The following is a 57,671-nucleotide window of genomic DNA, read 5'->3' on the forward strand; positions in this document are numbered from 1 at the left end:
CTGATCTGCTACAGAATTTACTATTCTTTTTTTGAACGCAATGACAACAAACATAACCACCAGATAAAATGCTGCAACAATCAGGAAACCGTATGAGGTGTCATTTAAAGCCCTGCCGATAAGAAATGCTATCCCAAAATTAAAAAGGATAATAAAGAAGGCAAAAGCAACGAGTAATACGATAAGGTAGGTAATAATCCCTGCAGAAAGTGATGACTTTTCAGTAGCTTCTATTTTCAGTAGATCTATTCTTTTAGATGCATATTCTTTAATAGTCTCTATCATCCTGTTTTTTTATAAAGTTACAAAAAAAGGAACTTTAATGCGCAAAGTCCCTTCTATAATTTAAAAATTAATTGAAATTATTATTTTTTAAGATCATTTAATTCTGTTTCCACATCTCTTACGACATCTGTAGTTTTAGAAACGATCTGATCTTTGTATTTATCGTACCCGTCTTTTACGGTATGAGCTACATTGCTCGCTGTTTCTTTGAAAGTAGAAGAAATGTTTCCATACTGATCTTTTACTTTTTCTGAAACTTCCCCGTATTTATTTTTAGCCTGATCTTTAAGATCGTTAGCCTTATCCTTTATTTTTTTTCTAGTTTCTTTTCCTTCTTCGGGAGCGTAAAGCATACCTAAGATTACACCTGCTGCTGCACCTGCAAGAAGTCCTGCTAATATACCTGCTGTATTGTTTCCTTTTCTAGACATTTTTTGTTTTTTTTAATAGTTAATAATATTAGTTTTTACTGTACAAAAGATTACAATTAACATACCAAATAGGTCCTGTGTCCTATTAAAAAATGTTAAATCTTAACAATATAAGACAGCATCACTTCGATGGTTTCTTTTTTGGTAAGGTGGGTATTATCAATAACAATGGCATCATCCGCTTTTTTTAAAGGGGCAATTTCCCTTTCGCTGTCGATCTTGTCACGCTCAATTAGATTTTCTTTTACCTGTTGCTCATCCGCTTCAATTCTCAGGCTCAGGAGCTCATTATATCTTCTTTTAGTTCTTTCGTCAATACTTGCGGTAAGGAAAAATTTAAAGTCAGCATTTGGCAGAACTACTGTCCCTATGTCACGTCCGTCCATAATAATTCCGCCTTTTTCTGCCAGGCTGCGTTGGGATTGTAGTAGAAAGTCTCTTACTTCTTTCTGTTTGGCTACCAGGCTTACATTGTCAGAAACCTCATTGGAACGGATTTGTTTTGAAATATCAGTATGATTGAGATAAAGAACCAGTTCTCCTTCGTCATTCTTAAACTCCAGGTCAATCTGATCTAAGGAGGAAAAAAGCTGATTGAGATTGATGGTACCGTTCTCATCTGTACAATTCTGAAGGGCAAACCATGTAACCCCTCTGTATAATGCACCTGTATCCAGATGAATAAGGTCAAGCTTATCGGCAATGACTTTAGATATTGAACTTTTTCCGGTAGACGAGTACCCGTCGATAGCTATTACAGGTTTTTTCATACCGCAAATTTCAAGATTTTTTTTAAAAAACCAAGAATATTGAAAATTAATTAGTGAAAAAAATTATTCTCCCCTGTGGCTGCTAAGGTCCATAGAGATGCCTATTTGATTGACATTGGAGGAGTTATGGTATCTTACATGAGCATAATCAATGCGGAATTTTGAAATTTTAATTCCGAATCCTCCTGAAAGTCCCGAAAAGTTTCTCTGATCTGCCACAGCAAGCTCATTTCCTCTTTTCGCATTGTAACCCAATCTGATATTAAAGTTTTTCTCAGGGAACAATTCAGCACCGATGGAAAAGTGATCCATAATTTTCCGGCCAACATTTACTTCCTGCCCATTGACATTATATTCCGAAGAAATATCAAACTGCTGCAGATCATGAGCGGTAATGGTAATGGCAAGCGGAATAGCCTTTAATATCCTGGTATATCCCAAATCTACCCGGAACGGAAGGTTTTCTCTTGTTCCGTTGAAAGATTTAAACTGATACCCGAAGTTTCTGAAGACCAGTGAGGCTACTTCTTTGCTTTTTTTATTATGGTAGGTAATTCCCGCAGTTCCTGAGATTGCGGATGAAGTATAGGTGTCGATTTTTGAAGTGATAAAATTGATTCCTCCACCAATGGTCCAGTCTTCTTCAAACTGGTAGGCATATCCTGCTCCGACGGCAACATCTGAAGCATTGAACTGGCCGTTTTCAAAACCGCTTTCATCAGTCCTCGGAATATCACCATAGCTCATATACCGTGCATTGATGGTGGCCATATGGCCGTTGTCAAAATCTTTGGCAAAAGCTATCGTTCCGTATTTTGAGTCTGCGAGGTAAGCAGCACCGTTGACGGAAAGCTGTTTGTCTGAATCTTTATTAAGTAGAGCCGGGTTTGCAATAGCAAAGGAAACATCATAATCTCTTATCGTAATTGCATCTCCGCCCAACGCAGCCTGTCTGGCAGATACCGGGATGTTTAAAAACGGATAAACATTTGTTCCCATTTGTGCATAAGAAACAATTCCTGACAGAAATAATGAAAGAATGACAATTTTCTTCAATTCAATTTATAATTAATGCAAAAATAATTCTTTTTCGTTCGTATCAAAATATTTCAAACATTATTTACACTTAATATTTTTCTTTTTCCAATATTTTTAATGATTATATTTGCAAAGTCAAATTTCAGGGAAACCAACCCTATTAAAAAAATTATTAAAAATTAAAGATGAAATATAAAAGAATCCTTCTAAAACTTAGTGGTGAAGCCTTAATGGGGAACAGACAATATGGTATTGATAATGAAAGGCTGCAGGAGTACGCTGCTGAAATAAAAAAAGTAGTAGATAAAGGTTGTGAGGTTGCCATTGTAATTGGAGGAGGAAATATTTTCCGTGGTGTAGCAGGTGCTGCGAAAGGAATGGACAGAGTGCAGGGAGATTATATGGGAATGCTGGCTACTGTGATCAACGGAATGGCTCTGCAAGGTGCATTGGAAGATGCAGGAATTAAGACAAGGTTACAATCTGCCATTGAAATGGATAAGGTAGCTGAACCTTTTATCAAGAGACGTGCGGTAAGACATCTTGAAAAAGGAAGAGTGGTTATTTTCGGAGCCGGAACAGGAAATCCTTATTTTACTACTGATACAGCTGCTACCTTAAGAGCTATTGAAATAGGAGCGGATGTTATTCTGAAAGGAACAAGAGTAGACGGTATTTACGACAGTGATCCTGAAAAGAATGCAGGTGCTGTAAAATATAATTCTTTATCTTTTGATGAAGTTTTTGAAAAAAATCTTAAAGTAATGGATATGACTGCATTTACTTTAAGTCATGAAAATAAATTACCGATCATCGTATTTGATATGAATAAAGACGGGAATTTAGTGAAAATTGTAGAAGGAGAGAATGTTGGTACTTTAGTTGATTTGTAATCCGATAGAAGATAACAGGTATTTAAATTTAAAGATTGAAAGATTTAAGAATTTAAAAATTATCCGTTACTCGTCATTTATCAATTATCAATCATCATTTATAATTAATGTGTAACCTATCAAATTTTAAATATATAATGGAAGAATTAGATCTTATAGTAGAAACTGTAAAACAAGACATGGAAGCAGCTATAAAACATTTGGATCATGCATTTCAAAGAATCAGAGCAGGACGTGCTTCTACATCTATGGTGCAGGATGTTATGGTAGAATATTACGGAGCTCCGACTCCCATCAACCAGGTTGCTAATGTTTCTGTTCCGGATGCAATGACCATTTCTATTCAACCTTGGGACAAAACGGCTATTAATGCGATAGAAAAAGCTATTATTAACTCTAATTTAGGTTTTGCACCTTCTAATAACGGAGAAAACATTATCCTTAATGTACCGCCTTTAACGGAGGAAAGAAGAAAAGAACTGGCAAAACAGGCTAAGGGAGAAACAGAACAAACCAAAATCGTTGTAAGAAATGCAAGACAGGACGGTTTGAAAGAGCTTAAAAGACTGGAAGGTGTTTCTGAAGACGTTATAAAAGGAGTGGAAGAAGATATTCAGGCGCTTACTGATAAATACGTGAAGCTTTGTGACGACCATCTTAAAGTAAAAGATGCTGAAATTATGAAAGTATAATTTTCAGGTATTGAAAATATAAAAGAGACTGTTTTTGACAGTCTCTTTTTTTATACTTGCTTCTGAAAAAGAATAACAATAAGATTTTCTAAAGGCATTTGATTTCGCCTCTTTTCTCTTTATTTTTCAACAACAGTTCATACGTTTTTAACAATTCCTCGCCGGAACACTGTATTTCCTTATTGGGGATTTTAGCGGGATCAGGATTGGAGCCACTGGATTTTATCGTATAATTTTTCTCAAGACATTTTATTGCTTTGCCGTTTTGTAAATAGATGCGCTGTTCAATGATATCATCCTTTGTTTCCGGTTTTTCCGGAGTACCGCCATCGAAGCTCCACGACGTATCTTCTTTTAAAATGAAAAAAGGAACTCCGTTTTTAATAAAATAATTTTCAACAGAAGAAAAATGACTGTACTCGGCATAAAAGTGCTTGATAACTTTCAGTCCATCTTTATCGGAATAAAAAGTAACTTCTCCCGATCTTTCATCACACTCGTATTTAAAACCCAGGGAATCGAGCTTTCCTTTGCTGAGTTCACCGTTAAGAATGTTGTATTCCTTTTTTATATCCTCTACGGTCAGTATTTTATTTTCTTTCACGGAAGAGGCCTTTTGGGGTCCGGAAATCAGTGTATCTGCAGCAGCAGAACTCTGATCAACGGTTTTATTCGTTTCATTTTTACAGGAAGTAATAAAAACTAGGCTTAGAAGGAATAAGGTGTTTTTCATAAGATAAGTGATTTAGGAATTGCTGGTCAGATATTTTGTTGAACATTTATAACTTACAAGTATTCGTAAATTTAAAAATTAAAAACAAAAAAGATCCGGAATTTCCGGATCTTTTTATTACTGATATCTTTTATGTTCTTTGTTCTTGCTAAACCGTTTTGTGATTGGTTTTAAGAAAGCTTTGTATTTCTCGGCATCAAATAATTGTGAATCTGTAAGTGCCTTATAAGTCATGATCACTCCAAACGGGAAGAGGATCATATTCGGAAGCCAGGCCGCGAGATAAGGATTTAACTTTCCGGACCATGCCATATTTTCCATACCTACATTAATTACATAGAATATGATGAAAATAACAATAGCAATAATTACAGGAACTCCCATACCTCCTTTCCTGATGATAGACCCTAAGCTGGCTCCGATTAAAAAGAAAATAATACAGGTAAACGAATAGGAGAGTATCCTTTGCTGGTAAATGACAACCTTACTGAAATACTTTATATTAGGTTTAAAATCATTGGTTTTCCCATCCAACATTGATTTTAAGTTGTCTAACCGGTTATAAGCATTATAAATCATCTCCATTTTCTTATCGGTCTTTATCGTATCAAGTTTCATCTGAAGCTTTGCCGGTGTTTTAGCTTTATTGGTTTTATCCATGTAGCTTACCACAGTATTGGTTTGATTTAGAACATCTGTGGTAACCGTTGTGAAAAACTTATCGTTTTCTTTTTTATTGCTGTCAATGGTTTTGTTCAGCTGATTATATGTCTGGAAACGGTAATCATCTGTAATCTGTTCTTCTTCTATGGCTTTATTGATGATTTCACTGACATCGAAATGAGAAACCAGCGTATCAAATTTGATAGCCTGATCCGGTTGTTTCAGTCGTACGGCTTCACCTTTTCCTGCAAAATTATCATCAAATACGTAACCGTTATACAGGACAAGTTTAAGGTAGTTTTTGTTGACAGCGGGAACGAATTTTCCCCTTTCCGCTACAATTGACTGTTGGTTTTCATACGTTGTAGCTTTTCTATGCACAAAGATCCCTTCAATATTTTCGTCATTCTCGCCGTAAATTTTATCAAATTTCACCATATATCCGGGAATCTGATCAATAAACTGGCCGGGTGTGAAATTCAGAGCCGGCTTTGTCTGTGCAATATTGAAAAGCATATTTTTTGCCTTTCGTTGAAAATCCGGGATAATATTATTGGAGAAAAAATAAAGCATGACTGCCATTACAGTGGTAACACCCAGCAACGGCACCATTACCCTGGTCAGTGAAATTCCCGCAGCTTTCATGGCTGCAAGCTCATACCGCTCTCCAAATTCACCGAAAGACATAATACTTGCCAAAAGAATGGTAAGGGGAAGTACCATACTGATAACACTTACTCCCAGATAGAACAGAAGTTTAATGATTTGCCAGTAGCTTAATCCCTTTCCCATAAACTGCCCTAACTGAACCCAGATAATGTTTACAATAAATATGAAAAACAATACACTGAATATAAAGAAAAACGGCCCAAAGAAGGTCTTTATGATATATCGGTCTAGTATTTTTAACATTCGCCAAAATTAATCAAAAAGCCACAAAGTTTTCTTTGTGACTTTATATTTTATTATTTTTTTATCATTATATAAAAGTGGAAAATCATAAAACAACAGATTTGCTTCTGATTTAACCCCTTTTATAATTCTGTAATTATGTAATTCTTATATTTATTCTTATCAAATACAAACATATTCGGGTCAAGTTCCTGGTTTTCTTTGTATTCTTTAATGGCAATTACGGCAACATCTTTATTATTTCCGTGCTGTTCCAGTTTTACCATCTGTTTTTTTACGGAATCTACAAAAAGATAAACATATTTTATCCCGTTTGCTTTGATTGGAGTAAGCTTGATAAAATCAGCATTAACGCCGTTTACTTTCTTCTTACCGTTATAAGTGACATTATAATCATTTCTGTAGGTGGAAAGATAATTGATAGGAGAAAACATCGAGCTGCTGCCATTAGGTTTTGCAATTGTTACTTCCATATCTTCAGCATTGATGTTATAGATCTTATTTCCATCAAAGATCTGTTCCGTACCCATAATTTTCAGCTTATACTTGTCTCCAGCAGAATAATAAATTCCGGGTTCTGTTTTATCCACAAGCTCATTGGTACCACTTCCGAAAGAAAACTTGAAATAGGAGTTCTTTTTAGAATTATAATTGGCTGTAATATCATCGAGGATCTTTTTAGCTTTTGCATCAATTTTCTGAGCATTGGTAAAACCTACCGCTCCAACAATAAAACCTCCTAATATAACTTTTGAAATAATTTTTTTCATTTTTTTTACTTTTATAATAACCTGTAAACATTAGACACTCTTCACTTTTAAAAGTTAAACTCACACTGAGTTTTTCTCTTAACTACGCAGGTCTTCCAAAAACTGTTCCAAAGAATGCAGGTCACTGATCAGGACCTCTCTGGCTTTCGCACCATTAAATCCACCTACAATACCGCTCGCTTCCAATTGATCCATAATTCTTCCGGCTCTGTTGTATCCAAGCTTCAACTGTCTCTGAAGCATAGACGTTGAGCCCTGCTGGGTAGAAACTATGATTCTTGCTGCATCTTCAAACAGAGCATCTTTTTCATTCGGATCGAATGTTCCTACTGTACTTGTAGAGTCCTCAGAAACATATTCCGGAAGTAAAAACGCTGATGCATATCCTTTCTGTTCGCCGATAAATTCAGCAATTCTTTCTACCTCGGGAGTATCTACAAAAGCACACTGAAGCCTTAAAATCTCATTTCCGTTGAAATAAAGCATATCACCTTTACCGATCAGCTGATCAGCTCCGGTGGAATCCAGAATCGTTCTGGAGTCTACACTTGAAATCACCCTGAAAGCCGCTCTTGCCGGGAAGTTGGCTTTGATCATCCCTGTGATTACATTCACTGATGGCCTTTGGGTTGCAACAATAAGGTGAATTCCGACTGCTCTTGCCAATTGGGCTAATCTTGCGATAGGTAATTCAACCTCTTTTCCTGCCGTCATAATCAAATCGGCAAACTCATCAACGACCAAAACGATGTAAGGTAAATAACGATGGCCGTTTTCCGGATTTAATTTTCTTTCCGTGAATTTTTTATTGTATTCCTTTAAATTTTTACAGAAAGCATTTTTAAGAAGGTCATATCTTGTATCCATCTCGACACAAAGAGAGTTCAGCGTATTGATTACTTTATTGGTATCTGTAATGATGGCTTCATCCACATCCGGAAGCTTGGCAAGATAGTGTCTTTCAATTTTTGAATATAATGAAAGCTCAACCTTTTTAGGGTCTACCATAACGAATTTCAACTCGCTCGGGTGCTTTTTGTAAAGAAGAGAAGTAAGGATCGCATTAATACCTACCGACTTCCCCTGTCCTGTAGCACCGGCCATCAGTAAGTGCGGCATTTTTGATAAATCGGCCATGAAGATCTCATTGGAAATAGTTTTTCCGAAAACAACAGGCAGATCCATATCCGTATTCTGGAATTTCTGGGAAGCAATTACAGAACGCATGGAAACCATAGTGGGATTTTTTCTCGGAACTTCAATCCCGATGGTTCCTTTTCCTGGCATTGGTGCAATGATTCTGATTCCCAATGCAGAAAGGTTCAACGCAATATCATCCTGCAGTTTTTTAATAGCAGCTACACGTATTCCGGCTTCCGGCACAATTTCGTATAAGGTAACGGTTGGCCCGATCGTAGCTTTGATTTCAGCAATTCCAACGTTGAAATTCTTTAAAAGACCTACGATCTTATTTTTATTTTCTTCTAATTCTTCTTTATTGATGGATATTTCCTCACTTCCGTAATCTTTTAATAAATCAACGGGTGGCATATGGAAATTGGGCAGATCCAGTTTATGATCGTAAAGACCGTGTTTTTCTACCAGTTCCTGTGATTTTCTGTCGGAATCATCCAACACGTCAACTACCGGGGCAACTTCAACATTGAATTTGATATTTTCCTGTGCTGTTGAAGCAGGTTTAATGTCAAAAGCCTGCTCAGGGGTTGAAACCGGAACGCTTGGCTTGGTATTCAGATTCAGGTTAAGTGGTTGGGAAGATTCCTTTTCATCATCAAATGAAGTCTGGTTAGGGGTAGAAATTGTTTCAAGGTTGGTAGACACAGGAACTTCAGGGAAACCTTTGGGAACATTTACAGGTTCTTGTGGCTTTATAGGTGTATCCACCATTTCAGTTACTGTGATCTTGGATTCATTTTCTTTATTCTCTTCTTCCAGTTCTTCATCAGCTTCGAAATTCTCATCGGAACTAGGCATCATTGATTTTACTTTTCCGATGGTATTTTCATTGATCTCATTCAATTTATTTTTAATTGAGCTTGGACGCAGGTTGAATTCTAAAACGAAATATAAAAGGATACTTGCGGCCAATACGACCCAAAGACCAACGGTTCCGATAATGGCATTAAGATAATCCATAATCTGGTATCCGTATACACCACCTAAAACGCCTTGTCCTTTGGTAATAGCACCAAATAAAACAGGAAGCCAGCAGATGAAGAACAATGAATGCCCGACCGTTTTCCAGGGTTTAAATGTCTTCTTCTTCAGAATCAGGGTTCCGAAAACAAGGAAAAGGAATGCAATGATAAAAGAAGCGACTCCTATACTTTCAAAAATAAAAAGATTTCCCAGCCAGTCGCCGAGTTTTCCAAAAATATTTGATGATTTTATCCCTTTGTCAAGCATTGTTCCGGCCTGACTCTGATCTGCTTTCCAGTTCGCCAGATAAGATATAAACGAAAAGGTAAGAACTACAGAAAAAAGTATAAATATAAGCCCGAAAAAAATACGGGGTTTCGATAAGATTTTGCCTTTTTCAGACGATTCCTGTTGTTTGGTTTGTGTCTTTTTATCCATAATATCAATGTGGGCAAATTTAATGTTTTTTCAACATTAAAAGAATCTTTTTTACTCAAAAAGAAATGGTAATTTATACTTATTTTTTTGAAAATTCATCCTGTTTATTGATAATTTATCCTTAAATCTGTTTCTGAATGAGTTTGTAATGAATGATTTATATTCAATGGGAGTTTTTTAGTTTATGTAGTAAAATATATGCTATCTGTTTTTATTTAATGAAAAATATTTTTTTTGAACAGGTATTATGAATCTGTTTCTTCATGATCTTGAAAATTGTTTTTTCTATAATGCTTTTAGTATTATTAAGAATGTTTCAAAATAACGATTTCAGGCCTCAAAATGACAAAAAACAGCTTTTTTTATCGACCCTTTACTTAATCATCCTTATTTTTGCATGTCAAGTAAAAAAATATGAAGAAGCTCCAAGATATTCTTATCTCAACCAGAACAATGGCTGTACTGTTGCTGATATTTGCATTTGCAATGGCTTATGCAACGTTTTTAGAAAACGATTATGGTACACCTACAGCTAAAGCATTAATTTATGAAGCAAAATGGTTTGAATTAATCATGTTTTTGCTTATTCTTAACTTCATCGGAAATATCGGAAGGTACAGACTCTGGAAAAGAGAAAAATGGCCGGTTTTGATTTTTCACCTCGCTTTTGTTTTTATCTTCATCGGTGGCGCCATCACAAGATACATCAGTTTTGAAGGTACCATGCACATCAGAGAAGGCGAGACTTCCAACGAAATTGTAACGGATAAAAATTTCTTTAAGATTCAGATTGAAGAAAAAGGAGATGTTCTTAATTATCAGGATGTTCCTTACCTGATGTCACCTTTACATAAAGATTTCAATGCGACTTATGATTTCCATGGGAAAGAAATAAAGGTTGTGGCAAAAGAATATGTTCAGAGAAAAAAAGACAGTTTAATTGCTGATGCCAACGGTGCCGAATACCTGCATCTGGTATCAACAGGACAGACCGGAAGACAGAATATCTACATCAAGCCGGGAGAAACAAAATCGATCAACGGAACACTGGTGACTTTCAACAGGGCAATTGACGGAGCTGTTGAATTTAAAAATGAAGGCGGAAAATTATTCATTAAAACACCTGTAGATGCGAGTTTTATGACGATGGCCACACAGGCAACAGGAAATACTAAAAAAGATGAATTCCAGCCTTTGGTTTTAAGAAGCTTATACAGCATCAACGAACTGAAGCTTGTGGTACCTGAAGGTCTTAAAAAAGGAAAATTATTAGCTTTTGAAGGCGACAGAAAGAAAGACCAGGCTGTTCCTGACATGCTGACTGTCGAAATTCAGGGGCCAAAAACAAAACAACTGGTAGATCTATCTGTAGAAAAAGGAAACCCGAATGCTTACAAACAGGTAACCATGGACGGATTGAACATTATGGTGGGATTTGGTCCTAAAGTTTACAATACGCCTTTCGCATTAAAACTGGATGATTTCGTGATGGAAACCTATCCGGGAAGTTCATCTCCAAGTGCTTATGAAAGCCATGTGAAAATTATTGACGGCGGAAAAGAAACTCCTTATAAAATCTATATGAATAATGTTCTTAATCATGGTGGATACCGCTTCTTTCAGGCCAGCTTTGATCCGGACAGAATGGGAACCGTACTTTCTGTAAACCATGATTATTGGGGAACGCTGATCTCTTATATAGGCTATACATTATTATTCGGTGGAATGTTCTTTATTTTCTTCTGGAAAGGAACTCATTTCTGGAAGCTGAATAAATTGCTTACCAACGTTAATAAAAAGAAGACGGCAGCGGTTCTTTTATTGTTGTTAAGCTTAGGATTAAACGCCCAGAAAATTGAAACACACGGCACAACAGACGGAAGCAGAGAACACATTCATGTAGAAGGAGACGGACATACCCACGATGCAGCTCCGGAAATGGGAACAGCGCAGACCCAGCCTCAGACGGCACCTCAACAGAATTCTCTGGCTCAGCCACTGACTAAAATGAGAACGATTTCTGCGGATGAAATTATTGCAAGAAATAAAATAAGTAAAGAGCATGCAGATAAATTCGGGTATCTTCTGGTACAGAATTTCGAAGGAAGGATTGTTCCGATCAATACTGAAGCTCTTGATATTTTAAGAAAATTATACAAAAAAGACGAGTTCAAGGGAACCGACGGAAAATCTCTTACGGCCAACCAATGGTTCTTATCTATTAATACGGATACACCAAGCTGGACGATGGTTCCGATCATTAAAGTGGGGACTAAGGGCGGCGATGAATTAATGAAAAAGACCAAGGCAGATGATGAAGGATACACTTCATTAATGAACCTTTTCCCGGCTGATGCGAATGGAAACCTTACCTATATCTTAGAACATGATTACAATATAGCTTTCCGTAAAAAACCATCTGAACAGACCAATTATGATAAAGAAGTTATTTCTGTAAACGAAAGGGTTCAGATTTTTAATGAGTTTTTCAGTGGTCAGTTTATGAGAATTGTTCCTGTGAAAAATGACGCTAATCACACATGGCATTCATGGCTAGATCAGAAGTTTGAACCGGACATGGAATCTCAGCAGGTAATGGGACCTTATTTTGCAGAAGCTTTGGCTGCTCAAAAATCAGGAGACTGGAGCAAGGCAGATGCTGAGTTGGTAAAGCTTTCGGATTATCAGCAGAAATGGGGTAAAAGTGTTGTTCCGTCAAAGTCTAAAGTTGATTTAGAGGTATTCATGAATAAAGTGAATATCAATTTTAAATTATTAATTTTCTATACCTTAATCGGTGGATTATTATTGATTTTAGGTTTTGTTGAGTTGTTCAAGCCAAACAAAATTTTAAATAAAACCATTAAAGTCATTATCGTTTTAGGGTTGGTAGGCTATGTATTCCATTTCTTAGGATTGGTGGCAAGATGGTATATTTCAGGCCACGCTCCTTGGAGTAACGGTTATGAAGCTATTATTTTCATCTCCTGGGTAGGAATTTCTGCGGGATTGTTGTTATACAGAAATGCCAATGCATTGATTCCTGCAGCTGGATTTATGGTGGCTGTTATCATGATGGGATTTGCACACGGAGGTTCAGCTCTTGATCCTCAGATTACACCATTGGTTCCGGTATTGAAATCATATTGGTTGATTGTACACGTTGCGATCATTACGTCAAGTTATGGTTTCTTTGCCTTATCGATGATTATTGCGGTTATTTCATTGGTATTCTTTATTATTTCAAATAAACCGACTTATAAATTACATCACGATACTACTTTAAAAGAACTGGCAATTGTTTCTGAAATGTCTCTTACCATCGGTCTTTTTGCCTTAACAGTAGGGAACTTCCTTGGTGGGATCTGGGCAAATGAATCATGGGGCAGATACTGGAGCTGGGACCCGAAAGAAACATGGGCCTTCATTTCCATTATGGTGTATGCTTTTGTTTTGCACATGAGACTCGTGCCGGGACTGAGAAGCAGATGGGCATTCCACGTGGCAACGATGTTTGCTTTCTGTTCAATGGTAATGACTTATTTCGGGGTAAATTATTACTTAAGCGGGCTTCACTCATATGCAGCGGGAGATCCGGTTCCGGTTCCGGCTTGGGTATATATAGGTTTGGGAACAATGCTTCTTTTGTCAACAGTTTCTTACTTTAAATTCAAAGTATTGAATAAAAAATAAATAAAAGTCCTGAATAACGACATACTAAAAACCAGAGCAAAAATGTTTGCTCTGGTTTTTTATTTAATTGTATCGGATTTAAAAAATATGATGTTTATTGTTTGATCAGTTTTTTACAGGTATTGTCTGCGCAGACCATGTAAGTACCGGTTGCAAGATTATTAACGTCTAAATGTACTCTTTTGTTTTCTTTTACCATGGGAACTCCTGATGTTACATCTCTTCCGCCCATATCCATTATTCTGATGTCAGAAACCAGATTGTTTTTGAAGATGATAGATGCTTTTCCTTTAGATGGGTTGGGGGAGATGGTAAAGTTTTCGTTATTATATTTCACATTCTGCACATTCAGGAATGCTTCAGGAATAAGAGTGGTCTGGATGGTAAGTCCATTAATGGTATTAAAAATAAGTTCAGTATCATTACCATTAATGGTTGCTGTAACATCATTAGCAGGGTTCTGTAAAACCCATTTGCCAGCCACAGTTATTTTTACCGGATCCTGTTGTGGAATAGAATTGACCTTGTTAACATCTGAATTGATTTGAGAAAGCGTATAAAAAGCATCAAGAGGCATTATACCTAAATTAGGATTAGTTAAACTTACTTTTAAGCTATTACCGGCAGTGGCCAGTTGAGTCATTACAACGCAGGGTTTGTTTGCATTTTTTAACACTCCAACATTAAAATTTGTAGTAGCATTAAAAATAACATAATTAAATATATCTTCAGCAACAAACCGTACTACATGTGCATTGTTATCCTGTTGTAAAACAGAAAAATAGTTGCTGAAATTATTATAAAGGTCCTGTGCTCCGGCAGTGCCTCCCTGAACTGCAATGGCATATTGATAAGAGCTGTTTGCCGGTGCTATACCATGATTAAAATATGCTGTGGCATAATTTCCATTAGTTATATTGGCTCCTGATTCGTCTTTCGATATCTGATTGCTCCTTACAATCTTCAGTTCGCTGTTGTTGATAGTTCCTGCAGGTACTACATAAGCATTGCCTACACCATCAGTTGCCCAGACCCCGCCGCCGTTTTGGCTGAAAACATCATTTAATACATTATGCGTAGTTCCGTTTATGACTGTAGGTGTGTTTGCGGTTGTAAGTGTAGTTTGAAATAATGTTGTGTGTATGCTGTTAGTGCCATTCACATCATTAATACCTGAACCCAGGCATAATATCTTATCCTTATAAAAGAAATTGGTTTTAAAGGCTGTTGCTGAAGTGGGTGAATTGGCATCTTTATAATCCATACCAAATACTCCATAAGTAGCATCTAAATTGGCATGAGCAAGAAACAGTTTTCCGCTGAACAAACGTGCCTGGTTATCATTCATTTGATCAGGTGTAAGATAGGCTACTGTTGTTCCGGGAATATGTGCCCAATCCCAGCCATTAACTCCCAAACCACTGGCAGCTCTGGTTGAGGGCGAACCTGTAAGAATTTCCATTGCCCCGGCAGATTGGTATCTCCCAAATCTGTTTTCACCGGTACCTCCGGCGCTGCCTGCGTTTTCGTAATGCCAGATATGTTTACTTGTACCTTTCACACTTACCATGGCACCATTATATTTGTGAGTGCTTAAACCTGCATAGGGAAAACCAAAAGAACCTGTTACTTCAACAGCACCCACAGGGTTCTCTGCCAGTGTTTGTACAATGTTTTGTGATGCATTCATGGCACTAAGTACATTAATACTTGTAGTGGCATTGCTATAAAGAGCAGAGCGTTCGCTGGTAGAGCAGGTATTCCACAGTCGTCTGAACTCTTTGCCCAGAACCTGGTTCCCGACAGGATCAGCTATATACTGCAATGCCATAGCATACATCAAATTATTGAGTACCTGTGTGTCGTTTGGGAATCTTCCTGTCAGCCCGCGGGGAATTTCAAATCTGTTACTAAATTTTGTCCAGTTTAATGTAGTTCTTTTCAACAAATCCCGGGCTTCGGGTGAAAGTTCGTACGGCGTATTTTTGAGTATTAGATTCAGGGTTGAAATAACATTTACGGCATTTTCTCCATAAGTATTGGAGTATGCACCTCTATGGTGAAAGGTCATCAAATCGGGTTTAATCTTGTCTGCCCAGCCATAGCTTATTTTCAGAGCATTGTTAAGATAGGCTTTTAAAAAATCCATATCTGCTATTTTGTCACTGCTGTCGTCTTCTGATAAAATATAGCAAAACCTTTGTTGCGATAAAGATCTCATCATATCGGTATTACTACCTGGATAAGTAAAAGTAAGCACACCATAATCAGGATCCAGAAATTCGGTTATTTTTCCTACCGTGGAAAAATGATGAACAAACTTGCCGGCATTAACCAATTCTTCTTTCATCATCATTACCGAAGTTGAATAAGCTCCCATTCTTAATCCTGTTGAACCTCCCATTTCTACAATTTGTTCAGGTATGTCCACATTCAATGTAAAATTGCTGGAGGAGCTGATGCCTTTTGCTTGTAAATAATCAAAAACTTTAATAATCTGTGCAAGAAGTTGAGGGTTGTGGTAGTTAGAATTTGATGGATTACCATTTACAATAGGCCCTTTGATACAATAAGGAAATACTAACCGGATAAGTTGGGTTTCTACCGTATTTCTAAGAGCACTTTTATCATTATTATTGTTTACAATATCCCAAACCGGGCCTGGGTTGTTCAAATCTAAACCGTCAGCAAAAGCTTTCGCATTCGTAAGATTAGTGCCAATATACCTGTTGTATCTACTACTTACCTCTGTTTTACTGTAATCAGCTCCTTCCCCGGTAAGCCAGTTGATATACTTGGTTTTTATATTATTGATCTCATTAATCTGGGCCTTGATAGAGAATGATGAAATAATGAAACAGAAAATAATAAACCTTAAAAACATAGTTCGAATTTTTACTATGAAATTTACAACATTAAGATCTTGTAAAGACTTTACTATATGGTATAAAATAAAAATGCTAACAATTAATTTTTGAATATCAATTTTAACTTATTTAAAATCAAAATATTGTGTTTTTCTCAATTAACATTTTGTTATCTCAAATGCCACAGATATTATACTTTATTGCGAAATACTATAAAATAATTTATTTAAGCAGCAGGATGACTTTCTGAAGTTAAAATTCAAAAATTTTTGCTCTTGAAAACTCATCATGCCACATAACGTAATCATGTCCGGAAGGGGCAATATCTGTTTCAGTAATATGCGAATGATGCATTATCTATTGAATTTTGATTTAATGTAGGAATCTGAGTATGGGAAATACTGATTTTAGGTAGAAATATTCGATAATTAAAAAAGAAAAGATATAATTAACGAAGTTTAAAATTTAAATATCTGAAAAACATTTTTTTAAGTTTGAGAATACTAACAAATTTAATCCAAACTAGGATAACCTGATAACAAGATTTAATGCCGGAAAGAAATGAGTAATCTGAATTTTTTATTTGTTTTGCATTTTATATTGTTATCAAGTATCCTCAATATGATAGAGAATAATAGAATAGCGGAAAGAAAAGGATCTCAAAATAGAGAAGCTAAAGAATCCGAAAATTTAAAAAAAATAGACGGGAAGTATATTCTGAATGAAATCAGGCATGTATTGCATTTTGAGGAAGGTTTTCTGTTTACTTTAAAAGAAATGACTTTGAGACCTGGAAACTCAGTGAAGGAATACATTGAAGTGAACCGGAAAAAGTATGTAAAACCTCTTATCTATCTTATATTCTCATCAGTATTTTTTGTCTTGACCGCCAACTTTCTGGAAATTCCTTTTTCTTTTTTCGGGATTGATTATGTGTATCAGCTGACAGGAAGAAATTTTGAAAGACTTCTCAATAAACACCTGGGATATGCCATATTATTCTCAGGCTTTTTTTATGCGTTATGGGTTTGGGTGATGTTCAGGAAATCGAAATATAACATCTATGAAATATTCATACTCATGAGTTTTCTGTTTGGTAACTGGATCTTTATTTCCACTTTTTGTCTCATATTTATTTATCTGATCACCTATATCAGTATACCTTTCGCTCTGATATTAATAAAACTTTCTTTTTATGCCCAGCTGATTTATGTTGCCTGGGGTGTCGCTCAGTTTTTCGGAAAACAAAATTGGATAATTTATGGTAAGGCATTTTGTGCACCTGTATTAGGTGTTTTGTCTTTTCTTATTTTTTGGACACTCACTGGTTTTCTGCTGGATAAATTATTTTAAGATGTATTTATGTATACTAAAAATAGTTTGCCAGACTGGTCTTATTTTTTAATATCCTATTTATTATGATTAAAAAAAATATTTTCTTTTCCTTTTTTATTTTTATCCATATTGTAATCAATGCACAGATTCAGGTAAATCCGGTTTTTGCTCAAAGCAGTAAACCATCACAACCCGGTTCTGAAATTGTCAAAGCAATGGATAATAATAACAGTACCCTTTATCAGACAAAATCCTCCCAAAACGGAATACCGGATGTTATTGATTTTTATTTTGCGAACATCCAGGATATTGTAAAGATAGAGTATATTCCGCGTACTAGTGGCAGTAACGGAATATGGACCAATATTGATGTAGAATATTCCACGTTAAGTACTCCCAATACATTTAATGCAGTACAAAGCAATATTGCTTTTGCAAATAATAGTTCGGTAAAAACTGTAGATCTTTCTGCATTGCCACTTACGAATCTTAAGGCAGTAAGGATACGTGTTAATGCCGGAGTTAATAACTATTCTTCGGCGGCAGAAATCAAGTTTTACTCTTCTGTTGCTCAAAATGTAAACCCCATTACAGATTGTACAATCCCGACCAATGAGTTTAATGCACTATCCAATGTAAAATATACTCCTTCGTCAGTTTCTGTAAATCCTCCTGCAAACAGTGTTGCAGAGGGTGCCGATAAAACCATAGACAATAATCCCGCTACATTCTATCATTCAAATTATTCAGGAAATCCATTCCCTGTCAATCTCACTTATATCTTTACAGGAAATAATGTCATTAATTCCGTAAAATATACGCCAAGACCCAATGGAGGAAACGGAGATTTCGGAGCCGGGGAAATCTGGTACAAACAGACTTCTTCTTCAGCAGCTGTAAAAGTGGCAGATTTCAATTGCGGGTTTTCAAATCAGCCTGTTTTAATTCCTCTTTCCCAGGCGCTGACCAATGTTTCGGAGATTACGGTAAAAGTATTATCCGGGGAAAATAACTTAGCAAGCTGTGCAGAAATGGAATTTTTTAATAATGAACAGTTCAGCCTGAATGTATACAGCAATATCTTTAACAACCTCCATTCCGAACTGAAGCCGGGAGTAACGCAGGCTGATATCAACGGAATTTCTTCACCTTTTTTTAAAGCTTTAGCTCAGTGTTTATACAACAATACATATAAGAAACGCTTTCGTACACAAAATTATGTTGTTTATCCTGTCATCAGCTCTGTCACTGCACAGCTTAAGACAGCAGGTGCCAATACCTGCGAAAATCCTACAGGTATCCTGTTCAAATCAGGGACTAAGGCGGTGATCTTTGTAGGAACAACCAATGGAGCTCCTGTAAGTCTGCAAACCCTGGATTTTGCGGGTGAAGATAATCTTAATAAGAAAGTCTATAGTTTAGCAGAAGGATTGAACATTATTGATATCACAGCTGACGGACTTGGTTATATTGATTACTTTAACAATACACCAAACTTGAATCCAATTACAATCAATATCACCACAGGCCTGGTAAACGGCTACTATGATCCACAGGTAGACTCTGATACTGATTGGCAGAATAACCTTACCAACAACGTCTATAAAAAGTATGATGTAAAAGGTACCTATATTAATTTAAATCTTGAAAAAGCCGGTCTGCAGAGACAATCTTATTTAAGCGGACAGCTTTTGGTTAGTAACTATGATAAGATCGTAAAAAAAGAATACGAACTGATGGGACTGTTTAAATATAACCGTGTTCCTAAAAATCATATGTTTCTTTATACTCCTGTAGGCGGAGGGCTGTATGCAGGTGCCTTTGGTGCCCATATGGGATTGGGAAGTGCAGATGATCTGTCCGACAACTTTAATGCAGACGCCCTTTTCACTAATATCTGGGGACATGCCCATGAATTGGGACATATCAATCAGGTAAGACCTGCCTTCAAATGGCATGGAATGACAGAAGTGACTAATAACATTTATTCTGCATATGTTCAGTATCTGTACAGTACAGATTATCCCGGAAGTACAAGATTTGACAAAAATGTTTCCGGATATGCAGGTTATAGCCCGAATGTAGTGGGTGGGGAATACAATGCGAGCATTAATCTGGGCCAGATTCAGAATAAAAGTATCTATGAGATATTAAATTCTACTGACCGTGCTTCAACAAGAGTTGCCACTATTCCTTTATGGCAATTAATGCTTTATTATGGAATAGGAGGAGCAGCGAAAAACCGTCCTTCACTGGAACAAAGGCTTTCCGGAACGCCTGCCACAACGGGACAGCCGGATACTGCATTCTGGCTGGCAGATCTTTTAGAAATATGCAGAACGGTTAACACTTCCAACGTTAGCGATGTTCAGCTGATGTTGAATGCCATCTCCAATATATGTGATGTGGTACAGGAAGATCTTACAGATTTTTTTGTAAAAGGCGGTTACCTGCGTCCTGTAAATAAAATCGTTTTTGATTACAGTAACAAAACAATTACTGTTACGGATCAGCAGATTGCCAACACTATTGCTGTTATTAAAAGTAAAAACTATCCAATGCCTGCATCACCGGTGATCAATTACCTTTCCACAAACAGTATTAATTTCGTAAGACAGCAGGCCCCTCTCATAGGAACTCCGATGGTTGGGGTAACCTTAAATTCTAATTCAGATCCGGATTTGGTTTCCCTGAATGTTGATGCCCAACTCTGGAAAAATGTAATTGCCTTTGAAACCTATAATCAGAACACCATTATAGATGTTGCTGTTTTTGGTACGGGAAATGCTGCACTGGACTTTACAAAAGTCCGTTATCCACAGAACGCAACCAGTGTATATGCGGTAGGGTATGATGGCACCAGAAAGCTTGTTTATCCTTCATTGCCAACCCTTTCAACGAGCGAGGTCTTATCAAAAAATAAAGATGTTTCTATATACCCCGATCCTGTAACAGATATCTTATACGTTAAGAACAATACCCATTTTTCGCAGTTTGAAATCTATGATACATCTGCGCGTCAAATAATGAAAGGACCGATAAAAGAAGGGAAAGTTGTAGTCACAGAATTACCCCCGGGAAATTATATTCTGATCTTAAAAAATGGGAAAAATATTCAAAGTTTTAAATTTATCAAAAGAAAAGAATAAGCATTCATTAATTAATAATTATGTGTTCTGAGATAATAAAGTTGGTTTCCGGAACTCATTTCAAAATACTGGCTTTTTTAGTCAGTATTTTTTTTTGAAAAAAAAATTGCAGTTTGGAAAAATTCACATATCTTTATGATATCAAAATAATATCATTTTAAACTTTTATCTATGGAAAAAACCTTAAAACCCATGTCTGGCTACCTGGCATTAGTATTTTGCTTAATACTTATGGTGGTCTGTGTTTATTTATTCATTACCGGATTAAGTGGAGAAAATATCGGGACTACAGTGGTCTCAATCCTTTGTTTCATTGCATTTATCTTTTTCATTAAAGGTCTTATGATTATTCAGCCTAATCACTCAAGAGTACTGAACTTTTTTGGAAAATATGTGGGAACGGTAAAAGATAACGGACTATTTTTTATCAACCCGTTATATTCTTCACAAAAAATGTCACTTCGTTCCGAAAACTTACAGGGACAAACTTTAAAAGTGAATGATAAAATGGGAAATCCAATAGAGATTGCAGTAGTAATGGTTTGGAAAGTAGGAGATACCTATAAGGCGGCTTTTGATGTAGAACGTTATTCAGATTTTGTAAAAATGCAGAGTGAGGCTGCAGTACGTCATTTGGCGATGAGCTTTCCTTATGATAATCTGGAAGATGATCATGCTCCGATTACCTTAAGAGAAGGTGGAGATAAGATCAATTCTATCCTGGAGCAGGAACTTACCGATCGTCTTTCAAAAGCAGGAATTATCATTCAGGAAGCGAGAATTTCACACCTTGCCTATGCTTCAGAAATTGCAGGAGCAATGCTTCAGAGACAACAGGCTACGGCAATTGTAGCGGCAAGAACAAAAATTGTGGAAGGTGCTGTAGGAATGGTTGACCTGGCTTTGAAAAAACTGTCTGAAGAAAATATCGTTGAGCTGGATGATGAAAGAAAAGCAGCTATGGTAAGTAATCTAATGGTCGTGCTTTGCGGAGAAAAAGCCGCAACCCCGATTCTAAATGCAGGAACTCTTTACAATTAGTAATTAAGATTTGAAATTTTAAAACGAAAATTAATAACCGGTTCCAGTTGTACATTTTGAAATCAACCTTAATTGCTGATAATTAGGTAAGCATATTTTTTAAGTGAAATACCCTTGTTTATCTTTATTAAAATTGTTCTATTTAAAAAAACATTGTTTAGCCTTGCGATTATGAACGTAAAAAAAGACGAAAAGTTGATTTTAATTTCTTTAAACTAAGATGTTTCACCTATTTCGAAATACGGGATTCAAAATGCACAACGGTATTAGTAATGAAAATTTATTGCAGCAAAAGACTTTTAGGCTTTCTGCTAAAATAAATTATTAAAAATCAAGAAAATGAAATCTGAAAAAACTCCAAGATCTTCTGAGAATAAAGGCAAAAAATCCTTCGTTATTAGGATAGATGAAAGTACGTATAAGCTTCTGGAGAAATGGGCGAATGATGAGTTCAGAAGTGTGAACGGACAAATTGAATATTTGCTTCACCAGAAATTAATAGAATCCGGGAGAAAAAAGAAAGAATAGTTTTAATATAAAAAAAGCAAAAGCAGAGAAAATTCTCTGCTTTTTTTATTTGATACAACTTTGAAGCGTATCTGCTCCGAAGTAGAATATGACAAGCCAGATTAAACCCTTAATGGTAAAAAAAGCAAATCCGGCCCAGCCGACACGTTTAAACCATTTTTTAAACTTTGAATTATTTTCTTGTGGATTTTCCATTTCTGAAATTAAAAAAATTACTTGTACAAAGATAAGCATGTTTATAATTAGTCCAAATAAAAAACAAACTTAAAAATTAAAATTTTGGGATTCATATAATATTTTTATCTTTAGCATAAACGAAAAGTAACATTTATGTCTAAAAAAGTAAAGGATTTCGGGATTGAAAAAAATCTCAAAAATCTGGGTATTAAGAATGAAAATAAAGGAACTTCTACAGGCGGTAAGTCTTTTGCTTCAGGGAAAACAATAGAAAGTTTTTCTCCCGTAGATGGAAAATTGATTGCTAAAATTAAGACTTCCGGGGAAAGTGATTATGACAAGGTAATAGAATCTGCTCAAAAAGCATTTCAGGAATTCAGATTGATTCCTGCTCCCAAAAGAGGAGAATTGGTAAGACAATTAGGATTAAAATTAAGAGAATATAAAGATGATTTAGGAAAACTTGTTTCTTATGAAATGGGTAAATCATTACAGGAAGGTTTAGGAGAAGTTCAGGAAATGATCGATATCTGTGACTTTGCTGTAGGGCTTTCAAGACAGCTTCACGGCTATACGATGCACTCCGAAAGACCGGGGCACAGAATGTACGAGCAATACCACCCGCTTGGAATTGTAGGAATCATCACCGCTTTCAACTTCCCGGTTGCCGTTTGGGCATGGAATACTGCTTTATCATGGATCTGCGGTAACGTTACCATCTGGAAGCCTTCAGAAAAAACCCCGCTTTGTGCCATTGCATGTCAGAATATCATGGCTGAAGTATTAAAAGAAAACAACCTTTCAGAAGGAATTTCAAGTTTATTGGTTTCCGACCATGAAATCGGGCAGAAACTGGTAGATGACAAACGTGTTTCTTTGGTTTCTTTCACCGGTTCTACAAGAGTGGGAAGAATGGTTTCTTCCAAAGTGGCTGAAAGATTCGGAAAATCAATCCTTGAATTAGGCGGAAACAATGCAATCATCATTTCTAAAGATGCAGATATTGATATGTCTATCATCGGTGCTGTTTTCGGCGCTGTAGGAACAGCAGGGCAGAGATGTACTTCTACAAGAAGGCTGATTATTCATGAAAGCGTTTATAATGAAATAAAAACAAGACTGGTAAAAGCTTACGGTCAGTTAAAAATCGGAAACCCGTTGGATGAGAACAATCACGTAGGACCGCTTATTGATACCGATGCTGTAAACCAATACGAAGAAGCGATCAAAAAATGTAAAAAAGAAGGTGGGAAATTCATTGTGGAAGGCGGAACTTTAAGTGGTAAAGATTACGAGTCAGGATGCTACGTAAAACCATGTATCGCTGAAGTGAAAAATTCTTATGAAATTGTTCAGCATGAAACTTTTGCACCGATTCTATATCTGATCAAATACAAAACATTGGATGAGGCGATCGCGATCCAGAATGACGTTCCTCAGGGATTATCATCAGCCATCATGACGCAGAATTTAAGAGAAGCCGAATTATTCCTTTCCCATGCAGGTTCAGACTGTGGAATTGCCAATGTAAACATCGGAACTTCAGGAGCTGAAATTGGTGGTGCTTTCGGAGGTGAAAAAGAAACCGGTGGCGGAAGAGAATCCGGCTCGGATGTATGGAAGTATTACATGAGAAGACAGACCAATACAATCAATTACACAACCAATCTTCCTTTAGCACAGGGAATTAAATTTGATCTTTAAAACTAAATATTAAACTCAATTAAAGACTGAAAAATCGAAGGTTCAATTTTTCAATCTTTTAATCTTTCAATCACAAAAATATGGAACACACATTAGATATACAGGCAAATAAGGTAAAAGAAACGGTAGGAAAACACGTTCTCGCAGACGGGTTTGATTTCGTAATGGATATTGAAAAATCTCATGGTTCATGGCTGTACGACAAGCTTACGGACAGGGAATTTTTAGATATGTTTTCCATGTTCGGATCCGGATCTGTAGGTTACAACCACCCTTATATTGTTGAAAAATCTGCATGGTTAGGCAAAATGGCGGTTAATAAGCCAACACTGGCAGACGTCTATTCAGAAGAATATGCTCATTTTCTTGAAGTTTTCGAAAGAGTGGTCATTCCTGAAGAATTACAGTATGCCTTTTTTATCGAAGGCGGAACTTTAGGGGTTGAGAATGCAATGAAAGCATGTTTCGACTGGAAAACCCGTAAAAATTTTGAGAAAGGACTTCAGACTGAAGCCGGAATCTGCATCCATTTCAGACAGGCATTTCACGGAAGAAGCGGTTATACTTTAAGTTTAACCAATACTTCAGATCCAAGAAAATATCAATATTTCCCGATGTTTGAATGGCCGAGAATCCTTAATCCGAAACTGAATTTCCCGATCACCGAAGAAAATTTAGAAGAGACGATTAAAAACGAAAGAATGGCTTTATTGCATATCGAAGAAGCAATTCTCTCAAACCCGGATAAAGTGGCTTGTATCATCATCGAACCGATCCAGGCTGAAGGCGGGGACAATCATTTCAGAGATGAGTTTTTTGTTGAATTGAGAAAACTTTGCGACGACAATGAAGTACTGCTGATCTTTGATGAAGTACAGACCGGAATAGGAATCACCGGAAAAATGTGGGCTTTCCAGCATTTCAGTGCCAAACCGGATATTATTTCTTTCGGTAAAAAAACTCAGGTTTGCGGTGTTTTAGCCAATAAAGAAAAATTTGATGAAATCCCGAATAATGTTTTCAGAGAAAGCTCAAGAATCAATTCTACCTTTGGCGGAAACTTTATCGATATGCTTCGTTTCCAGCTGGTAATGGAAATTATCGAAAAAGAAAACCTGGTAGAAAATGCTAAGGTTGTCGGAGAATATTTATTAAACGGTTTGCAAAACCTGGCTCAGAAATATCCTGAAAAAATTTCCAATGCAAGAGGAAGAGGCTTAATGTGTGCGATAGATTTGCCATCGGGAGAGCAGAGAGATTATGTAAGAAATGAGCTTTTTAACGATGGTTTAATCATCCTCGGATGTGGTGATCAGGCACTTCGTTTCAGACCGCACCTGAATGTTTCCAAAGAAGAAATTCAGCTTGCTTTAGACAAAATTGAGCACACTATTAACAAAATTTAAAACTCAGGATTTGTGATTTTGGAAAAAAAAATCTATATTTAGCTATTCAAAAGGATAAAATATGGAAAGAAGTACGAGAGTATCAGTTTTTGAAAGTGATAATCCTTCAGAAATTCAGCTAATCAAATCAAAATTAGACGACGCCCAAATCACAAACGAGGTTGAAAATAATTATCTGACTTTTACTACCACGCCTACGGCAACAGGGCTAAAAGTTATGGTGGATTTAAATGATGAGAAGAAAGCATTTGAAGTTATCGATGCTTATCTTCAACAAAATGAAAATCAATAAAACAATTTCATAATTTTAAATTTTACTACTTCGAACCGAAAATTAATTTTTTAATTAGTTTTCGGTTTTTTAATTTAAATCAAAACATGAATTCAGCAGAAATTAAATTAAGGAAAGCCGGAATTGAAGACCGGAATATCATCTGGGAAATAATACAGCAGTCTATCGAAAGAAGAAGAAAAGACGGCAGCACCCAATGGCAGAACGGATATCCCAATATGGATACAGTAGAAAGTGATATTGCAAAAGGTTTCGGATATGTGCTTACGGTAGATGATGAAGTGGCGGTATTTGCTGCCTTAATCTTAAATGATGAGCCTGCCTACAGTACCATAGAAGGAGCGTGGCTGAGCAACGGTGAGTTTGTCGTGGTTCACAGGGTTGCCGTGGATGAAAAATTTGCTGGTCAGGGATTGGTAAAAAAACTTTTCGATCATATAGAAGAATTTACAAAATCCAAAGGAATCCAGAGCATAAAAGTAGACACCAATTATGATAATATTGCCATGCTGAAAATCCTTGAAAGCAAAGGATATTCCTACTGCGGTGAAGTGGTTCTTGCCGGCGGAGTAAGAAAAGCTTTTGAGAAGATTATAATTTGAGTAAAAAGTTAAATCGCTTTTCATTGAATTTTTAAAACAGCCTATATTTATAAACTCTATCATCTTTGTTCGTTTAGTTCTGAACTAATTTCTACTTTTGTTCAAATTTTTATATTATGCACCAAAGTATAGAAGTTGATGAAAAAATTTTTCAGGATGCTGTAAAATTCTATGGCACCGTTTTCAACATACCTCCTTTAGCTTCAAAAATTTACGCCTACCTTCTTTTCGATTATGAAAAAGTAGGGATTACTTTTGATGAGTTTGTTGAAGTGCTTTCCGCAAGTAAAAGTTCCGTTTCTACAAGTATTTCATTACTGTTAAATGCCCAGCTCATCGTAGACCATAGTAAAATGGATGAGCGGAAACGTTATTTTTTCATCAACGATGAGTATAAAAAAATAAGATTTGAAAAAATAGTTCAGAAGATGCAAGACGAATTAAAACTACTCGATGATTTAAACACCTTTAAAAAAGTAAAAGATGATGGCTACAATGAAAGGATAGAAGCTTATAAAGTTCTCTTAAACAAAAACATAAAAAATATTCAGGAATCTCTTAATAAACTATAAAATGACAAATAAACTAATCATACTCTCTGTTGCAGCACTTTCTCTTACTGCCTGCAAAAAAGAAGCTCCGAAGCAGGATGGTGCAAAACCTTATCCTGTAGTATCGGTAGAGCAAAAGAATATTGTGGGGTATCAGACATTTCCTGCCAATATACAAGGCAGGATAAATAACGATGTGCGTGCAAAAATTCAAGGGTATATCACACAGCTTTTAGTAGATGAAGGGCAATATGTTACAAAAGGACAACCTTTATTCCGTCTTGAAACCAACATTCTTAACGAAAATGCAGCTGCTGCAAAAGCAGGAATCGGTGCGGCCCAGTCTAACATAACAGCGGCTCAGGCTTCTGTAAATGCAGCACAGGTAGAAGTAAACAAGCTGAAGCCTCTTGTCGCTAAAAATATCATCAGTAATGTTCAGTTGCAGACGGCACAGGCTAATTTAGCCCAGGCTCAGGCTCAGCTGCAACAGGCTATTGCTGCCAAACAACAGGCATCCGCTAATTACAAAGGAGTGGAAGCTAATATTGAGTATTCCATTATCCGTGCCCCTATTTCAGGAGTTGTCGGAAAACTTCCTTTAAAAGTCGGAAGTCTGGTTGGTCCTACAGATCAAACGCCGTTAACTACGATTTCAGATACTTCCCAGGTTTTCGCCTACTTTTCAATGAATGAAAAAGAATATTTTGATTTCCTTGAAAAATCTGTCGGTGCTACACTTCCGGAGAAAATTAAAAATCTTCCTATGGTTGAATTACAATTGGCAAACGGAAGCCTTTACTCTGAAAAAGGTAGAATTGAAGCCATTACAGGACAGATTGATCCTACTACAGGAACCATTCAGTTCAGAGTCGGATTCTCCAATGCCCAGAAATTACTGAGCAACGGGAACAGCGGTACGATCAGATTACCGAAAACATATGATAATGTATTGGTAGTTCCTGAAAGCGCAACTTATGAACAACAGGGAATTGTTTACGTATATAAAGTAGAAAAAGATACAGCCAAAAATGTAGTGGTAAATGTTATTGAAAGAATTGACAATTTGGCATTATTAAAATCAGGAGTAAATAAAGGTGAAACGGTAATAGCAGCAGGAATCGGCGGATTGAAATCCGGAACTGCAGTTAAACCGAAGCCCGTGAAAATGGATAGCCTGGTTCAATCTATAAAACCGAAATTCTAAAATGATAAAGAACTTTATTAACAGACCGGTTTTATCCACCGTAATATCAATCTTAATTGTTATTCTCGGTGTTTTGGGACTCATTTCATTGCCGGTTACACAGTATCCCGACATTGCACCTCCTACAGTAAGTGTTACAGCTAATTATACCGGAGCCAATGCCGAAACCGTAATGAAGAGTGTGGTAGTTCCTTTGGAAGAACAGATTAACGGGGTAGAAGGGATGGATTACATTACTTCTTCCGCCGGAAATGACGGTTCTGCCAATATTCAGGTATTCTTTAAACAGGGAATAGACCCGGATATTGCGGCGGTAAACGTTCAGAACCGTGTAACCAGAGCTACACCATTGCTTCCGAGCGAAGTTACCCGATCAGGGGTAGTTACCCAGAAGCAGCAGACAAGTGCCCTGATGTATATGTCATTTTATTCTGAAAACAAAGATCTGGATGATGTATATCTTCAGAACTTTTTGAATATCAATATTATTCCAAACCTTAAAAGAATCAATGGTGTAGGGGATGCCAACGTTTTCGGAGGTAAAAATTACTCCATGAGAATCTGGCTGGATCCTGCAAAAATGGCAGCATACGGAGTAACTCCAACTGATGTTACCAATGCGATTAATGAGCAGAGTAGAGAAGCAGCTGCAGGTTCTATCGGACAAAACAGCGGTAGCTCTTTTGAATATATCATTAAATATGTAGGTAAATTCAATGACAAAAGCCAGTATGACAACATCATTATCAAATCTCTGAGCGATGGGCAGAATCTGATGCTGAAAGATGTGGCTAAAGTTGAACTGGCTGGACAATCTTATACCGGAGTTGGAGAAAATGGGAATAATCCTTCCATCAGTATGGGGATTTTCCAGACACCGGGTTCCAATGCACAGGAGATCATTAAAAATATCAAAGCCTATCTTAAATCTGCCGAAGGAAGCTTTCCTCAGGGTGTAAAATATACATTTAACTTTGATACGAATGAATTCCTGGAAGCTTCCATTGATAAAGTGGTTCATACTTTAATTGAAGCCTTTATTCTGGTGTTTATCGTAGTATATATTTTCCTTCAGGATTTCAGATCTACACTGATTCCGGCTATTGCGGTACCGGTTTCTATTGTAGGTTCGTTTTTCTTCCTGAATTTATTCGGATATTCACTGAACCTTCTAACATTATTTGCCCTCGTTCTTGCGATCGGTATTGTGGTGGATGACGCGATTGTCGTCGTCGAGGCCGTCCATGCCAAGATGGAGCATGGGATAGCTGATGCTAAAAAGGCTACCGTAGAAGCAATGGGCGAAATTACAGGAGCAATTATTTCAATTACACTGGTAATGGCATCTGTATTTATTCCGGTAACGTTTATCACTGGTCCTACCGGGGTTTTCTATCAGCAGTTCGGGATTACGCTGATCGTAGCGATTATCATTTCTGCGATTAATGCATTAACGCTAAGTCCGGTTCTATGTTCATTATTCCTGAAGCCTCACGCAGAGCATCATGAAAAATACAAGAGCCTGAACTTTATGCAGAAGTTTTTCTATAAGTTTAATATTGCATTCAGAACAGCAACTGATCGTTACGGAAGAGGATTTGTATTCCTGTTGAGACACAAATGGGTAACCCTTATTATCTTTGCGGTTACCGGTGGTATTTTATTTTGGGCAAGTACTTCCATGAAAAAAGGTTTCGTACCTACAGAAGACCGTGGAATTATCTTTACCGATGTACAGTTGCCTCCGGGAGCTTCTATGGAAAGAACGTACAATGCTTTGAAAACCCTTCAGGCTAATGCGATGAAAGTTCCGGGAGTACAAAACGTGACCATTTCAACGGGTAGAGGTTTCTTATCCGGGAACGGAAGCAACAACGGTCTTGCCTTCATTAAACTAAAACCGTTCGATGAAAGGAAAAAAGATGGCCAGACTTCCGAAGATATCACCAAAAAACTATTCGGAATTTCCGGGAAGGTACCTGATGCCAAAGTCGTATTCTTCCAGCCGCCAAGTGTACCTGGTTTCGGTAACAGTGCCGGTTTTGAAATGGTGCTTCTGGATAAATCAGGAGGTGAATATGCTGACCTGGATGATAAAACCAATGAATTCATCGGTAAGTTGATGGAAAGACCGGAAATTGAATTTGCCCAGACCTCATTCAATACAAAATACCCGCAGTATGAAATGCATATCAATGTTCCTTTAGCTAAGCAACTGGGAGTTTCCGTAAGTGATATACTGAGCACGATGCAGGGATATATCGGGGGTATTTACACCGCTGACTTTACAAAATACGGAAAACAGTTCAGGGTAATGGTACAGGCGCTTCCGGATGCAAGGAAAAACATTGATAATCTTAACGAGCTTTATGTGAAAACAGGTTCAGGCGTAATGTCTCCGATTTCACAGTTTGTTACTCTTAATAAAGCCTACGGGCCACAATCTGTAAGCCGTTATAACCTATTTACTTCTGTTAAAATTACCGGTGGTAATTCTCAGGGATACAGTTCCGGGGACGCAATTACCGCTGTACAGCAGGTAGCTAAAGAAAGCTTAAACCAAAATTATGATGTTGAGTTTACAGGATTGACGAGAGAAGAATTAAATTCAGGATCTCAGACTGTATTGATCTTTGCATTGAGTTTGATCTTCGTATACTTCATTCTTTCTGCTCAGTACGAAAGTTATATTCTTCCTTTAATTGTGGTGATTTCACTGCCGTTAGGGGTAATGGGTGCTTATTTCGGACAAAAAATAATGGGCTTGGAAAACAATATTTATTTCCAGATCGCCCTGATCATGCTGGTTGGATTATTAGCTAAAAATGCCATTTTGATTGTAGAATTTGCCGTACAGAGAAGACATCATGGCGAAAGTATTGTCATGTCTGCGATCAACGCTGCAAAAGCAAGGCTAAGACCTATCCTGATGACATCTTTTGCGTTTATCTTCGGTCTTTTACCGTTGGTTTTAGCAAGTGGAATCGGTGCTGTAGGTAACAGATCTATAGCAACAGGTGCGGCAATCGGGTTATTGATAGGTACTATTTTAGGTCTTTTTGTAATCCCTGTATTGTATGTGATTTTTGAAACCCTGCAGGAAAAAATCAAACCTATTAAAAAAGAAGACATCAATTTAGCAGAATAAAATTAAAGTTGAAGAGGTCAGAAGTTAGAAATTAGAAACGAGTCTAAAAACTAACTTCTAACCTCTAGACTCTAACTTCTAATTAAAAAAAATGAAGAGTTTATTAAACATCATAAAAGGAATAACTTTTTCAGTCGCAATTCTTGGTGCCGTTTCATCCTGTATGGCCAGAAAAGAATATGAAAGACCGAAAAACGTAGTAGACGAAAAGCTTTTCCGAACAGATATGCTTCCTTCAGACAGCACGAATGTTGCCAACATTTCATGGAAAGCAATTTTCACAGATCCGATATTACAGGGGCATATTTCCAAAGCTTTGGAGAATAATCTGGATATAAGAATTGCCCTGCAGAGCATTACTTCTGCAGAAGCTTATTTAAAGCAGAGTAAAGCTGCTTATGAACCGACGGTAACTGTTGGTCCCGGCTACACTTTCCAGACCCAGTCTTTAAATACACAAACCGGACAGCTATTCGGGCAAAGACGATACATCAATCAGCTTGATATTACCGCAAGCGTAGGATGGGAGGCTGATCTCTGGGGAAAATTAAAAGCCCAGGAAAAAGCTCAATTGGCAACTTATTTAGGAACTGTTGCCGCACATAAAGCGGTAAAAAGTGACCTGGTTGCTTCCATTGCTTCAGCATATTATCAATTGTTGACCTATGATGCCCAGAAGAGAATTATTACAGAAACGATTGGAGTTCGTGAGAAGAATTTGGAAACAACGAAAGCATTAAAAGAATCAGGAACGGTAACTGAAGTTGCTGTTCAGCAAAGTGAAGCTTTGGTATTCAATGCAAAATCTCTCTTGATTGATATCGATACCCAGATCCAGTTGTTGGAAAACACCATGAGTTTATTGATGGGAGAACCGTCTCATTCCATAGAAAGATCAACACTGGAAAGCCAGAATATTCCGATTGATTTAAAATTGGGTTATCCGGCTCAGTTATTAGCCAATCGCCCTGATGTAATGAGAGCGGAGTACAACCTGATGAATGCTTTTGAGCTGACCAATTCCGCAAAAGCGCAGTTCTATCCTACATTGAAAATTACAGGAAACGGAGGAATTCAATCTCTGGATATCGACCATTTATTCAGTGTAAATTCATTATTTGCAAGTGTTGTCGGAGGATTGGCTCAACCGATTTTAAATAAGAGAACGATTAAAACCAATTATGAAGTAAGCCTTGCCAACCAGGAAACTGCTTATCTGAACTTTAGAAAAACCGTTCTTACTGCAGGGAAAGAAGTTTCAGATGCAATCAGAGTTTTTTCTGTTCAGGATTCTTATATTGATTTAAAGCAAAAAGAATTGAGCGCCTACAAAAACTCTGTTGAGTATTCTCAGGAGCTTGTTAATTATGGCATGGCTAATTATCTTGAAGTATTAAATGCAAGTGTGAATTCATTAAATGCAGAACTGAATATTTCCAATGCCGAATACAGCAAAATGAAAGCGGCGATAGATCTCTATCAGGCTTTAGGTGGCGGATGGCAATAATCATTCACCAATAAATTATAAAAACGCATGTCAATAAGTGGCATGCGTTTTTTGTTGCATTTTAATTAACCTGAGATCGGGATAAGGCATTTTCGTTTGTATAATAATAGGGTCAGGAAGTTTGAAGCCGGAAGAAGGAAGTTATTGAAGTCCAAAAGTAGAAATACACTACGGTTTTTATTAGTTTCGTTAATCCGCTTCAAAAAAATTTAAGGGCAGCTGTTTAATATTATTGCCTAACAGTAACTCCCAGCTTCTATCTTCCAGCTTCCAGCCTTTTAATCTTAACTTCTTTCTTATTCCGAACTTAGGTTAATTATGTTTAAAATAATTTTGCAATTTTTATTTGTATATATGTAGCTAACTACGTAGTTTTGTACTCAAATAAATTGATATGTTAGAAATACATCCGGTAAACAATACTTATTCCGAACCGATCATCGATTTAATCCTGAATATCCAGCAAAAAGAATTTAATATTCCGATCACGATAGAAGATCAGCCGGACCTTCTGAAGATAGAAGAATTTTATCTTAATGCAGGCGGAAATTTCTGGGGAGCTTTTATCAATGGTGAGCTTGTAGGGACAATAGCTTTGGTTAAATTTGATGAAAAAGCAGCAGCGATCAGGAAGATGTTTGTGAAAAAAGAATTCAGGGGAAAGGAATACAATATTGCCCAGAAACTATTAGAGATCCTGATTTTATATTGTCGTGAGAACGGAATCGATGAAATTTATTTAGGGACAGTATCAGTTCTGAAAGCAGCTTTGCGGTTCTATGAACGTAATCATTTTGAGATCATTGCTAAAGAGTTGCTTCCTGTAAAATTTCCTGTGATGAGTGCTGATAATGTGTTTTGTTTTCTTAATTTAAAAGCTAACTTATGAATGTTATTAACGAATCCGGTATTCTTGCCATATCAACGAGATTACAAAGGTTAAGTGAACAGTTACGGAAAGACGGAGCTTTGATCTATAAAGCATTCGGAATCGATTTTGAGCCTAAATGGTTTCCAGTAATCTTTACCTTGCATCATAAAAAGATACTCAGCGTCGTAGAAATTGCAAATGAAATAGGGTATACACATCCATCCACCATAAGCCTGCTTAAAGAACTTGAAAAGCAGAAAATGATTGTCTCAAAGAAAGATAAACAGGATGAACGTAAACGCCTGATTGAGCTTGCACCAAAAGGCCTTGAACTGATTGAAAAGATGAAACCGGTCTGGGAACTGATTTCAACAGTACTGGGAGAAATTGCCGATAATGAAAACCACTTACTGAAAGCGATTGACGAAGCAGAAGAAAAAATTGCGAACCAGTCGTTTTTACAGCGGGCTTTGCAATTGAAGAATGGAAAATACCCAATTGATAATTAAATAGTTGATATTCTTTTGTTCATGTAAATATTTCTCGAAAATGATTATTATATGGCAAGTCAAAATATTCTGTTAAATAAATCTAATAAAAAGTTTGTATATATACTAGAAATACTTACTTTTGTAACCGCTTTGAAAAGCAGTACAGGAAGGGGAATTAGCTCATCTGGCTAGAGCGTTAGACTGGCAGTCTAAAGGTGACGGGTTCGATCCCCGTATTCTCCACTTGATAATCAAAGAGTTGTAGTGAAAACTACAACTCTTTTTTATATACAAAACAGAGATATACAAAATTATACTGCATTTCCATTAGCATCTACCCAACCAGTACCATTATACCAAACAGGCTTGTTGATTGACGTATCAAAAAATTGAAAGCCCGTAACAGCGTCCGTAGGTCTTTGCGCTGTAACACCACTGTATATAGGCTGAACTTTCCTGTATTCTCCGTTTTTATTCAGTTCTATTCCATTTGCATCAGAAATTCTGACGGTATAGGTATTTCCTGCATTATTTGATATATAAAAAGCATCTTCATTATTGAAGCTGTTTGTCGTTATAAATCTATTTGATTTTTTAAATCTCAATACATTTAAAACCCTCATATCCCTTTTAGATTGAATATCCCCGGTTTCGGAAATAGAAGCTAATATGGTTAATCTGTCGTTGGCTAATATTTCTAAATCTCCGGTTGCCTGATTAATTTTGAAAGATTTAACCTGTTTTAATTTTTCATTTTCCAGAATAACCATCGGATAAGCAGCACTCGTATCAGATTCATCTGTGTTAGCTAAAACCCGAAGATTATTAGCCACCTCAAGCTGGTAATCTTTGGCACTCCATAATCCAATACCAATATTACCGGTAGGAGATATTAGAAGTCTGTTATATTTCCCCTGATATAGTATTACTGATGTTGTTAAAGAAACACCCGCTACATCGGTAGTAGCTACTATTGAAGTAGGTTTATCGATGCTTATTTCACCTTCTTTGTGATAGCATACTACTGTCGAGCCTTCATTGTACAGGACATATTTATCCGCGGGAATTAAAGCAGATTCAGCTATTTTGGTTGCAATTTCTCTTGTAGAATCACTGAGTAATATCGGAATATTATAATTTACTCCGTCAATTGAGACACTGTAAATCAATCCGTTTCTATTGATCTCTCTTACATTGATTATGGTTTCTTTACGGGGATATAAGTGAACAATATTAGATGATAATGTCTTTCTGCTCCAAAAGCTTCCATAATCATAATTTAAAACCTTTTGAAGAATCGTGCTTTCAGTATCTCCGTTATTTATAGGAATATTAAAGACTTCACCTCTTAAATTGACATTAATGTTTCCTGAAGACTGGGCATTCCCCTGAATTTGAATTCTGGCAATCCCAACATATTCTACCCAATGCCATTTTAGACCTAAAGATGAGCATATGTTCTGTAGCGCAGAAAAACCATTTCTCCTAAAAACTATTGAAGCAGCACGTTTTGTATGAGATTCCGGAAGTTGAGGCACAATGTTGTCATCATTTCCTATTATTAATCCTGTATGGAAAGGACTTGATATCTCCCATTCGTTGACAGCCGTACCATTTGGATTTATATTATTTAAAAAAAGCTTATGCTCATAAGTATTACCAAAATATTCTATGGCAATATTATTAGGAATATTAAATTTTTCAGAGTTAAACCTATACCATTTGGGTAATAGCATTTTATTAACATTACGAACAACTGAAAAATTAATTGTATTTTGAATAATTGTATTATTAGCTAGCTCTGTGTTATTTTGTTTTAATCCAAAATCTAAAGCATTAATAATATTTGATTGAATTTTCCAGCTTCCACCAGTTGCATTAATGATAGAGCCACCGTCATCAACACCTTGAACTGTTGTCCATTTATAGATTAACGGGTTTTTATCTCCCGATTCATAATAACCTAAAAGCATAATGGGTTCACCTTCATTCAGGCCTGTAGTATTTCTGAGCTCAGATACCGATTTTATAATTTGTAAATAATCCATATTGTTTATATTGTAATTCAACTAAAAATACAATTATATTCTGGTTTTCCAAGAAAAATCCCGGGTAAAAAGAATCTGTTCTCTAAAGTTTTTTTCATAAAATAAATGCACAAAAAGTGTAGAAATTAAATTAAAATTATATATTTGCCACATTCAAAAAAGTCTTTTGAAAAAAATGCAAATCACACAATGATTTATATATTTTTCCACAAATTTGATTATTTATAAAACTATGAAGAAACTTTTTTTACTCTTATTGACAACATTTTTATTAATCGGTTGCAGCTCGGATAGTGAGACTATTTATGATTACATCGGAACTTGGTCCGGGACTTATGAAGGAAGTGATAAAGGAGTTTGGAACATCGTAGTAGCAACTGATGGAAAAGTGACCGGCACAATGCATTCTGATATGAATGACGAGAATTACAATATATCAGGATTTTTAGATAATTCAGGAGAACTGAATGCTTCTTTAGGCTTGCCTGCAGACGGTGAATTCAGAGGAACTCTTAATACAGATAAAAAGGGTAACGGGAATTGGTCTAATTCATTACCGACTCCTGAAAGATCCGGGACTTGGTCAGGTGAAAAAGATAAATAACAATATTATATATTTATGATATAAGAAAAGGCTGCCATTGGTAGCCTTTCTATTTACTTATTAAGTTGTCTTTTTGAAAATCCGGGTTCCTATACAAACCCCATCTTTAAAATTCCCCCATTACTCTTAACAGCTGCAAAATAAAGCACAGAATCATCATCTGTAAAATGTTTCTGAAAAGTGATGTCCGTTGTTTGTTGCTGTAAATAAATTTTCTCTTCAAAACTTTCCGTTGTATACTGCTCAAAATCAATTTTAATGCTGATAATGGCTATTTCATCACCCTGATCATTCTTTCCGAGATGAAGGATATTGTCCCATAATACTAACGAAACAGTTGCATTTTCCAGGTTGGGCTTTTTCCCAAACTGAAATTTTCTAAGCAATAGCTTTCCGTTTTCTGTTGCAATTCCATTTTTTACTGTCCTTTTTCCTTTTTCAGATACCATATCAAGATCTTTTATTTCTGTCATCAGTTTTGCAAACTTCTGGTAGAGTAGTGGATCTTCTGCTTCTTTGATATACAGATTCAGTGCCTGCCTGATGAGCTTTCCTGTTTTGGAACAATGGCCAAATTCAGAACTGTTTTGTCTCACCTTCTCATAGGACGGACTTTTTTTGAAAGCATTCTTATTAAACCCGCTTTTTTTCCGGACTACATTTTTCCCGTTCAGATTATAAAAAACAAGATCTCCGACGGAACCTTTGATGGTAATTAAGCTTTCATATGTTGCCATTTGTTTGAAATTGAAGTCAAATATAATGATAATTAATTAAATACAAAATTTTAACATATATTTATAATATAGTTGTAGTATAGTTATACTATAATTAAAATATAAAATGTATATTTGTCAATAAATTGGTATTGTAGTAAAAATCAGAGGGATATGAAACTAGAATTATTGGAAATAAAACCGAAAATAAAACACTTATCTGTTTTACTGATTGCAACTTCACTGGCTGTTTCATGCGGAAGTGCTAAAACCTCTTCAATAAAGAAAAACACAGGTACAAAGACAGTGGCTAAATCTGAAAACCTGAGAAAGCTCGATTCTGATTTCAACGGGAAAGTTCCCAGCTCTATTAACAGTATTCTGAAAGATGCCGAAAAATACATTGGAACCCCATATAAATTCGGTGGAAACACCTCTTCAGGTTTCGATTGTTCAGGTTTTACTGTAAAAGTATTTGAAGAAAACAATAAACAGCTTCCCAGAAGATCTTCAGACCAGGCAGAAGCAGGAAAGAAAATTGATATTACTGAAGTAAAGCCCGGAGATTTACTGTTCTTTGCAACAGCCGGAGGAAGCAGGGTTTCCCATGTCGGAATCGTTCATGATATCGGAAGTGATGGTGAAATTAAATTTATTCATGCGTCCACATCAAAAGGTGTAATGATCTCCTCACTAAATGAAAAATACTGGAATAAAGCCTATCTGCACGCACAAAGAGTACTGTAAACATAACTGATGCTTACCGGAAATTATTCACATAAAGTTTTCCATAATACTGTATGTGCACTTTTTTGTGCATTACTTAACTTTAAATAACTTAATTACCTGAAAGTTTCGTGATTTTTAAGGTTTCGCAATTTTCTGCAAACACCACTTGTGGAAAAAGGTTTTGCTGAACTTTTTTGTATATTTGGCATGTATAATTATTCAAATCAATTTAAATTAGAAACATGTCGTTACAACAAACTATTGAAAACATTTGGGATCATAGAGATTTATTGCAAAATGAAGACAGCCAGAAGGCGATAAGAGAAGTTATTTCTCTATTGGATGCAGGAAAACTTCGTGTTGCTGAACCTACGGAAAACGGATGGCAGGTAAATGAATGGGTGAAAAAAGCTGTAGTAATGTATTTCCCGATTCAGAAAATGGAAACTATTGAAGTGGGTCCGTTTGAATTTCATGACAAAATTCCTTTGAAAAGAAACTATGCCGAAAAAGGAGTGCGAGTTGTACCGCATGCGATTGCAAGAGAAGGAGCTTTTGTAGCTTCAGGAGTAATTATGATGCCTTCTTACGTAAATATTGGTGCTTATGTAGATTCAGGAACTATGGTGGATACATGGGCAACCGTAGGAAGCTGTGCACAGATCGGTAAAAACGTTCACCTGAGTGGTGGTGTTGGAATCGGTGGTGTTTTAGAGCCGTTACAGGCAGCTCCGGTAATCATTGAAGATGATTGTTTCATCGGATCAAGATGTATTGTTGTAGAAGGAGTACACGTAGAAAAAGAAGCGGTATTAGGTGCCAATGTAGTGTTAACGGCTTCAACAAAAATTATTGATGTAACAGGAGATCAGCCTATTGAAATTAAGGGAAGAGTTCCTGCCCGTTCAGTAGTAATCCCGGGAAGTTATACAAAACAGTATCCTGCAGGAGAATACCAGGTTCCTTGTGCACTGATTATCGGTACAAGAAAGGAATCTACAGACAAGAAGACGTCACTTAATGATGCATTAAGAGACAACAATGTAGCTGTTTAAGATTTATTTTTAAACTAAAAACTACCCAATTTGAAAGAAAAATTTCTTAAAATACTTTTAAACCCTAAATATATATTTGGGGTTTATCTTATTATATCGGTCGTGACCGCGATTTCCAAATATCTGAGAGGCGATTATGCCATAAATAATTATCTGATTTTCAAAAGTGTATTCTTTAACACACTCAATCAGAAAAATTTGTTTGTCCATTATCCCGATCTGTACTTTGACCTGAACCATTACGGAATATTTTTCAGTGCGCTGATCGCTCCGTTTGCGGTAATGCCCGATTGGTTGGGAATATCCCTATGGAATCTGGCCAATACTTTTATTTTTGTTTACGCCATTTATAAACTGCCGTTTTCTGATTCAAAAAAAGCGCTTTTAGGGTTGTTTTGCCTTCAGGAATATATTACAGCGGCTCTGAGCTTACAGTTTAATGTAGCTTTAACAGGCCTGTTATTATTATCCGCAGTTTATATTTACGAAAGAAAAGAAGTAAAATCCGTTACCGCAATTCTGATCGGAGTTTTTGTAAAAATCTACGGAATTGTAGGATTGACCCAGTTTTTCTTCATCAAAAACAAGACTAAATTTATTCTTTCAGGAGTAGTGATTGCTGCCTTATTCTTTGTAATCCCAATGGCTTATTCAAGTCCGCAGTTTGTCGTAAAAAGCTATGCAGACTGGGCTCATTCGATCATTGAAAAAAATAATGAAAACCAGATATTGGGAAATATGCAGGATATTTCATTAATGGGATTTTTCAGAAGGATCTTAGGAGATGCTTCCATTTCAAACCTGGTGTTTTTAGCAGCCGGATTACCTTTGTTTGCACTCCCATACATCAGAATCAAACAATATAAACATTATGCATTCCAACTAATGATACTGGCTTCTACATTACTGTTTCTGGTATTGTTCAGTTCAAGTTCAGAATCTCCTACCTATATTATTGCAGTAGTGGGAGTAATGATCTGGTTTTTTCTTCAGAAAGAAAGAACACCATTCATCATTGGCCTGCTTGTTTTTGTTATTATTTTCACCTGTTTTTCCACCTCAGATTTATTTCCAAAATTTGTTAAAGAAAATTATATCAAAAAATATTCATTAAAAGCTGTACCTTGCATTGTAGTCTGGTTGAGAGTTATTTATGAACTTTTAACTAAAGATTTCGAGAAAAATTATAGTCTGAACTCATAATATGAAGAAAATTTCTATTGTAATTCCTGCCTATAACGAAGAAGGAAACGTTGCCATGATCCATCAGAAAATAAAAGAAGTATTTTCAGAATTAAACAATTATGATTTTGAAATTATATTTGTCAATGACGGTAGCAGAGATAATACCCAGCAAAAGCTTGAAGAATTATCTGAACAGTATGATGAAGTAAAATACATTGAATTTTCAAGGAATTTCGGGCATCAGCCCGCAGTAAAAGCAGGAATGGATCATGCCCACGGAAATGCAGTGATCTCTATGGACGGTGATCTTCAGCATCCGCCGGAACTTATTCCTGAAATGATCAAAAAATGGGAAGAAGGCTATGATGTAGTATACACCATCAGAACTTATCCCAAAGAAATCTCTTTCTTTAAAAGAAAAACCTCCGACTTTTTTTATAAAATCCTGTCAAATCTTTCCGATGTAAACCTTACCAAAGGAGGAGGCTCAGACTTCAGATTACTGGATGCCAATGCCGTGGAAGTGATGAGAAATTTTAATGAAGATGATTTATTCCTGAGAGGTTTAACAAGCTGGATGGGCTTCAAACAGACCGGAATTGATTTTACCGCCTGCGAAAGGCTGACCGGCGAAAGCAGCTATAATCTCAAAAAAATGATCACTTTTGCATTCACAGGCATTACGGCCTTTAGTGTAAAACCTTTGTATATAGCAGCTTATCTCGGGTTTTTATTTTCAGGGATTTCAGTTATAGGGTATGGGTTGTATGTCATTTATGCCTTTGTTGCCAAAACAGAAATCTCAGGTTGGGCATCTTTAATTATGACTATCGTGTTTTTTGGTGGCCTACAGCTGATTATCCTGGGAATTATCGGAATTTATTTAGGAAAGATTTTCAAGCAGGTGAAATCCAGACCGAATTATATTATTAAAAATAAAAAATTTTAAAATGGTTTTATTAAGTTTTGACATTGAGGAATTTGATATGCCATTAGAATATAAAGGAGAAATCCCTTTTGAAAAGCAAATTTCAATTTCACAGGCCGGGTTGGAAAGAATACTGGATATTCTTAAAAAACATCAGGTTAAAGCTACCTTTTTCTCGACAGTAATTTTCGCGGAAAATAGCAAACATTTAATCGGAAGATTATTAAATGAAGGCCATGAGCTGGCTTCTCATACGTGGTTCCATTCCGAGTTTGAAGAAAAACATTTAAAAGAATCCAGAGAAAAACTGGAAGAATTATTTTCAACTGAAGTGACAGGTTTAAGAATGCCGAGAATGATGCCTGTGGATGAAAAAGCAGTTGAAAAAGCAGGGTATTCGTACAACTCATCCGTTAACCCGACGTTTTTGCCGGGAAGATATAACAACCTGAAAGTGTCGAGAACTTACTTCTGGGAAAACAATGTAATGCAGATTCCGGCGTCGGTCTCTCCAAATTTCAGAATTCCGTTATTCTGGCTGAGCTTTCATAATTTTCCTTTGTCATTTTATAAAAAATTAGCTTCAGATACTTTGAAAAATGATAATTATCTGAATATCTATTTCCATCCGTGGGAATTTGCGGAAATCAAAGACGAAGCCTTTAAATTACCCGGATTTACAGTAAAGAATTCCGGAAAAGAAATGGTGGAGAGGTTTGATGAGTTCGTGAGCTGGCTAAAAAATAAAAATTATACATTCGGGACATTCCAGGAATTTCAAAAAAGAATAGAATCATGAGAATTGCTTTTGACGCCAAGCGTTTTTTCCACAATACATCGGGATTGGGCAATTATTCAAGAGATCTGGTGAGAATACTCTCGGAATATTTTCCCCGGAATGAATACATCTTACTTAATAAAAATAAATCTGAAAGGGGATCTGACACCCTGCAAAAGCAGAATGTTCACTTTATAGCCACCTCAAAAGGAAATATGTCCCGCCAGTTTAAAATGGGAAAAGACGCCCAGAAACAAAAGGCTGATATCTTTCACGGATTATCAGGTGAATTGCCTTTGAAATGGGATAAAACACCCATTAAGAAAGTGGTAACGATTCATGACCTGATCTTTGTGAGATATCCGCAATATTATTCTTTTTTCGACAGAAAAATTCATTTATGGAAATTCAGAAAAGCAGCGCAGATTGCCGATAAAATTATTGCGATTTCCGAACAGACGAAAAGAGATATTATCCAGTATTTAAAAGTTCCTGAAAATAAAATTGAGGTGATTTATCAGGGCTGTCATCAGGCTTTTAAAGAACAGCAGTCTGAAGAGTTTATTCATCAGACCAAAGAAAAATTCAATCTCCCGGAAAGATTTATCCTGAATGTCGGAACCATTGAAGACCGCAAGAATCTTTTAAATATTGTAAAAGCCATTACAGGAACGGATATTCCCTTAGTTGTTGTCGGGAAAAAGACTAAATACTACAAAAAAGTTGAAGCTTATATCCGTAAAAATAAAATGGAAAAGCAGGTGTTTTTCCTTGAAGGGATTTCAATGGATGAGCTTGCGGTGATTTATAAATCTGCCGATATTTTCGTCTATCCGAGTTTCTTTGAAGGTTTCGGAATCCCTGTGATAGAAGCACTTTTTTCAAAAACAGTAACGATTACAAGCAATACAAGCTGCCTTCCTGAAGCCGGTGGAAAAGACTCAGTGTACATTAATCCTGAAAATTATCTTGATATTCAATCGAAAATAAAGTTTTTATGGGACAATGAATCGGAAAGAAAACGCCGTGCTGATAGGGGTTTTGAGTTTGTTCAGAAGTTTAATGATGAGCAGATTGCCAGTGATCTAATGAATTTTTATCAAAAAATTTTTTAGAAAAATAGTTGGAGTTTAAAAATAAATATTACATTTGTAGCACAATTTTCAACAATGAAACCGAATTTTTTAACAGTACATCATTACTATCATCATCTCTGCTAAGACGGAATTGATTGATATGTACTGTATTAAAATCAAAATAATTAAAACCGTCTGAGTAAACAGACGGTTTTTTTGTTTCTAAATTCTTCCCGGAGAAATTTTTAATTAAACAGTTTTTATTTACTCAGACTCAACAAAGACAAAAATGAGTAAACTAAAAATTGCAATTCAGAAAAGCGGACGGCTGTACGAAGATTCTTTACAGCTCCTGAAAGACTGCGGAATTTTCGTCAACAACGGAAAAGATCAGCTTAAAGTTTCGGTAGAGAATTTTCCTATCGAGATCATGTACCTCCGAAATTCGGATATTCCGCAATATCTGGAAGACGGAGTAGTAGATATCGCCATCGTCGGGGAAAATCTTTTAATAGAAAAACAAAAACAGATTGAGATCATCCAGAAACTCGGATTCTCAAAATGCCGTGTTTCTCTTGCTGTTCCCAAAGACATCGAAACCGATGAGCTGGATTATTTCCAGGGAAAAAAGATTGCCACATCTTACCCCAATACCCTTCAGAAATTCCTGTCAAAAAATAATGTATCGGCCGATATTCACGTGATCTCCGGATCTGTGGAAATTGCTCCTAATATTGGTTTGGCAGACGGGATCTGTGATATCGTAAGTTCCGGAAGTACTTTGTTTAAAAACGGATTGAGAGAAACACTTACATTACTTACTTCCGAAGCTGTACTGGCAAAAAATCCCGATTTAAACAGAGAAAAAGACATTATTCTCAAAAAATTCCTGTTTCGGGTGAAAGCCGTTTTAAAAGCAAAAAAATCTAAATATATCCTGATGAATGTGCCGAATGAAAAAATTTCAGATATCTCCGGCGTATTGCCTGTACTCAAAAGCCCTACCGTGATTCCTTTGGCTGAAAAAGGCTGGAGCAGTATTCATTCTGTTATTGATGAAGAACGGTTCTGGGACGTGATAGATGAGCTCAAAGAAAAAGGAGCCCAGGATATTTTAATAATTCCAATCGATAAAATGGTCATTTGATATGTTTGTACACAGATATCCCCAAAAAGATAAGTGGACGGAATTGGTAAAACGTCCCATTCTCAAAAAAGAAGAAGTCTCGGAAATTATTGCTGAAATTTTTAAAGAAGTAGAGAAAAATGGTGATGAAGCGTTGCTCACTTACAGTAAAAAATTTGATTCTGTTGAGCTGAATACAATTATTGTTTCCCAAAATGAAATCGATGAAGCCATTGCTGTGGTTAGTGATGAATTAAAAGCTGCGATTCAGAAAGCTAAAGAAAATATTACAAAATTTCACGCTTCCCAACAGGTTGAAGTTCAAAAGATAGAAACTACTAAAGACGTTATTTGCTGGCGTGAAAATCGCGGTATTGAAAAGGTAGGGATTTATATTCCGGGTGGAACAGCCCCGTTATTTTCAACGGTTTTGATGCTTGCCGTTCCTGCGCAGCTTGCCGGATGCAGTGAAATTATCCTTTGTACACCACCGGATAAAAAAGGAAATATAAACCCTGCAATTCTTTATGCTTCACAGCTTTGCGGAGTGACTAAAATATTTAAAGCCGGTGGAGCTCAGGCTGTTGCTGCAATGACATTGGGGACGGAAAGTATTCCCAATGTTTACAAAATTTTCGGGCCGGGAAACCAATATGTGGTTGCTGCAAAAGAATATGCCCAAAACTACGGTGTTGCGATTGATATGCCTGCAGGCCCGAGTGAAGTGTTAGTGATTGCCGATGAAAATGCCGTTGCTGAATTCTGTGCCGCGGATCTTCTTTCCCAGGCAGAACACGGAAGTGACAGTCAGGTGGTTTTCATTTCTACAAACCTCAAAATTATGAATGAAACTATTGAAGCGGTCAACCAGCAGATAAAGAAGCTTCCGCGGAACGAAATGGCACAACAGTCATTGGATAACAGCCATTTCATGATTGTAAAAACACTTGAAGAAGCCGTTGATTTCAGTAATTTATATGCTCCTGAACACCTTATTCTCGCAGTGAAAGATTTTGAACAATATATTCCTTCAATACGAAATGCAGGCTCGGTTTTTCTGGGAAATTATTCATGTGAAAGCGCGGGAGATTATGCTAGCGGAACTAATCACACGCTGCCAACCAATGGTTTTGCAAAAAACTACAGCGGTGTTTCTTTAGACAGTTTTGTAAAAAAAATCACCTTTCAGTATTTGTCAAAACAGGGACTTAAAAATTTAGGAAAAACCATAGAAATTATGGCTGAAGCAGAGGGATTATCAGCTCACAAAAATGCCGTTTCAATACGATTAAAAAAATAAACAGAATGAAAAAATTAACAATCAATCAATTCGTCAGAAAAAATATTTTAGAATTACAACCTTATATCAGCTTCAGGGATCATAATGAATTTAATGCTCCTGTTTTAATGGATGCCAATGAAAGTCCGTTCGGGGAATTCAACCGTTATCCGGATTCTACACAGAAAAAGCTTAAAAGGAGACTGGCAGAACTTAAAAATGTTTCACCTGATCAGATTGCTGTAGGAAACGGAAGTGATGAGCTTATCGATTTAATCATCAAAATATTCTGCGAGCCTAAAAAAGATGCCATTATGATGATGAATCCTTCATTTGCGATGTATGCTTTTTATGCATCGATCAATGAAAACAATGTCGTTAAGCTTAATCTGGATGAAAATTTTGAAATCGTTAAAGAGAATTTCATTAAAACAGTTAATGAATTTCAACCGAAAGTATTCTTTCTCTGTTCCCCAAATAACCCAACAGGAAACAGTGTTGACGATATAGAATTTTATCTTCAGAATTTTAACGGAATTGTAGTTGTGGATGAAGCTTACATTGAATTTTCAGATAAAAAATCATCTCTTGATCTTCTTGATCAGTATCCTAATCTTGTCGTGCTTCAGACTTTTTCAAAAGCGTGGGGAAAAGCAGGGGCCAGAGTAGGAATTGCCTATGCATCGGCAGAAATCATCCGCTTTATCAATACCGTGAAAGCACCTTATAATGTGAACTCTTTGAGCCAGGAATTAATCCTGAAAAGTATAGAAAATCCAACGGAATTTGAAGAAAACCTGGAAAATATCCTGATAGAAAAATCCTGGTTGGCAAAAGAATTTCTGACGATAGAGTGCATTACAAAAGTATTTCCTACAGATGCCAACTTCTTCCTGGCTGAGTTTAAAGAAGTTGAAAAAGTACATCAGACATTATTGAAAGCTGAAATACTGACCAATAAAAGAAGTCCGGCGATTCCGGATTGTATCCGTATTAATATCGGAAACAGAAATGAAAATACACAATTAGTTAATATTTTGAAAAATATTTAATCATGAAAAAAGTATTATTTATAGACCGCGACGGAACTTTAATTATAGAACCACCGGAAGATTTTCAGGTTGATTCCCTCGAAAAGCTGGAATTTTATCCGGGCGTTTTTCAAAGCCTTTCAAAAATTGTAAAAGAGCTGGATTATGAATTAGTGATGATCACAAATCAGGATGGCTTGGGAACGGAAAGCTTTCCCTATGAAAATTTCATAAAACCTCATGAAAAAATGATGAAGGCCTTTGAAAATGAAGGGATTATTTTTTCTGATATTTTAATTGATAAAAGTTTTGAATATGAAAACCTGCCGACCAGAAAACCGGGAACAGGAATGCTGGGAAAATACATCCATGGAAATTATGATTTAGAAAATTCCTATGTCATTGGTGATCGGGTTACAGATATTCAGTTGGCTCAGAATCTGGGTTCAAAAGCCATTCTTATTCACGATATTTCAAATGCAGAGGCTGAACTGACGACAAAAAAATGGCCGGAGATCTATTCATTTTTAAAGCAGATTCCGAGAACATCCAAAGTATCAAGAAAAACCAATGAAACAGAAATCGAAATAGAAATTAATCTGGACGGGAAAGGCGATTCGGAGATTTCTACAGGATTACATTTTTTTGATCATATGCTGGAACAGATTTCAAAACATGGAAACCTTGACTTAAAGATTAAAGTGAAAGGTGATCTGCAGGTAGATGAGCACCATACAATTGAAGATACGGGAATAGTCTTTGGACAAGCCTTTCTTAAAGCTCTGGGAAGCAAAAAAGGGATTGAAAGATATGGCTTTCTGCTGCCTATGGACGATTGTCTGGCTCAGGTTGCAGTAGATTTCGGCGGAAGACCGTGGCTGGTTTGGGAAGCAGACTTTAAAAGGGAAAAAATAGGTGATGTACCAACTGAAATGTTCTTTCACTTTTTTAAATCATTTACGGATTTTTCACAATCTAACCTCAATATTAAAGCAGAAGGTGAAAATGAACACCATAAAATTGAATCTGTTTTCAAAGCATTTGCGAAAGCACTGAAAATGGCAGTTAATCAGACCGATAAAAATTTCAATTTACCTTCAACTAAAGGAAGTTTATAATATGATTGCTATAATAAAATACAATGGCGGAAATGTAAATTCTGTTCAGAACGCCTTAAACCGGTTGAACGCAGAATCTGTCGTAACTGATGATTTTGAATTGATCCGGAAGGCGGATAAGGTTATTTTTCCGGGCGTTGGAGAGGCTTCTTCAACCATGAAGTTATTAAAGGAAAAAGGTCTGGATCTGTTGATCCCGACATTGAAACAGCCTGTTTTAGGGATTTGTCTGGGCATGCAGCTGATGTGTAAAGATAACGAGGAAGGAAATACCGAAGGAATGGGGATTTTTGATATTCAGGTTAAAAAATTCCCGGCTCAGGACATTGTTCCGCATATGGGCTGGAACACGGTCAAAGATTTAAAATCTCCCTTTTTATCGGGAATTGATGAAAGCAGTGACTTTTATTTTGTTCACAGCTATTATTGTGAATTATCAGATTATACGACTTCTGTCTGCGATTATATTCTGCCTTTCAGTGCGTCTTTACAAAAAGATAATTTTTATGCAACCCAGTTTCACCCTGAAAAATCAGGAAAAAAAGGAAATGAATTACTCACCCAATTTTTACAACTCTAATGAAAATAATTCCTGCTATTGATATTATTGACGGAAAATGTGTACGGCTTTCCAAAGGAGATTATAGTACAAAAAAAATATATAATGAAAATCCGGTTGACATGGCGAAAGAATTTGAAAGCTATGGCATTCAATTCCTTCATCTGGTAGATCTCGACGGGGCAAAATCAAAGCATATGGTCAATCAGAAAGTTCTGGAAGCTATTGCTAAAGAAACCTCATTACAGATTGATTTCGGAGGCGGATTAAAAAGCAGAAATGATATTGAAACTGCCTTTAATTCCGGGGCAAAACAGATCACGATCGGAAGTATTGCCGTCCAAAATCCTGAATTTTGTAAAAGTATTATTGAAGAATATGGAGCAGAACAGATCATTCTCGGGGCAGATTGTGAAAACAGGAAAATAAAGACATCGGGATGGCAGGAAGAAAGCAATTTTGATATTATTGATTTTATTACTCAATATCAGCAATGGGGAATTTTAAATACCATCTGCACGGATATTTCAAAAGACGGAATGCTGCAGGGCCCTTCCACAGAGCTATACAAAGAGATCATCAGTAAAACCTCAATCAGTTTAACAGCCAGCGGAGGGATTTCCGGGATGGAAGATGTGCACGCTATGAAAGAAATAGGATGTTCCGCAACCATCATCGGAAAAGCGATTTATGAAGGAAAAATATCATTAAAGGAACTGCAAAATTTTATTGAAAATGCTTAAAAAGAGAATCATTCCCTGTCTGGATATTAAAGATGGAACAACGGTGAAAGGAATTAATTTTGAAGGATTAAGAAATGCCGGAAACCCAATAGATTTAGCTAAAAAATATGAGCTTGAAGGCGCTGACGAACTGGTATTTCTCGATATCACGGCAACGATTGAAAAAAGAAAGACTTTCATTGAACTTGTCCGGGACATTGCAAAAGAATTAAGCATTCCTTTTACGGTTGGCGGTGGTATTTCGGCAGTTGATGATGTCCGGAAGTTATTGGAAGCCGGAGCAGACAAAATAAGCATCAATTCATCGGCGGTGAAAAATCCAAAGCTGATTAATAACCTTGCCAAAGAATTTGGAAGCCAGTGTATTGTGGTAGCCGTTGATACAAGATTTATTAACAATTCGGATTGGGTACATATTAAAGGCGGAACGGAAATCACAGATTTAGAAACGATCGATTGGGCAAAAAGAGTTGAATCATCCGGTGCCGGTGAAATTCTTTTGACTTCAATGGACGGTGACGGAACAAAAGCAGGTTTTGATGTGAGAATTACCCGTTCTGTTTCCGAAAATGTGAACATCCCTGTTATTGCTTCAGGTGGAGCCGGAAAGATTGCTGATTTTAAAGAGGTTTTTCAGGAAACTAAGGTGACTGGAGCTTTGGCGGCAAGTATTTTCCATTTCGGGGAAGTATCAATTCAGGATTTAAAAAAGGATTTACAATTTCAAAAAATCGACATAAGACGATGATAGATTTTAATAAAACAAACGGACTTGTTCCTGTAATTATCCAGGACAACAGAACTTTACAGGTTTTAATGCTTGGATATATGAATGAAGAAGCATTTGAAAAAACGAAAAGAGAAGGTGTGGTCACTTTTTTCAGCCGTTCAAAAAACAGGCTCTGGACAAAAGGTGAGGAATCCGGAAATTTTCTAACGGTAAAAAGTATTGATATAGATTGTGATCAGGATACAATTCTGATTAAGGCAGTTCCCCGCAATATTGTATGCCATACCGGAAGCTTCAGCTGTTTTGGTGAAAAGGATGTCAAAGGATTTTTATATGAACTGGAAGATACCGTTTCATCAAGAATTGATGAAAAAACAGAAGGTTCCTATACCTATTCCTTATATAAGAAAGGGATTAATAAAATGGCTCAGAAAGTAGGTGAGGAGGCTGTAGAACTGGTGATTGAAGCTAAAGACCAGAATGATGAACTATTTAAAAATGAAGCTGCAGATCTGATGTATCACTTTTTGATTTTACTTAAAGCTAAAGGCTTTTCTCTGGAAGATATTGAAAAAGTTTTAAAAAATAGAAGCTAAAATTAAAGCCGTCTTTTTACAAAATAAAAAACCTCGTTTTTTAACGAGGTTTTAAAATGTCAATACTATTATTTATGGTAACTACACTATTTTACACTTATTTTTTCTTGCCTCTCCGATCGGTTTTTATCGCAAAGAAAATAATGAATCGTACCGATCTAAGGTGAGCAAAGTTTTTTAATCTATTAAAATAGATTTCAAAAGAATACTTCATAGCAGCTTTGCTGCTTTCTTTGCTTTTCTTAAAATAAAACAGTCGAATTTTAAAAGCTTTGCGTTAATAAAAAATTGATGAGTGTAAATTGCCTTGTTTATTTTTCAATCATTACTTTTCTTACCACGGTATGATCTCCGGCTTTTATCATCGCAATATAGCTGCCTGTCGGGATTCCGGAAACATTAATTCTTGTCTGATTTTCTGATTTCAATAATGTGCGTCCAAGAAGATCGGTAATTTCAAAAGTGAATTTTTTCACTGTAACAGGCAATTCTATCGAGAGAATCTCTTTTGCAGGATTGGGAAACATTTTTACAGATTCTAATGAATTTAAAACGACTTCATTCGTTTTCAGAACTCCTGCTGTTGCTACAGTAGTAGCTACTGCAAAATGCTGAATGGCACCCACCGTTGCTTTCCCGATCTTAAATATATAAACAGGGTCTGTATTCGCAAAAGTATCATTTGAAGTATGGGGATAATTACTCCTGATCCTTTCAAAATATCCGGTGATCACCTCACCTTTGGCTTCAAAAGGCATATAATCTGTATCTTCAGCAGGATCAATAGCCGTCTGAAGTGTTGAGTAAAGCTGAGTACAGGTCACCAATTGCTGAACTGCAGCCGCTGAAGCTGTCGCGTTGCTCGGATTTCCGCCCATATCTTTGTCGCAGTAAACGGTATTGTTGTTATTGCCCATTTTACCGCCTACCTGATCCAGATTAAGAACCATTTTGATGTCCAGGACACGGGTATTTCCCTGGTAAGCTACATTATTTACATAATGGGTGCTTCCTCTCAATCCCTGTTCTTCACCTGAAAAATGTATAAATTTAATAGAGTATTCCGTCGGTACATCTTTCAGGATTCTGGCAGCTTCTAAGATAATAGAGGTTCCGCTTCCGTTGTCATTAACTCCGGGACCATAGATCGTATCAAAATGCCCGCAAACAATGACATATTTATTGGGATAAAGAGTCCCTGTTTTGGTAATGACCAGGTTTTTTGAGCTTGTACTTCCAAATGTAAAAGGATCTTCTACAATCTGACTCGCTGAATATCCGTATGATAAATACTTATTTTTAATCCATGTTAAAGTGTTGGCATTATTTACAGAACCTGTAGTTTTGATTCCTAAATTGGCAAATTGTTGCAGGTTAGTGGTAATATTGGTCTGAGTCACCAGATTGGCTCTGTTCTGATAAGCCTGAATGAAAGTTTGCGCTTTTGCAGTATAAATTAATAAAGAAATAAACAGAATAGTAGTAATCTTTTTCATATCATGTAATTTTATTGTAAATATAATAAAAAATCCTAAGTCACCGACTTAGGATTTAAATTTAATATGATGATACAGATTATTTTTCTACAATAATTTTCCTGGTAACACTGTCATCGGCTGTTTTCACGGTGCATAAATACGTACCGCTTGTAAAACCGGAAACATTTATTTTAGTTTGGTTTTCAGTATTTAATAACAAACGTCCGTCCATATCTGTGATCTCAGAAGTGAAATTTTTGATGGTATGGGGAAGCTCAATATTAATTTCATTTTTAGCAGGATTCGGATAAATCTTTACAGATTCCAATGAATGTAAATCAACATCTTTTACGCTCAATATGCTTGTACTGGCCACGGCGAAATGCTGAAGTGCCCCGACAGCAGCTTTCCCTACATTAAATACATAGGTAGGGTCTACATTGGCAAAAGTATCATTAACCGTATGTTCATTATGGCTTTGCGGAGTTTCATAGAAACCGGTAATAATTTCCCCGTTTTCTTCAAAGGGTACATAATCTGACGAATAAGCATTAGACATCACCGTCTGCAATGGTGAATACAGTGTAGTACAGGTTGCCAGCTGTTGGGTAAAGGCTAATGATTCTGCATTATTTCCGGATTGTCCGGATTGGTCGCTTTCACATTTGATCGAATTACTTGGGTTTGATAATTTACCGCCTACCTGATCTATATTGAAAACCAGTCTTATGTCGAATTGACGGACACCGTTTTTGAAAACCACGTTATTCGCATAATGATCACTTCCATACAGCCCTTGTTCTTCACCAGAAAAATGGATAAATTTGATAGAATATTCAGTAGGGATATCTTTTAAAATTCTGGCAGCTTCTAAAATAATAGAGGTTCCGCTTCCGTTATCACTCACTCCCGGGCCTGTAATCGTATCATAATGCCCGCAGATAATCACATATTTATTCGGATAAAGAGTTCCTGTTTTCGTGATGATCAGGTTTTTAGAGTTAAGGTTTCCCACCGTAAACAGATCTTCTTCCATCTGGCTTACCGTATAGCCATAAGACAGATATTTATTCTTGATCCAGTTAAGAGCATTCGTATTAGCTACGGAACCGGTGGTTTTTACACCCAGGTTTCCAAATTCCTGCAGGTTTGCCGTAATATTAGCCTGTACAACCTGGTTGGCTCTGTTCTGATAAGCCTGGATAAAGCTTTGTGCCTGTAAACCATAGCAGGCAAAAGAAAATAACAAAAGAGTCGATAATTTTTTCATTCTTACATATTAATTAATCATTTGTTGTTTTTTTCACAGCAAATGTATTGAATAAAAAAATCCCGAGCAAAAAACCCGGGATTTATATTGATAACAAAAAATTCTACATTATTTTACTTGATCTACAACAGCTTTGAAAGCTTCAGGATGATTCATTGCTAAATCTGCTAAAACTTTTCTGTTAAGCTCTACGTTGTTCTTTTTAAGAGCTCCCATAAACTGAGAGTAAGACATTCCGTGCTCTCTGGTACCCGCATTGATACGAGTGATCCAAAGTGATCTGAAGTTTCTCTTTTTCTCTTTTCTACCACGGTAAGCATATTGCATTGCTTTTTCTACCGCGTTTTTAGCTACAGTCCAAACGTTCTTTCTTCTACCGAAAAAACCTTTAGCTTGCTTAAAAATTTTCTTTCTGCGAGCTCTTGAAGCTACGGCATTTACTGATCTTGGCATAATTTAAATTGTTTTTTTGAAAAGGGCGGTAATTTATTTCATTACACTTATCTGCTCCGTTTCAGGGTTAAAAATTCTGAATTTGTTTTAATTCCTATAAACCGAATATAGATTTATAAAAACTACTTAATTGCTAATTGACGTTTAACGCTTTTTTCGTCCACAGAAGCAACATAAGAAGTTTGCGTAAGATTTCTCTTTTGCTTAGTTTCTTTCTTAGTTAAGATGTGGCTTTTGTAAGCATTTTTTCTTTTGATCTTACCAGAACCAGTAAGAGCAAAACGCTTTTTAGCACCTGATTTCGTTTTTAATTTTGGCATTGTTTTGCTTTTTATTGTTTTGTTATCAATATCTGTATTGGCTTCCCTGGAAAATATCCGGGAATAATAGTGTGCAAAGATACAAAAAAAACATTAATCTTTTCCTTCCAATACAACAGATTCTAATAAACTGTTTTGGTCAGGAGTCACAGAAATTTCCAGTCTGTTATTTTTTAAACCAATCTTAGTCCGGAAATTGGCATTATTATCACTATTAACTTGTTTTAATGACCATTTTTTTTCGGGAATTCCGTCAAGAGATAAAGTGTAAGTATTTCCTTTAAGTGTATTTTTTAAAAGCTTCCTGTCTGAAAACAAACTGATGGTATCGACAGGATGAGCAAATAAATACCCTGGAATTTTAAGTTCACTTTCAGTTTTTTCAATTCCGCTGTTTTTACCGTATTTATTAAAGAACAGCAGGTATTCCTGATCTCTTTCTTTGGATAATACCTTCACGTAATTCTGAGTGAAAGTTTTATTTTTCTTTAACTGGTCTCCGATATTAAAAGACGGAGCCGCACCTGTATTGAAAATGACAATGTCCGGATTCCGGTTCATGGTGTAATTCGCATCACCTAATTCGTGAGCTAATGAACCTGTTCCGAAATTGACCGGCGGATGTCGTGGAATATAATAATCATTCAATCCCAGCATATCAATTGATGGTAATTCTGAAGAGTAGGGAATCGAACCGGCAGACGTAACGGCAATTAACGTCTTGTCTGGAAATGTATTTTTTAATCTTTCCCCAAGCTGCATTCCACGGAATTCCCATCTTTCCTGAATGGCTTTCTGGTTTTCCGGAAGCCTGATCTGGATGATAAAGTTTAGAATTAAAAGGATAATAATACCCAACTTAATTTTACGGTTATTAAAATCAATTATGTGAATAGCATTTAAACCGATAATAATGGCAAATACTAAAAATATAAGAACAATTTCATAATGCCTGTAACCCGGGAAAATATCTCCGCCTACCAAACTTACATAGAAAGTCCACGCCAGGATATTCAACAAAAGGAAAATCCCGACCACATTTTTTTTCTTAAAAACCAGGACAAGAAGCAGATAAATTCCGAGAGAGGAGATAATAAGCGTACCCAGAAAAGCTTTTACATGATAAAATATACCTCTGATCACATGATAAAACGTGATTTTCACTTTTACAAGAGCAGTATTCGGGACCAGTTCACCATAATAAGTATATCTGAAAATAAGCTGAGCTAAAAGAAACAGGAAAGGAATAACAGCAACGGCGAAAGTTATTTTAATAAAATCAGTTTTATGATTCCGCTTGATAAACAATAGAAAAACGGATGTGATAATTGTAAATAAAAAACCGTCCGGCCGTGTAATGGCAAGCAGCCCTAACCATATTGACAGATAATAGATTCTTTTTAAACCGTTTTCATTGATGATCTGTACCACTTCAATTAAGATCAGGGTAATCAGCAATGCATATAAAGGCTGTTCTAATCCGCCAATCGCCCAGATGGCAAAGCATGGAGTCGTTACAAGCAGGATAACGCCTAAGAAAACATATTCCTTCTTTATATTTTGTTTCCTGAAAAAACTGATAATGAGCCAGATGATTCCTACGGAACAAAGCAGTCCTAAAATCCTTGCCGCTACAATAAGATCAATTCCCAGTTTTCCTAAAAATGAAACGCCTAAAATCCACAGAAAATTGGAGTAGCCTTCCACAGGATGCCCGTCATTCCAGTTTAATCCTTTTCCGTCGATAAAACGCTGGGCATACCGGAGTGAAATTAAACTGTCATCAGAAATAAAAGGGTAGTAGCAGAAGCAGCTTCCCAGAAATATAATGACACAAACGATAAAAAAGGCTCCATATCCGGATTTCATTCAATGAGTTTAAGCCTGCAAAATAACGAAAAAAGCAAAAAACTGCAGACAAAAGCCTGCAGTTTTTAAATAATAATGAGTTGAAATTATGATTTGAAGAATTCCAAAAGATCTTTATTGATCGTTTCGGCTTCTGTAGTCGGCATACCATGAGGAAATCCCGGATAAGAAATAAGCTTCCCGTTTTTCAACAGAGTAGCAGCTACTTTTCCTGTCGTTTCAAAAGGAACGATCTGATCGTCTTCACCGTGCAGCACCAAAACAGGAACATCTACACTTTTTAAATCTTCAGTGAAATCTGTTTCGGAGAACGCTTTAATACAGTCAAAATGAGCTTTGATAGAACCGTTCATCCCTTGTCTCCACCAGTTTCTCTGGATCCCTTCGGAAACATTTGCACCTTCTCTGTTGTACCCATAGAATGGGAACGTAAGATCAATATAGAATTGTTGTCTGTGTTTAGATGTATTATTTCTGATATCATCAAAAACAGAGATCGGAACACCATTCGGATTATTTTCATTCTGCACCATGATCGGGGTTACGGCACTTATTAAAACTGCTTTTGCCACTCTTCCTTTACCGTGTTTTGCAACATATCGGATTACTTCACCTCCTCCTGTAGAATGTCCCACATGAATTACATCTTTTAAATCCAGTGCTGTAACGATCTCATCTACATCAGAAGCATAAGTATCCATTTCGTGTCCGTAGGGAGTCTGCTCTGATCTTCCGTGGCCTCTTCTGTCGTGGGTAATTACTCTGTATCCCTGTTCAAGGAAGAAAAACATCTGAGCATCCCAGTCATCACTTGATAATGGCCATCCATGGTGAAAAAATACAGGCTGTCCTTTTCCCCAGTCTTTGTAATAAATCTCGGTTCCGTCTTTTAGTGTAAGTGTACTCATAGCTTTTTTGTTTATGTTATTAATAATGCTTGTTTGTTATTTCTAACACAAATGTAAGATGAAATTTATCATTGAATCTTAACATAGGATATATATTCATAATTATTTAATAACTGACATTAAATAAAAAAACCTCAAATCACTTTGAGGTTTATATTTTAAAGTACAGATATAAAATCTATATCAATTATTTTGCTGGTTTTTTAGGACTCATCATCATAATCATTCTTTTTCCTTCCAATTTAGGTAACTGATCTACTTTACCCACGTGCTCTAATTCCTGAGCCAGTTTTAAAAGCAGGATCTCTCCCTGATCTTTAAAGATAATGGAACGTCCTTTAAAAAATACGTAGGTTTTCAATTTAGAGCCTTCTTCAAGGAATTTCTCAGCATGTTTCTTCTTGAATTCATAATCATGGTCATCAGTCTGAGGCCCGAAACGGATCTCTTTTACCACTACTTTTACCTGCTTAGCTTTAAGCTCCTTTTGTTTCTTCTTTTGCTCGTATAAAAACTTTTTATAGTCTAATACTCTCGCAATAAAAGGTTCAGCCTTGTCGGAAATTACTACCAAGTCTAATTCCTGATCCCTGGCGATCTGTAAAGCTTTATCCAAGGGGTAAACTCCTGGCTCTACATTATCTCCTACCAAACGAACTTCTCTGGCTCTAATTTTACCATTAATTTGATGCAAATCTTCCTGTACGGGACGACGCAT

Annotated in this window: 51 protein-coding genes and 1 tRNA gene (1 of these 52 cut by a window edge); 33 read left to right on the forward strand and 19 right to left on the reverse strand. The window is 36.4% G+C overall.

The features are described from left to right. From AB8P06_RS10460 to porQ, 4 genes are all read right to left on the reverse strand, one after another. Positions 1 to 285, reverse strand: the 5' portion of a protein-coding gene (locus AB8P06_RS10460) for a phage holin family protein (protein WP_369841248.1). It extends 24 nt beyond the left edge of the window; 285 of the gene's 309 nt are visible here — the first part of the coding sequence; its start codon is at positions 283 to 285; its stop codon lies off the left edge, out of view. Between the two features lie 80 nt (positions 286 to 365). Continuing rightward, positions 366 to 716, reverse strand: a complete 351-nt coding sequence (locus AB8P06_RS10465; RefSeq protein WP_369841251.1) for a YtxH domain-containing protein — start codon at positions 714 to 716, stop codon at positions 366 to 368. 95 nt (positions 717 to 811) lie between these two features. After that, positions 812 to 1,486 carry a (d)CMP kinase gene (cmk, locus tag AB8P06_RS10470; RefSeq protein WP_369841254.1) on the reverse strand — a complete coding sequence of 225 codons (675 nt, stop codon included), beginning with the start codon at positions 1,484 to 1,486 and terminating at the stop codon, positions 812 to 814. A gap of 63 nt (positions 1,487 to 1,549) precedes the next feature. Next, entirely contained in the window at positions 1,550 to 2,542 is a 993-nt protein-coding gene (gene porQ, locus AB8P06_RS10475; protein WP_369841257.1) for a type IX secretion system protein PorQ, read from the reverse strand. Positions 2,543 to 2,709: 167 nt separating this feature from the next. Here porQ and pyrH point away from each other — a divergent pair, with 167 nt between their 5' ends. Then, positions 2,710 to 3,417 (forward strand): UMP kinase, encoded by a 708-nt coding sequence (pyrH, locus tag AB8P06_RS10480; protein WP_369841260.1) that lies wholly within the window; start codon positions 2,710 to 2,712, stop codon positions 3,415 to 3,417. A gap of 137 nt (positions 3,418 to 3,554) precedes the next feature. Next, on the forward strand, positions 3,555 to 4,109 hold the full coding sequence (frr, locus tag AB8P06_RS10485) for a ribosome recycling factor (protein ID WP_369841263.1): 555 nt from the start codon (positions 3,555 to 3,557) through the stop codon (positions 4,107 to 4,109). Positions 4,110 to 4,197: 88 nt separating this feature from the next. Here the strand turns inward: frr and AB8P06_RS10490 are convergent, their stop codons facing one another. The 4 genes from AB8P06_RS10490 to AB8P06_RS10505 all read right to left on the reverse strand — a co-directional run bounded on the left by AB8P06_RS10490 (position 4,198) and on the right by AB8P06_RS10505 (position 9,785). Further along, positions 4,198 to 4,842 carry a hypothetical protein gene (locus AB8P06_RS10490; protein WP_369841266.1) on the reverse strand — a complete coding sequence of 215 codons (645 nt, stop codon included), beginning with the start codon at positions 4,840 to 4,842 and terminating at the stop codon, positions 4,198 to 4,200. Positions 4,843 to 4,959: 117 nt separating this feature from the next. Further along, entirely contained in the window at positions 4,960 to 6,417 is a 1,458-nt protein-coding gene (locus tag AB8P06_RS10495; RefSeq protein WP_369841269.1) for an LptF/LptG family permease, read from the reverse strand. 122 nt (positions 6,418 to 6,539) lie between these two features. Then, positions 6,540 to 7,187 (reverse strand): outer membrane lipoprotein periplasmic chaperone LolA1, encoded by a 648-nt coding sequence (gene lolA1, locus AB8P06_RS10500; RefSeq protein ID WP_369841272.1) that lies wholly within the window; start codon positions 7,185 to 7,187, stop codon positions 6,540 to 6,542. A gap of 78 nt (positions 7,188 to 7,265) precedes the next feature. Next, complete coding sequence (locus AB8P06_RS10505; protein WP_369841275.1) at positions 7,266 to 9,785, reverse strand: FtsK/SpoIIIE family DNA translocase; 2,520 nt, start codon at positions 9,783 to 9,785, stop codon at positions 7,266 to 7,268. A 414-nt stretch (positions 9,786 to 10,199) separates the two neighbouring features. Between AB8P06_RS10505 and AB8P06_RS10510 the strand changes: the two genes are divergently transcribed. Beyond that, positions 10,200 to 13,478, forward strand: a complete 3,279-nt coding sequence (locus tag AB8P06_RS10510; protein WP_369841278.1) for a cytochrome c biogenesis protein CcsA — start codon at positions 10,200 to 10,202, stop codon at positions 13,476 to 13,478. A 94-nt stretch (positions 13,479 to 13,572) separates the two neighbouring features. Here AB8P06_RS10510 and AB8P06_RS10515 read toward each other — a convergent pair whose 3' ends face one another. Continuing rightward, positions 13,573 to 16,362, reverse strand: a complete 2,790-nt coding sequence (locus AB8P06_RS10515) for a polysaccharide lyase family 8 super-sandwich domain-containing protein (RefSeq protein ID WP_369841282.1) — start codon at positions 16,360 to 16,362, stop codon at positions 13,573 to 13,575. A 604-nt stretch (positions 16,363 to 16,966) separates the two neighbouring features. Here AB8P06_RS10515 and AB8P06_RS10520 point away from each other — a divergent pair. From AB8P06_RS10520 to AB8P06_RS10535, 4 genes are all read left to right on the forward strand, one after another. Beyond that, the gene (locus tag AB8P06_RS10520; RefSeq protein WP_369841285.1) at positions 16,967 to 17,698 is read left to right on the forward strand and encodes a DUF3667 domain-containing protein; all 732 of its coding nucleotides are present in this window, start codon (positions 16,967 to 16,969) and stop codon (positions 17,696 to 17,698) included. Between the two features lie 65 nt (positions 17,699 to 17,763). Then, positions 17,764 to 20,829: a M60 family metallopeptidase gene (locus tag AB8P06_RS10525; RefSeq protein ID WP_369841288.1), complete on the forward strand. Its 3,066-nt coding sequence runs from the start codon at positions 17,764 to 17,766 to the stop codon at positions 20,827 to 20,829. A gap of 171 nt (positions 20,830 to 21,000) precedes the next feature. Then, positions 21,001 to 21,870 (forward strand): SPFH domain-containing protein, encoded by an 870-nt coding sequence (locus tag AB8P06_RS10530; RefSeq protein ID WP_369841291.1) that lies wholly within the window; start codon positions 21,001 to 21,003, stop codon positions 21,868 to 21,870. A gap of 339 nt (positions 21,871 to 22,209) precedes the next feature. Next, the gene (locus AB8P06_RS10535) at positions 22,210 to 22,398 is read left to right on the forward strand and encodes a type II toxin-antitoxin system antitoxin (RefSeq protein WP_369841294.1); all 189 of its coding nucleotides are present in this window, start codon (positions 22,210 to 22,212) and stop codon (positions 22,396 to 22,398) included. Positions 22,399 to 22,443: 45 nt separating this feature from the next. On the opposite strand, the gene AB8P06_RS10540 is transcribed toward AB8P06_RS10535, so the two are convergent. Then, a complete protein-coding gene (locus tag AB8P06_RS10540) occupies positions 22,444 to 22,593 on the reverse strand; it encodes a histidine kinase (protein ID WP_034670154.1) in 150 nt (49 codons plus the stop codon). A gap of 135 nt (positions 22,594 to 22,728) precedes the next feature. On the opposite strand from AB8P06_RS10540, the gene amaB reads away from it, so the two are divergent. The 11 genes from amaB (at position 22,729) to AB8P06_RS10595 (ending at position 34,597) form a co-directional block, all read left to right on the forward strand. Beyond that, complete coding sequence (gene amaB / locus AB8P06_RS10545) at positions 22,729 to 24,279, forward strand: L-piperidine-6-carboxylate dehydrogenase (RefSeq protein ID WP_369841298.1); 1,551 nt, start codon at positions 22,729 to 22,731, stop codon at positions 24,277 to 24,279. 80 nt (positions 24,280 to 24,359) lie between these two features. After that, positions 24,360 to 25,685 carry an L-lysine 6-transaminase gene (gene lat / locus AB8P06_RS10550; RefSeq protein ID WP_369841300.1) on the forward strand — a complete coding sequence of 442 codons (1,326 nt, stop codon included), beginning with the start codon at positions 24,360 to 24,362 and terminating at the stop codon, positions 25,683 to 25,685. Between the two features lie 61 nt (positions 25,686 to 25,746). Next, on the forward strand, positions 25,747 to 25,977 hold the full coding sequence (locus tag AB8P06_RS10555) for a DUF2007 domain-containing protein (protein WP_369841303.1): 231 nt from the start codon (positions 25,747 to 25,749) through the stop codon (positions 25,975 to 25,977). Between the two features lie 86 nt (positions 25,978 to 26,063). Then, the gene (locus tag AB8P06_RS10560) at positions 26,064 to 26,579 is read left to right on the forward strand and encodes a GNAT family N-acetyltransferase (protein ID WP_369841306.1); all 516 of its coding nucleotides are present in this window, start codon (positions 26,064 to 26,066) and stop codon (positions 26,577 to 26,579) included. Positions 26,580 to 26,695: 116 nt separating this feature from the next. Continuing rightward, positions 26,696 to 27,151: a transcriptional regulator gene (locus AB8P06_RS10565; protein ID WP_369841308.1), complete on the forward strand. Its 456-nt coding sequence runs from the start codon at positions 26,696 to 26,698 to the stop codon at positions 27,149 to 27,151. Position 27,152: 1 nt separating this feature from the next. After that, a complete protein-coding gene (locus AB8P06_RS10570; RefSeq protein ID WP_369841311.1) occupies positions 27,153 to 28,337 on the forward strand; it encodes an efflux RND transporter periplasmic adaptor subunit in 1,185 nt (394 codons plus the stop codon). 1 nt (position 28,338) lies between these two features. After that, positions 28,339 to 31,485, forward strand: a complete 3,147-nt coding sequence (locus AB8P06_RS10575) for an efflux RND transporter permease subunit (protein ID WP_369841313.1) — start codon at positions 28,339 to 28,341, stop codon at positions 31,483 to 31,485. 91 nt (positions 31,486 to 31,576) lie between these two features. Then, complete coding sequence (locus AB8P06_RS10580) at positions 31,577 to 32,992, forward strand: TolC family protein (RefSeq protein ID WP_369841316.1); 1,416 nt, start codon at positions 31,577 to 31,579, stop codon at positions 32,990 to 32,992. 394 nt (positions 32,993 to 33,386) lie between these two features. After that, entirely contained in the window at positions 33,387 to 33,881 is a 495-nt protein-coding gene (locus AB8P06_RS10585; RefSeq protein ID WP_369841319.1) for a GNAT family N-acetyltransferase, read from the forward strand. Beyond that, the gene (locus AB8P06_RS10590) at positions 33,878 to 34,372 is read left to right on the forward strand and encodes a MarR family winged helix-turn-helix transcriptional regulator (RefSeq protein WP_369841322.1); all 495 of its coding nucleotides are present in this window, start codon (positions 33,878 to 33,880) and stop codon (positions 34,370 to 34,372) included. Before AB8P06_RS10585 ends, AB8P06_RS10590 begins: the two co-directional genes overlap by 4 nt. Before the next feature lie 151 nt (positions 34,373 to 34,523). Continuing rightward, positions 34,524 to 34,597: transfer RNA gene (locus AB8P06_RS10595), tRNA-Ala, on the forward strand. 68 nt (positions 34,598 to 34,665) lie between these two features. Here AB8P06_RS10595 and AB8P06_RS10600 read toward each other — a convergent pair. Further along, positions 34,666 to 36,402: a putative phage tail protein gene (locus AB8P06_RS10600; protein ID WP_369841325.1), complete on the reverse strand. Its 1,737-nt coding sequence runs from the start codon at positions 36,400 to 36,402 to the stop codon at positions 34,666 to 34,668. Positions 36,403 to 36,634: 232 nt separating this feature from the next. Between AB8P06_RS10600 and AB8P06_RS10605 the strand changes: the two genes are divergently transcribed. Then, positions 36,635 to 37,006, forward strand: coding sequence for a hypothetical protein (locus AB8P06_RS10605; protein WP_369841327.1), 372 nt, complete (start codon positions 36,635 to 36,637; stop codon positions 37,004 to 37,006). A gap of 89 nt (positions 37,007 to 37,095) precedes the next feature. On the opposite strand, the gene AB8P06_RS10610 is transcribed toward AB8P06_RS10605, so the two are convergent. Then, entirely contained in the window at positions 37,096 to 37,743 is a 648-nt protein-coding gene (locus AB8P06_RS10610; RefSeq protein WP_369841330.1) for a hypothetical protein, read from the reverse strand. A gap of 153 nt (positions 37,744 to 37,896) precedes the next feature. On the opposite strand from AB8P06_RS10610, the gene AB8P06_RS10615 reads away from it, so the two are divergent. The 14 genes from AB8P06_RS10615 to hisIE all read left to right on the forward strand — a co-directional run bounded on the left by AB8P06_RS10615 (position 37,897) and on the right by hisIE (position 50,655). Next, complete coding sequence (locus AB8P06_RS10615; RefSeq protein WP_369841333.1) at positions 37,897 to 38,469, forward strand: C40 family peptidase; 573 nt, start codon at positions 37,897 to 37,899, stop codon at positions 38,467 to 38,469. 224 nt (positions 38,470 to 38,693) lie between these two features. Continuing rightward, positions 38,694 to 39,506, forward strand: a complete 813-nt coding sequence (locus tag AB8P06_RS10620) for a 2,3,4,5-tetrahydropyridine-2,6-dicarboxylate N-succinyltransferase (protein ID WP_369841335.1) — start codon at positions 38,694 to 38,696, stop codon at positions 39,504 to 39,506. A 30-nt stretch (positions 39,507 to 39,536) separates the two neighbouring features. Then, entirely contained in the window at positions 39,537 to 40,709 is a 1,173-nt protein-coding gene (locus AB8P06_RS10625) for a glycosyltransferase family 87 protein (RefSeq protein ID WP_369841337.1), read from the forward strand. Position 40,710: 1 nt separating this feature from the next. Continuing rightward, a complete protein-coding gene (locus tag AB8P06_RS10630; protein WP_369841339.1) occupies positions 40,711 to 41,640 on the forward strand; it encodes a glycosyltransferase family 2 protein in 930 nt (309 codons plus the stop codon). Position 41,641: 1 nt separating this feature from the next. After that, positions 41,642 to 42,418, forward strand: a complete 777-nt coding sequence (locus AB8P06_RS10635; protein ID WP_369841341.1) for a polysaccharide deacetylase family protein — start codon at positions 41,642 to 41,644, stop codon at positions 42,416 to 42,418. Further along, positions 42,415 to 43,512, forward strand: coding sequence for a glycosyltransferase family 4 protein (locus AB8P06_RS10640; protein ID WP_369841344.1), 1,098 nt, complete (start codon positions 42,415 to 42,417; stop codon positions 43,510 to 43,512). Before AB8P06_RS10635 ends, AB8P06_RS10640 begins: the two co-directional genes overlap by 4 nt. Before the next feature lie 250 nt (positions 43,513 to 43,762). Continuing rightward, positions 43,763 to 44,620, forward strand: coding sequence for an ATP phosphoribosyltransferase (gene hisG, locus AB8P06_RS10645; RefSeq protein WP_369841346.1), 858 nt, complete (start codon positions 43,763 to 43,765; stop codon positions 44,618 to 44,620). Position 44,621: 1 nt separating this feature from the next. Further along, a complete protein-coding gene (gene hisD, locus AB8P06_RS10650; RefSeq protein WP_369841348.1) occupies positions 44,622 to 45,899 on the forward strand; it encodes a histidinol dehydrogenase in 1,278 nt (425 codons plus the stop codon). 5 nt (positions 45,900 to 45,904) lie between these two features. After that, positions 45,905 to 46,930 (forward strand): histidinol-phosphate transaminase, encoded by a 1,026-nt coding sequence (gene hisC, locus AB8P06_RS10655; protein ID WP_369841351.1) that lies wholly within the window; start codon positions 45,905 to 45,907, stop codon positions 46,928 to 46,930. A 2-nt stretch (positions 46,931 to 46,932) separates the two neighbouring features. Continuing rightward, the gene (gene hisB / locus AB8P06_RS10660; protein WP_369841354.1) at positions 46,933 to 48,027 is read left to right on the forward strand and encodes a bifunctional histidinol-phosphatase/imidazoleglycerol-phosphate dehydratase HisB; all 1,095 of its coding nucleotides are present in this window, start codon (positions 46,933 to 46,935) and stop codon (positions 48,025 to 48,027) included. Between the two features lies 1 nt (position 48,028). Beyond that, on the forward strand, positions 48,029 to 48,607 hold the full coding sequence (gene hisH, locus AB8P06_RS10665) for an imidazole glycerol phosphate synthase subunit HisH (protein ID WP_369841356.1): 579 nt from the start codon (positions 48,029 to 48,031) through the stop codon (positions 48,605 to 48,607). After that, entirely contained in the window at positions 48,607 to 49,329 is a 723-nt protein-coding gene (gene hisA, locus AB8P06_RS10670; RefSeq protein WP_369841359.1) for a 1-(5-phosphoribosyl)-5-[(5-phosphoribosylamino)methylideneamino]imidazole-4-carboxamide isomerase, read from the forward strand. The genes hisH and hisA overlap by 1 nt, the downstream gene beginning before the upstream one ends. Beyond that, on the forward strand, positions 49,322 to 50,077 hold the full coding sequence (gene hisF / locus AB8P06_RS10675; RefSeq protein ID WP_369841362.1) for an imidazole glycerol phosphate synthase subunit HisF: 756 nt from the start codon (positions 49,322 to 49,324) through the stop codon (positions 50,075 to 50,077). The genes hisA and hisF overlap by 8 nt, the downstream gene beginning before the upstream one ends. Beyond that, the gene (gene hisIE / locus AB8P06_RS10680; RefSeq protein WP_369841365.1) at positions 50,074 to 50,655 is read left to right on the forward strand and encodes a bifunctional phosphoribosyl-AMP cyclohydrolase/phosphoribosyl-ATP diphosphatase HisIE; all 582 of its coding nucleotides are present in this window, start codon (positions 50,074 to 50,076) and stop codon (positions 50,653 to 50,655) included. The genes hisF and hisIE overlap by 4 nt, the downstream gene beginning before the upstream one ends. A 311-nt stretch (positions 50,656 to 50,966) precedes the next feature. Here hisIE and AB8P06_RS10685 read toward each other — a convergent pair whose 3' ends face one another. The 7 genes from AB8P06_RS10685 to infC form a co-directional block, all read right to left on the reverse strand. Continuing rightward, on the reverse strand, positions 50,967 to 52,151 hold the full coding sequence (locus AB8P06_RS10685; RefSeq protein WP_369841367.1) for a M20/M25/M40 family metallo-hydrolase: 1,185 nt from the start codon (positions 52,149 to 52,151) through the stop codon (positions 50,967 to 50,969). A gap of 79 nt (positions 52,152 to 52,230) precedes the next feature. Further along, a complete protein-coding gene (locus tag AB8P06_RS10690; protein WP_369841370.1) occupies positions 52,231 to 53,403 on the reverse strand; it encodes a M28 family peptidase in 1,173 nt (390 codons plus the stop codon). A gap of 108 nt (positions 53,404 to 53,511) precedes the next feature. Then, positions 53,512 to 53,856 (reverse strand): 50S ribosomal protein L20, encoded by a 345-nt coding sequence (gene rplT / locus AB8P06_RS10695; protein WP_007840009.1) that lies wholly within the window; start codon positions 53,854 to 53,856, stop codon positions 53,512 to 53,514. A gap of 122 nt (positions 53,857 to 53,978) precedes the next feature. Beyond that, entirely contained in the window at positions 53,979 to 54,176 is a 198-nt protein-coding gene (gene rpmI, locus AB8P06_RS10700; protein ID WP_007840008.1) for a 50S ribosomal protein L35, read from the reverse strand. Positions 54,177 to 54,269: 93 nt separating this feature from the next. After that, a complete protein-coding gene (locus AB8P06_RS10705) occupies positions 54,270 to 56,045 on the reverse strand; it encodes a DUF8728 domain-containing protein (protein ID WP_369841374.1) in 1,776 nt (591 codons plus the stop codon). 86 nt (positions 56,046 to 56,131) lie between these two features. Next, positions 56,132 to 56,953, reverse strand: coding sequence for an alpha/beta fold hydrolase (locus AB8P06_RS10710; protein ID WP_369841375.1), 822 nt, complete (start codon positions 56,951 to 56,953; stop codon positions 56,132 to 56,134). Between the two features lie 187 nt (positions 56,954 to 57,140). After that, positions 57,141 to 57,671, reverse strand: a complete 531-nt coding sequence (gene infC, locus AB8P06_RS10715; protein WP_007840003.1) for a translation initiation factor IF-3 — start codon at positions 57,669 to 57,671, stop codon at positions 57,141 to 57,143.

It is taken from the genome of Chryseobacterium tongliaonense (assembly GCF_041224435.1).
In the GTDB taxonomy this organism is placed as follows: domain Bacteria; phylum Bacteroidota; class Bacteroidia; order Flavobacteriales; family Weeksellaceae; genus Chryseobacterium; species Chryseobacterium tongliaoense.

Bases quoted from the DNA above. Each gene is read 5' to 3' on its own strand.
- AB8P06_RS10465 (WP_369841251.1), bottom strand. From the start codon at position 716: ATGTCTAGAAAAGGAAACAATACAGCAGGTATATTAGCAGGACTTCTT.
- cmk (WP_369841254.1), bottom strand. From the start codon at position 1,486: ATGAAAAAACCTGTAATAGCTATCGACGGGTACTCGTCTACCGGAAAA.
- pyrH (WP_369841260.1), top strand. From the start codon at position 2,710: ATGAAATATAAAAGAATCCTTCTAAAACTTAGTGGTGAAGCCTTAATG.
- frr (WP_369841263.1), top strand. From the start codon at position 3,555: ATGGAAGAATTAGATCTTATAGTAGAAACTGTAAAACAAGACATGGAA.
- AB8P06_RS10490 (WP_369841266.1), bottom strand. From the start codon at position 4,842: ATGAAAAACACCTTATTCCTTCTAAGCCTAGTTTTTATTACTTCCTGT.
- AB8P06_RS10495 (WP_369841269.1), bottom strand. From the start codon at position 6,417: ATGTTAAAAATACTAGACCGATATATCATAAAGACCTTCTTTGGGCCG.
- lolA1 (WP_369841272.1), bottom strand. From the start codon at position 7,187: ATGAAAAAAATTATTTCAAAAGTTATATTAGGAGGTTTTATTGTTGGA.
- AB8P06_RS10505 (WP_369841275.1), bottom strand. From the start codon at position 9,785: ATGGATAAAAAGACACAAACCAAACAACAGGAATCGTCTGAAAAAGGC.
- AB8P06_RS10510 (WP_369841278.1), top strand. From the start codon at position 10,200: ATGAAGAAGCTCCAAGATATTCTTATCTCAACCAGAACAATGGCTGTA.
- AB8P06_RS10515 (WP_369841282.1), bottom strand. From the start codon at position 16,362: ATGTTTTTAAGGTTTATTATTTTCTGTTTCATTATTTCATCATTCTCT.
- AB8P06_RS10520 (WP_369841285.1), top strand. From the start codon at position 16,967: ATGATAGAGAATAATAGAATAGCGGAAAGAAAAGGATCTCAAAATAGA.
- AB8P06_RS10525 (WP_369841288.1), top strand. From the start codon at position 17,764: ATGATTAAAAAAAATATTTTCTTTTCCTTTTTTATTTTTATCCATATT.
- AB8P06_RS10530 (WP_369841291.1), top strand. From the start codon at position 21,001: ATGGAAAAAACCTTAAAACCCATGTCTGGCTACCTGGCATTAGTATTT.
- AB8P06_RS10535 (WP_369841294.1), top strand. From the start codon at position 22,210: ATGAAATCTGAAAAAACTCCAAGATCTTCTGAGAATAAAGGCAAAAAA.
- AB8P06_RS10540 (WP_034670154.1), bottom strand. From the start codon at position 22,593: ATGGAAAATCCACAAGAAAATAATTCAAAGTTTAAAAAATGGTTTAAA.
- amaB (WP_369841298.1), top strand. From the start codon at position 22,729: ATGTCTAAAAAAGTAAAGGATTTCGGGATTGAAAAAAATCTCAAAAAT.
- lat (WP_369841300.1), top strand. From the start codon at position 24,360: ATGGAACACACATTAGATATACAGGCAAATAAGGTAAAAGAAACGGTA.
- AB8P06_RS10555 (WP_369841303.1), top strand. From the start codon at position 25,747: ATGGAAAGAAGTACGAGAGTATCAGTTTTTGAAAGTGATAATCCTTCA.
- AB8P06_RS10560 (WP_369841306.1), top strand. From the start codon at position 26,064: ATGAATTCAGCAGAAATTAAATTAAGGAAAGCCGGAATTGAAGACCGG.
- AB8P06_RS10565 (WP_369841308.1), top strand. From the start codon at position 26,696: ATGCACCAAAGTATAGAAGTTGATGAAAAAATTTTTCAGGATGCTGTA.
- AB8P06_RS10570 (WP_369841311.1), top strand. From the start codon at position 27,153: ATGACAAATAAACTAATCATACTCTCTGTTGCAGCACTTTCTCTTACT.
- AB8P06_RS10575 (WP_369841313.1), top strand. From the start codon at position 28,339: ATGATAAAGAACTTTATTAACAGACCGGTTTTATCCACCGTAATATCA.
- AB8P06_RS10580 (WP_369841316.1), top strand. From the start codon at position 31,577: ATGAAGAGTTTATTAAACATCATAAAAGGAATAACTTTTTCAGTCGCA.
- AB8P06_RS10585 (WP_369841319.1), top strand. From the start codon at position 33,387: ATGTTAGAAATACATCCGGTAAACAATACTTATTCCGAACCGATCATC.
- AB8P06_RS10590 (WP_369841322.1), top strand. From the start codon at position 33,878: ATGAATGTTATTAACGAATCCGGTATTCTTGCCATATCAACGAGATTA.
- AB8P06_RS10600 (WP_369841325.1), bottom strand. From the start codon at position 36,402: ATGGATTATTTACAAATTATAAAATCGGTATCTGAGCTCAGAAATACT.
- AB8P06_RS10605 (WP_369841327.1), top strand. From the start codon at position 36,635: ATGAAGAAACTTTTTTTACTCTTATTGACAACATTTTTATTAATCGGT.
- AB8P06_RS10610 (WP_369841330.1), bottom strand. From the start codon at position 37,743: ATGGCAACATATGAAAGCTTAATTACCATCAAAGGTTCCGTCGGAGAT.
- AB8P06_RS10615 (WP_369841333.1), top strand. From the start codon at position 37,897: ATGAAACTAGAATTATTGGAAATAAAACCGAAAATAAAACACTTATCT.
- AB8P06_RS10620 (WP_369841335.1), top strand. From the start codon at position 38,694: ATGTCGTTACAACAAACTATTGAAAACATTTGGGATCATAGAGATTTA.
- AB8P06_RS10630 (WP_369841339.1), top strand. From the start codon at position 40,711: ATGAAGAAAATTTCTATTGTAATTCCTGCCTATAACGAAGAAGGAAAC.
- AB8P06_RS10635 (WP_369841341.1), top strand. From the start codon at position 41,642: ATGGTTTTATTAAGTTTTGACATTGAGGAATTTGATATGCCATTAGAA.
- AB8P06_RS10640 (WP_369841344.1), top strand. From the start codon at position 42,415: ATGAGAATTGCTTTTGACGCCAAGCGTTTTTTCCACAATACATCGGGA.
- hisG (WP_369841346.1), top strand. From the start codon at position 43,763: ATGAGTAAACTAAAAATTGCAATTCAGAAAAGCGGACGGCTGTACGAA.
- hisD (WP_369841348.1), top strand. From the start codon at position 44,622: ATGTTTGTACACAGATATCCCCAAAAAGATAAGTGGACGGAATTGGTA.
- hisC (WP_369841351.1), top strand. From the start codon at position 45,905: ATGAAAAAATTAACAATCAATCAATTCGTCAGAAAAAATATTTTAGAA.
- hisB (WP_369841354.1), top strand. From the start codon at position 46,933: ATGAAAAAAGTATTATTTATAGACCGCGACGGAACTTTAATTATAGAA.
- hisH (WP_369841356.1), top strand. From the start codon at position 48,029: ATGATTGCTATAATAAAATACAATGGCGGAAATGTAAATTCTGTTCAG.
- hisA (WP_369841359.1), top strand. From the start codon at position 48,607: ATGAAAATAATTCCTGCTATTGATATTATTGACGGAAAATGTGTACGG.
- hisF (WP_369841362.1), top strand. From the start codon at position 49,322: ATGCTTAAAAAGAGAATCATTCCCTGTCTGGATATTAAAGATGGAACA.
- hisIE (WP_369841365.1), top strand. From the start codon at position 50,074: ATGATAGATTTTAATAAAACAAACGGACTTGTTCCTGTAATTATCCAG.
- AB8P06_RS10685 (WP_369841367.1), bottom strand. From the start codon at position 52,151: ATGAAAAAGATTACTACTATTCTGTTTATTTCTTTATTAATTTATACT.
- AB8P06_RS10690 (WP_369841370.1), bottom strand. From the start codon at position 53,403: ATGAAAAAATTATCGACTCTTTTGTTATTTTCTTTTGCCTGCTATGGT.
- rplT (WP_007840009.1), bottom strand. From the start codon at position 53,856: ATGCCAAGATCAGTAAATGCCGTAGCTTCAAGAGCTCGCAGAAAGAAA.
- rpmI (WP_007840008.1), bottom strand. From the start codon at position 54,176: ATGCCAAAATTAAAAACGAAATCAGGTGCTAAAAAGCGTTTTGCTCTT.
- AB8P06_RS10705 (WP_369841374.1), bottom strand. From the start codon at position 56,045: ATGAAATCCGGATATGGAGCCTTTTTTATCGTTTGTGTCATTATATTT.
- AB8P06_RS10710 (WP_369841375.1), bottom strand. From the start codon at position 56,953: ATGAGTACACTTACACTAAAAGACGGAACCGAGATTTATTACAAAGAC.
- infC (WP_007840003.1), bottom strand. From the start codon at position 57,671: ATGCGTCGTCCCGTACAGGAAGATTTGCATCAAATTAATGGTAAAATT.